This is a genomic window from uncultured Psychrosphaera sp., assembly GCF_947500655.1.
Lineage (GTDB): Bacteria > Pseudomonadota > Gammaproteobacteria > Enterobacterales > Alteromonadaceae > Psychrosphaera.
In genome coordinates this window covers 1-57,671 of the sequence record NZ_CANMSK010000019.1, presented here as the reverse complement: position 1 = coordinate 57,671, position 57,671 = coordinate 1, and the positions used below count along the sequence as shown (strand labels likewise).

The following is a 57,671-nucleotide window of genomic DNA, read 5'->3' as shown; positions in this document are numbered from 1 at the left end:
GCAAACTTAGTGAAACGGAATTGTCGACAAAGTACGGAGTTAGCCGTGCTGTAATAAGAGAATCTATAAATCGTTTGGAAACGTGTCACTTAGTTGAGCGAAAAGCCAATGTCGGTGCAAGAGTTGTATCGTTAACGCCAGATGGCTTAATTGAGCTTTACCAAATAAGAGAATCTTTGGAAGGGATGGCAGCCAGATTGGCAGCAAAAAATATGACCTCTGAAGAAATTGCAGAACTAAATCAACTATTAGAAACCCACGCGGAAAAAGTTAAACAAGAGGGCTCTTATTATCAAGAAGCCGGAGATGTTGACTTTCATTATCGTATTATCCTTGGCTGTAAAAACAAACAACTCATTTCCTTATTAGTTGACGGCATTTATCACTTAGTTCGTATGTATCGAGTTCAACTCGGTATGTCAGGTCCAAGGATCACAACCGCATTTGATGAGCACAAATCGATAGTCCGTGCCATTGAAAATAAAGACGAAGAGTTGGCTGAAATGCTAATGCGTCGTCATATAACGTATTCAAAAAACAATATTGCTAACAAACTGGCTTAACCTTTAACTAACTAAAGCTTTAAACCAACTAGATCTTTAAATTAACTAGTTTAAGAGAGTAAATTATGAGTGCAGGAAAAAAATTTCGTCAAGCATTAGTCAACAATAAACCACTACAAATTGTTGGAACTATCAATGCTTATTCAGCAATGATGGCCAAACAAATCGGTCATAAAGCTATTTATTTATCAGGTGGCGGAGTGGCAAATGCTTCTTACGGCTTACCAGATTTAGGCATGACATCATTAAATGACGTTATCGTAGATGTTCAACGTATAACTTCAGCCTGTGACTTACCTTTGTTAGTTGATGTTGATACTGGTTGGGGCGGCGCATTCAATATTGCTAAAACCATTCGTGATATGGAAAAAGCTGGTGCAGCAGCCGTTCACATTGAAGATCAAGTGGCTCAAAAGCGTTGTGGTCATCGTCCAAATAAAGAAGTTGTTTCAATTGACGAAATGGTCGACCGAATCAAAGCGGCGGTTGATGCTCGTATCGACCCTGATTTTTTCATTATGGCTCGTACAGACTCATTTGCTCAAGAAGGGCTTGAGTCCGCTATTGCCAGAGCAAAAGCTTATGTTGCTGCAGGTGCTGATGGGATTTTTGCTGAAGCGGTAAAAACCGAAGAACATTATCGTGCATTTTCGCAAGCCTTAAATGTTCCTATTCTTGCCAATATTACTGAGTTTGGTCAAACCGAATTATGGAATAAAAAGCAATTAGGTGAATGGGGGGCCGCGATGGTCTTGTATCCATTAAGTGCCTTTAGAGCAATGAATAAAGCTGCTGAGTCAGTTTACACATCCATATTAGAAAAGGGTGATCAAAAAGACGTGGTCGATTCAATGCAAACCAGAATGGACTTGTATGACTACCTTGGTTATCACGACTATGAACAAAAATTAGATAGTTTATTTGCCGAAGGTAAAAACAAGTAAAAAAACATAAACCGAAATTATTGACAATAAAATATCAACTAAAATAAAAATAAGTCTAACTAAGCTATTAATCAGCCGTCAGAAGTAACGCTTAGAAGACACTATACAAAATAATATTAAGGGGATGACAATGAGTGATAAAAAACTAAGTGGTGCAGGATTACGTGGTCAAAGTGCTGGCGAAACCAAATTATGTACTGTTGGCAAGTCAGGTTCTGGTTTAACATATTGTGGATATGATGTATCGGATCTTGCTGACAATGCGACGTTTGAAGAAGTCGCATATTTACTCTTTAATGGTGAGTTACCAAATCAAGCCGAATTAGATGCTTATAAATCTGAATTAAAAAGCATGCGTGACTTACCAGATGCATTAAAAAGCGTGTTAAAACTAATTCCTAAAAATGCCCATCCAATGGATGTAATGCGAACAGGTTGTTCTTTCCTTGGTAATCTAGAGCCAGAAACTAGTTTTGCTGAGCAAAACAAAGCAGCTAATCGTTTACTTGCCGCATTCCCAGCTATTATGTGTTACTGGTATAAATTTACTCATGAGAACGTAGAAATTGATTGTACCTCTGATGAAGATTTACTGGCAGGTCATTTCTTACGTTTGTTAAACGGTAAAACACCGTCGGAGCAACATCGTAAAGTTATGGATGTTTCTCTTATCTTATATGCGGAACATGAATTTAACGCATCTACTTTTACCGCTCGTGTTTGTGCTTCAACATTATCTGATATGTATTCTTGTGTAACCGGAGCCATTGGTACTTTACGAGGTCCATTGCATGGTGGCGCAAATGAAGCGGCTATGGATATGATTTTGAAGTTCAAGTCACCAGAAGATGCAAAAATCCAAATGGCTGGCATGTTAGAACGCAAAGAAAAAATTATGGGCTTTGGCCATGCAATTTATAGAGAGTCAGACCCACGTAATGTGATCATAAAAAGATGGTCAGAAAAACTCGCACAGGAAAACGGTGACACATCTCTTTATGATATTTCTGTAGCCTGTGAAGAGTTTATGTGGGACACCAAAAAACTGTTCTGTAATGCAGATTTCTTCCATGCTTCAACCTATAACTATATGGGAATTCCAACCAAACTATTTACCCCTATATTTGTTTGTTCACGTTTAACGGGTTGGGCTGCTCATATTATGGAGCAACGTAGTAACAATCGAATTATTCGACCTAGTGCCGATTACATTGGCTCTGAACCAAGAAAAGTAATCGCTATATCCCAGCGTTAAACTTTGATCTTAAGTTTAGGTTTCAGAACTGACTAAAGGTCAAATAGGGATTTGACCTTTAGTCACACTAGGCATTGTTTTTAGTTATTTCTTCACTTTTTACGTGGATCACAATATGAATTATGAATATCGCAAGCCATTACCAGGTTATAAACTTGGTAATTCAACTATAGATTACTTTGATACTAGACAAGCTGTTGAAGAGATCAGTGTAGGATCTTATGCTAAATTACCTTATACATCTCGCGTATTAGCAGAGCAATTAGTTCGCCGTTGTGATCCTAAAGATCTAACCAGTGCTTTAGAACAATTGATCTATCGTAAACAAGATCTCGATTTCCCTTGGTATCCTGCTCGTGTGGTTTGTCATGACATTTTAGGCCAAACAGCATTAGTGGATTTAGCTGGTTTACGAGATGCAATTGCGGATCAAGGTGGCGACCCTGCCAAAGTAAATCCTGTTGTTCCTACTCAATTGATCGTTGATCATTCATTGGCGGTAGAATTTGGCGGTTTTGAGTCTGATGCGTTTGATAAAAACCGAGTAATTGAAGATAGACGTAATGAAGACAGATTTCATTTTATAGAATGGACCAAAACCGCATTTAAAAATGTAGATGTTATTCCAGCCGGAAACGGCATCATGCATCAAATTAATTTAGAAAAAATGTCTCCAGTTATCCAACTAAGAGATGGAGTTGCTTATCCCGATACTTGTGTAGGTACAGATAGCCACACACCGCATGTTGATGCATTGGGTGTTATCGCTATTGGTGTTGGTGGATTAGAAGCTGAAACGGTTATGTTAGGCCGCCCATCTATGATGCGTTTACCTAATATAATTGGCGTTAAGTTAACAGGAAAGCGTCAATCTGGTATTACTGCAACAGACATTGTTCTTGCTATTACCGAGTTTTTACGAAACTCAAAAGTGGTTTCTAGCTACTTAGAGTTTTTTGGCGAAGGCACAAAAGAACTAACTATTGGTGACAGAGCAACAATATCTAATATGACACCAGAATACGGTGCATCGGCAGGGATGTTTTATATCGACCAGCAAACCATTGATTATCTTAAATTAACAGGACGTGAGCCTGAGCAAGTCGAATTAGTAGAAACCTATGCTAAACAAACTGGTTTATGGGCAGATGACTTAGTTGATGCACAATACGAACGAGTTTTAGAATTTGATCTATCATCGGTTTGTCGAAACATGGCTGGCCCTTCAAATCCACATCGTAGATTAGCTACCGCTGATTTAACATCTTCAGGTATCGCAAAAGATTTAAGTGAATGTAAACAACAAGAAAAAGACGGTGAAATGCCAGATGGCGCTGTGATCATTGCCGCTATTACTAGTTGTACCAATACTTCAAATCCACGCAATGTAGTGGCGGCAGGCTTAATAGCTAAACGTGCTAACGAGCTTGGTTTAGTTCGTAAACCTTGGGTTAAATCTTCGTTTGCGCCGGGTTCTAAAGTCGCTAAATTGTATTTGGAAGAATCTGGTTTATTGCCTGAGATGGAAAAATTAGGTTTTGGTATTGTCGGTTACGCCTGTACTACTTGTAATGGCATGAGTGGTGCTCTGGACCCTAAAATACAGCAAGAAATTATAGACAGAGATTTATATACCACAGCCGTTTTATCTGGTAATCGTAACTTTGACGGACGAATTCATCCATTCGCTAAACAAGCGTTTTTAGCGTCACCTCCGCTAGTTGTGGCTTATGCAATTGCTGGGACGATTCGTTTTGATATTGAAAAAGATGTTTTAGGTCAAGACACTCAAGGCAAGGATATTACATTAAAAGACATTTGGCCGAGTGATGAAGAGATAGACCGTATTGTTAGTACTTGTGTAAAACCAGAACAATTTAAACAAGTTTACACACCTATGTTTGACTTAGGTGCATTTGAACCTGCTGAAAGTCCGTTATACAACTGGCGTCCACAGAGCACTTATATTCGCCGTCCACCCTACTGGAATAAAGAGGGAGAAGGCGCAATAGCCGGCGAGCGAACAATGAAAGGCATGGTGCCACTTGCTGTACTTGGTGACAACATCACTACAGATCATTTATCACCGTCTAATGCTATCCAGTTAAATAGCGCAGCAGGTGCTTATTTACATAAGATGGGCTTACCAGAAGAAGATTTTAATTCTTATGCCACACACAGAGGCGATCATTTAACGGCACAACGCGCTACGTTTGCTAACCCTAAATTGTTTAATGAAATGGTATTAGATGAACAAGGCAACGTAAAACAAGGTTCGTACGCGCGTATTGAACCTGAAGGCAAAGAAAGCCGTATGTGGGAAGCGATTGAAACCTACATGCAACGTAAACAACCGCTTATTATTATTGCAGGTGCCGATTATGGTCAGGGCTCTTCAAGAGATTGGGCAGCAAAAGGGGTTCGTTTAGCAGGTGTTGAAGTTATCGTTGCTGAAGGTTTTGAACGTATACACCGTACCAACTTAGTGGGAATGGGCGTATTACCACTTGAATTTATTAATGGTGAAACCAGAAAAACTTACAACATCGACGGAACAGAAACCTACGATGTTGCTGGAGACATAGCCTCAGGCGGTACAATGTCCGTATTAATGACCAGAACCTCGGGTACGAGTGCAGGGGAAGTGGTGACCATACCGGTTAAGTGTCGTTTAGATACCGCAGAAGAAGTTTCGGTTTATAACGCTGGTGGCGTATTACAGAAATTTGCTCAAGACTTTTTACAATCTAACGCTTAGCAGAAATAGAATAGGGCTGAATAATGAAACACGTTCCACAAGTAAAAATTCCAGCAACTTACATGCGCGGCGGCACTAGCAAAGGTGTGTTTTTTAGCTTAACGGACTTGCCTGAGAAATGTCAGGTAGCTGGTAAGGCTAGAGATAACATGTTGTTACGTGTGATTGGCAGTCCTGATCCTTATGCAAAGCAAACAGACGGTATGGGAGGTGCAACCTCAAGTACCAGTAAAACGGTGATTTTGGCCAAAAGTGGGCAAGCAGATCACGATGTGGATTACTTATTTGGCCAAGTTGCTATCGATAAAGCGTTTGTCGATTGGAGTGGTAATTGTGGAAATTTAACTGCGGCGGTTGGTTCGTTTGCTATTTCAAATGGGTTAGTTGATGCCAAACGTGTACCTGAAAATGGGCATACAATTGTACGAATATGGCAAAAAAACATTCAAAAAACCATCATCGCCCATGTACCAATAACCAATGGTGAAGTACAAGAAACCGGTGACTTTGAATTAGACGGAGTGACCTTTCCCGCAGCAGAAGTTCAAGTGGATTTTGTTGCGCCAGTAGATAGCTCTGAAGCTATGTTTCCAACAGGTAATGTCACTGATAAATTAGATGTACCTGCGGTTGGTAAATTTTCCGCGGCGAGTTATGACGTCACTATGATCAATGCGGGTATTCCAACTATCTTCTTAAATGCAGCAGACTTAGGTTACAAAGGTACTGAGGTACAAGATGATATTAATAACGATGAACAAGCATTGGCTAGATTTGAAACTATTCGTGCTTATGGCGCATTAAAAATGGGACTTATCGATAATATTGCTCAAGCTGCTGAACGTCAACATACACCAAAAGTGGCATTTGTAAGCGGTAATAAATCATATGTTTCATCCAGTGGTAAAAGCATAAAAGGGGATGATATAGACTTAAATGTCCGTGCGTTATCAATGGGGAAACTACATCACGCTATGATGGGAACCGCCGCCGTTGCCATCGGAACCGCAGCTGCAATACCGGGAACGTTAGTTGCTCAAGTTATTGCAACGGGAAGTACGCAATCCGTGAGCTTTGGACACCCATCAGGCACATTGAAAGTCGGTGCGAAAACTGAGCAAGTAAATGGTGAGTGGATAGTTAATAAAGTGTCAATGAGCCGAAGTGCTAGAGTGTTAATGGAAGGTTGGGTACGTATTCCTGGCGATTCATTTTAACAATAAGACTTGATCTGCTCCAAAATAGTGGACAGTTTATAAGCTGTCCCAAATTGCTTGAGCCGCAGGCCCTAATACTTTTGATCTGTTTTTTACAATGCGAATTTCGGCATTAACATCAGAATTTATTTCAGGTAATTTAAAACGAATTAGATTCTCCTCCATTTCGTTTGTCCATACTGTATCCGTTATTGGTCCCCAACCAAGTTGAGCATTTAACGCCGCCAAAAAACATGAGATGTCGTCAATCTTAACAATGCTGTTACTGATTTGTTTAGCCAAACTGGTTTTGTCCATATTAAAAGGAAGTTTAATTGGCGTTAATTGTGGTATTTGTCTTAATACTTTTGCTGTTATTTGTTCAGGTTTGTCTATGTTAAATGGTTTTAATAAGTCTTTATGAATACATAGTCTAAAATTCAAAGGGCCTACTACCTTTGACTCAAAATCACCCACACTTTCAAACGAAATAGTCCAAGGCGTAACAGCCAAATCAACTTGTTGTTCAGTTAGTAATTTCAGCGCATTTAACATTTGCACGCCTTGTAAGTGCAGTTCAGTGTTGGGAAATTGTCTTTGTATTGGAACAATTTTTTTCATCATGTCATTAACATCTGCGGTACTTTCAAAGGCAATCCTTACCGCGTGTTCTTCACCTTTAGCATAACTTTCACTTAAGCTGTTAAGTTGGTTAACTTGAGCTAATATCTGTTTACTCTTTTGATAATATATTTTGCCTTTGTCCGTTAACTCAAGGCGGTAACCTGTGCGGTCAAAAATTTCAAAACCAACATCAGACTCTAAGCGTTTGATGGACATACTAACGGCAGGTTGGGTTTTATATAATAGATTTGCGGCTTCGCTTATGGAGCCTGACGTGACAACGGCCTGTAAAGTCTTTAGTAACTCAAAATTCATATACATACCCATATTGATAAAAACTAAAAATCATAAATAATATTTATACAGATGTTAATTTAATATAAATATTAATAAAAGACTAACTTAACTACTATAGCGACACTAATTTGTGATGGAAAATATTATGCCCGTATTAAAAAGTATTCTTGTTAACGCTTTGTCATTAACCACAATTGTTTTTTTGGTTGCTTGTTCAGAGCCTGCCGTTGACTTAGCACAAGAGGAACCAGTTATTCGTCCAGTAAAAGTAGCGAAAGTTATTTCTACCAATGGCAATAGCATTAAAACCTTTCCAGCTACGGTTGAACCCACACAAATTGCACATCTAACGTTTAGAGTTAATGGTGAAATCGCACAGTTATATGCATTAGCAGGTGAAACCGTTAAAAAAGGACAAGTACTGGCAACGTTAGATGACAAAGATTATTTACTGCAATTAAAGCAAGCTGATGCTCGTTACGAATTAGCCAAGAGTCAATTTGTTCGTGCAAAACAATTGTTTAAAGAAAAACTAATTGCCAGTTCAGCATTTGATGAAGCAAAAGCACAAGTTGATATTGCCGAAGCTCAATTTAATGTTGCTCAAACGAATGTAAAATACACGACGGTTGTTGCGCCATTTGACGGCATCGTTGCCCAGTTACAAGTTGAAAAATACGAATTTGTACAAGCTAAGCAACCAATCATGGAATTACAAGGTCGTAAACAAGTTGATATAGCCATTGAAGTATCAGAAAACGTAATGGCGAAATTACCAAAAAATACTGAGAACAATACATACCAACCAACCTTTATTTTAGATGTTAATCCAGACCGTAAATTTAAAGTTAAATTAAAAGAACACGACATCACGCCAAACATGGCAACTAAATCTTATAAAGTCGTATTTGCTATGAACATCCCTGAAGATATGAATTTGTTATCAGGGATGACCGGCAGCTTAATTGTAGAAATGGATAAAATAATGGATGTGGAGCACAGTTATTTTTCTGTTCCTGTAGAGTCTATATTTTTACCAAATCAATTTGCAGGTCAAGAAAAAACCTTTGTTTATAAATTAAATGAGTCGAATAAAACCGTATTAACCGAAGTTGAAGTAATAAAAATAAACAACAACAGCGCCACCATTAAACCTAAAGTAGAAAGCGAGTTAATGGTTGGTGATCTTGTAATTGCGACAGGAAGCCACTTAATCGCCAATGACCAACAAGTTAAACCTTGGTCAAGAGAAAGAGGACTGTAATATGGCTAAAGGTATGGACATCGCAAAGTACTTTATTCGCCAAAAAACCACGTCTTGGTTATTGTCAGTGTTACTTTTAATTGGTGGTGTTATTTCTTATACCAATTTAGGGCAATTGGAAGATCCTGAGTTTGTGCTTAAACAAGCTATTATTGTTACTCAATATCCAGGAGCTTCACCTGAGCAGGTTGAAGAAGAAGTCACTTATCCGCTAGAAAATGAAATTCAAAAGTTGGCCTATGTCGATAATATCAAGTCGATAACATCCAACGGCATCTCTCAAATCATTGTAGAAATGAAATCGATTTATCGTAAGCAAGAATTACGTCAAATATGGGATGAGCTTAGACGTAAAGTAAATGACTTTAGCCCAAGTTTACCCGCTGGTACTTCAACCCCTATTATCAAAGATGACTTTGGTGATGTATTTGGTGTTTTATTTGCCGTCACTGGTAAAGGTTTTGCTTATGATGAAATTAACGATTACGTTGACTTTATCCGTCGTGAATTAGTTTTAGTTGATGGTGTTGGTAAAGTAACAGTTGAAGGTAAGCAGCAAGAACAAGTTATTATTGAAATTTCAAATAACAAGATGATCTCTTTGGGGTTATCGACGGATTATTTATATCAAATCTTAGCTCAGCAAAATGTAGTGTCAAACGCAGGCTCGGTAAGAGTCGGTAATGAAAATATACGTTTTCATCCAACGGGCGAATTCAAATCTGTACAAGAGTTAGGTGACTTAATTGTGAGTCCATCTGGACAAAACAAACGCATTAAACTTTCTGATATTGCTAAAATTTATCGCGATTTTGTTGAAGTTCCAACACACATTGTACGTTACGACGGACAACAAGCTATTTATGTTGGTTTATCGTTTGCATCAGGCTCTAACGTGGTGGATGTTGGTAAGATGGTAGACATTAAATTAGCCGAGCTAGAACAATACCGCCCTTATGGAATGGAATTAAATACAGTTTATAACCAGCCAAAAGAAGTTGCCGTATCGGTACAAGGTTTTATCGACAGTCTTCTGTTAGCGGTCGTTATCGTTATTATTATTCTATTACTGTTTATGGGCTTAAAAACTGGATTGTTAATCGGTGGTATTTTGTTAATTACCGTTATGGGCACATTCATTTTTATGAACATTTACGACTGGCAGTTACACCGTGTGTCTTTAGGTGCTTTGATTATCGCTCTTGGTATGTTGGTTGATAACGCCATTGTGGTGGTAGAAGGCATATTGATTGGTATGCAAAAGCGACTCACCAAAGTTGAAGCAGCCAGCTTAATAGTAAAACAAACTAAATGGCCTTTATTAGCCGCGACATTTATAGCAATTATTGCGTTTGCGCCAATTGGTTTATCACCAGATGCAACAGGCGAATTCGCCGGTTCGCTATTCTATGTCTTGTTAATCTCTTTGTTATTGAGCTGGATCACCGCGATTACGCTAACTCCATTTTTTGCTACTTTATTGTTTAAAGATAAAAAGTACCAAAACGTTACTGGAACTGATGTTGACCAGACTAGTGAAAATGGCGTCAGCGAAAGTGATGAAAATAATGAAGAAAAGGATCATGAAGACCCTTACAAATCTGGAGTTTACGTAGGCTACAAACGCCTATTAGAGTTCGCATTAAAAATGCCAAAAATGACCATGCTATTAATGTTCTTTTTGTTTATTGGAGCTGGTTACGGCTTTAAATTTGTAAAGAAATCGTTTTTCCCATCATCAAATTTACCTATGTTTTATCTGGAATATCGTTTGCCGTCAGGCTCAGATATTAGAGCAACCTCTGACACTGGTGCTGAGTTAGAAACTTATGCGAGTAGTCTAGATAAAGTACAGTTTATTTCTTCTACCATAGGTCGCGGTGCAACCCGCTTTATGTTGACCTATAAAATGGAAATGAGTTACAGCAATTATGGACAACTAATTATCCGCGTTGAAGACAAGGATAGTATTATTCCGGTTATTACTAACTTACGAGAATTCATAAAACTGAATTATCCAAATGTAGAAAGTAAAATAACCCGAGTAAATATAGGTCCATCATCAGCCGCTAAAATAGAAGCTAGGATCTCAGGTTCAGATCCTGCGATATTAAGACAACTGTCAGACCAAACCAAACAAGTGTTAGCTGCCGATAAAGGCGCAATGAATATCACAGACGATTGGAAAAATATGACCAAAGTGATACGTCCGGTATTTAATGCAAAAGCAGCGCGTGAAGTGGGTATTTCTAAATCAGACGTTGATAATCTGTTGTTAACTAATTATCGCGGAAAGACCGTTGGTGTATATCGTGATGGAACAGAGCGTTTACCTATTCTTATTAGGTTACCGGACAATGAACGACAAACCATCAATACTCTAGAAGATATGCGGATTTATAGTCCCGTATTACGTCAATACGTGCCTATTACTCAAGTGGTTTCAGAGTTCAAACTTGAATTTGAAAATCCAGTCATTATGCGCCGTGACAGAAAACGCACAATTACAGTGATGGCAGATCACGATATATTATCGGACGAAACCGCAGCGCAATTGTTTGCCAGAGTAAAACCAGAAATTGAAAAAATACAATTGCCTGTGGGTTATGAAATTTCGTGGGGCGGTGAGTTTGAAGCAAGTAAAAAAGCGCAAAAACCAATATTCAGCGCATTACCGTTAGGCTTTGGTATTATGTTTATTATTACTATCCTACTGTTTAACTCATTTAAAATAGCAGCCGTAATATGGACAACCGTACCACTTGCAATTATAGGTGTTACGCTTGGATTCTTAACGACAGGGATAGCGTTTGGCTTTATGAGCTTATTAGGCCTGTTAAGTTTGTCGGGGATGTTAATTAAAAACGGTATTGTATTGGTTGAACAAATAAATTTAGAGAAAAACGAAGGACGTGAATTGTACGACGCAATAGTACATGCCTCGGTCAGTCGTGTTCGTCCAGTTTCTATGGCTGCAATTACAACTGTATTAGGTATGTTGCCTTTATTAACCGATGACTTCTTTAAGAGTATGGCGGTGGTGATCATGTTTGGATTAAGCTTTGCTACCGTGTTAACACTTATCGTTGTACCAGTAATGTATTCGTTACTGATCAAAGAAGAAGACAAAGTTCAGAGTTAATTGTTTTCGTTTAACATAAGCTTAAGTTAAAGCCAAAAGCCAAGTGGATACATAATCACTTGGCTTTTTTAATGGTTATCTTTTTCAACATAAGCCCAAACGTAAGGTACGTTCAGATAAAGCTAACAGCAGCTCCTAATCACTCAGTCTAATATTATGCTTATTATAACCGCATCTTCACCTTTATATTGTCCTTCGCTTTTTTCCACTTTTCCGGCAGTTTCAAAGTGCGCTAAGCAACCGGATATTAATCCAACAGCTAAATCTTCAAAATGTCGAGATGACATGTAATACATAGTTAATTCGTTAGCAGATTTTTGTTCGTGGTAAAAACGAGGAAGCTCCGCATCAGGGTAGAGCTTTCGTACTTCAACATGAATATAATTATCTATGTTTTTTAAAAACTCAAATGGGTCAATAATACCTTCAAAGAAATTGGGGTAACGTGCTGAAAATCGGCCAAACAGGTGTTTGCCAAAAACTTCTAATAAAGTGGGAACTGGAATATTGACAGCTTGGCTAAGGTTAGCTGTCATTCGTACTATTTCTTCGTGATCATAAGTGCCTACCGCTGTATAAGCGCCATCATTGGGAAGGTCACTTTTTTCGATAATATCTTCAAGAATATCAACAGAGAATACATCTTCCACCATATCCATAAATTCGGTAAATACCATGCCTTTCATATTTTATACTCCTTTTTAATATAACTTTTAAGTGAATCTATAACTCGGTCAGAATTGAAAGGTTTAACAATAAAACCATTGGCTCCCATTTTTATTGAGTTAGTGACATTGTCTGCCGAGCTTTCCCCTGAGACCATTACCACCATAATATCTGGGTGTGCTCGGCGAATTTGTTTTAATACCGTTAACCCTGTGGTGGTAGGCAGCTCAATATCTAAATAAACCAGATTGATTTTTTCATCGGTTATTCTTTGAGGTATATCAAGTCCTGTAGAGGAGTGAGAGAATTTAGCCGTCATATTAATTTTTTGCTCATTTAAGCAAGACAGTAAAATACTGCGCAAAAGCTCTCTGGTGTACTCAACATCATCTACTAGTAAAATGTTAATCGCTATTTCCATTTAATACGCCCATTATTTTCTGGTTAAGGTCGATACAAGATTTGATAGCTTGTTCATAATTTTTTTCTCGTAATAACAATAAAGAGGCTTCTGCTAATAAGGTTAACTCTTCATAACCAAAGCTTTTTGCCGAGCCCTTAATAATATGTGTCGATTGGATCAGTTTAGTATAGTTTAAGCTTTGTATACTTTCGGTTATTTCCAAATTTTGTTTGGTTAATTCCTTATAAAATAAGGTTCTGATCTTGGTATCTTGAGCTAGGATTTCAGCACTGTTAACTTGGTCTGTTTTATTGCTAACACTATTATTGATTTGTAAGTGTTGTTTAAGAACCTGATACAAATTCGTCAACTCAAGTGGCTTACCTAAGGTTCCGGTAAATCCAATTTCAGTATATTCATGAACATCTGATGGCATGATATTAGCTGTCAGAGCATAAGTGGGAATGGTAATATTTAGTTGCTTAAATGCTTTCATCGCCTCTTTGCCATCCATAACTGGCATTTGAATATCCATTAGAATTAAGTCATAAGAATTGGACAGGGCTTTTTCTAATCCTTGTTGTCCGTTCTCTGCTAAATCTACATGAGCGCCGGTTTGTTCTAAATTAAAAGTAATAAGTTGTTGATTCACTTCAGTATCTTCAACCAGTAAAATATTGCCTGTTAATGATGGAATGCGTTCTGGTTTGATATCAACAATAGCTTTATGCTTGAATGCGTTGTATTCCCCTTCATAAGATTGACAGGTAATCGTAACGCTAAACTTTGATCCAGCCCCTAAAGTGGAATCAACATCGATACTGCCGTGCATTAGTTCCACTAAGCTCTTTGTAATAAACAAACCTAATCCGGTTCCGCCAAAATTACGGGTGATACTGGTGTCGGCTTGGCGAAATGATTCAAATATTAAGGCTTGTTTATCTTGTGCAATCCCTTGACCTGTATCAATTACATCTATTTTTAGTGTTTTAGTTTCTGGCGCAAAACTAATATGCAGTTCAACTTTTCCAGTGTCGGTAAACTTAATCGCATTGTTCAATAAATTATGTATTACTTGTTTCACTCTAGTTGAGTCAGTCACAATCCATTCAGGTATGACAGACTCTAAAACTAATATAAATTCCAACTGTTTTTGCTGGCAATTAAGTTGGTATATTTGTTCGATATCTTGCAATAAACTTGGCAAGTTAAAGCGTAAAAGCTCTAAGTCTAGTTTTTGGTTTTCAATTTTACTGAGATCAAGAATTTCACCAAGTAGGGCGGTTAAGTGACGACCACTACGAATGATTGTGGTTAAGTGTTGGTCGCTTTCTTCTTGAGATGGCTTGTGTTGCAGTAAGACTTCGGCAAAGCCAATAATGGCCGTTAATGGGGTTCTTATTTCATGACTCATATTAGCTAAAAATTGAGATTTAGCCTGATTGGCGGCGTACGCTTCTGTTTTCGCTTTTTCAGCTTCTTTAGTACGTGCTAGCACTTCTTGTTCTAGGTTTTGTTTAAAACTCTCTAGTTCTTGATTACGCTCAAATAACTCAATAGATTTTTGCTCTAAAACCGTTTCAGCCGCTTTCCTTGCGTCGCGTTCTCTTTGGTAACGTTTTTGTAGTCTGTCTTGATTCATTTAAATATTAGTCTCTTGAGATGAAACTTAACTATAGTCAACATATTCAATTTTGATGACTTAAGCTGAAAAGCTTATTATTAAATTGATCTGAGCTAATACGATGAAAGTTGAAATCAGGTTTTAATAAAAGAGTTTAATAGGAAAAGTTTAATAGAAAAATACTGTACATTAGCTAAAACTAATATAAAGTATGGTAATCCAATATGAAAACCAAGCTTCGGGTGAGAATATGATATTTAGACAATTATTTGATGCTAAGTCATCAACTTACACTTATTTATTGGCAGATGAGCAAAGTAAAACTGCTGTGTTAATTGACCCTGTATTTGAGCAAGTTAACAGAGATGTTGCTTTGATAAATGAGCTTGGGCTCAACTTAGCTTATGCGCTAGACACGCATTGTCATGCCGATCACGTCACAGGCTCTTGGTTATTAAAACATAAAACCAACTGTAAAATTGCAAGTGCCAAATCGATACATGCCAAAAACTCAGATATTGGCTTGGTTAATGGCGATATTATTAATTTTGGTCAATACGAACTAGAAGTAAGAGCAACCCCCGGTCATACAGAAGGGTGTTTAACTTATGTATGTCATACTCAAAAAATAGCGTTTACTGGCGATGCTTTATTAATTAGAGGGTGTGGCCGCTGTGACTTCCAGCAAGGAAGCGCGAGCCAGTTATTTGATTCCATTCATCAGCAAATATTTTCATTGAGTGATGATTTTCAACTATACCCTGGTCATGATTATTCTGGTCGTTGCTCAACGTCGGTATCAGAAGAAAAGCAGTTTAATGCTCGTTTAGGTGGTAACGCTAGTCGAGAAGACTTTGTTGGTTACATGAATAATATGTCGCTACCGCATCCTAAGTTTATTGATATCGCCTTACCTGCCAATGTACTTAGTGGCAAGCCAGAAGTTCTGCCAGAAGAACCAAGTTGGGCACCAGTAGAATTAAGTTACGGTGGTATTTATCAAGTAACGTCTTATTGGGTAGCGAATAATCTTAACAAAGTGACACTACTTGATGTCAGAGAGCCAAACGAAATCGCTATTAGTAAAGTACAGAATAAGGCCGTGATGGAAATTCCAATTGGCACATTAGAGGATAATATTGACACTATCCCAACGGATAAACCTATTGTGGTGTTATGTCGCTCAGGTCGTCGCTCTGCTTTAGCCGTGACTATGTTAAACAAATCCGGTTTAACTAATGTGGCTAATATAAAAGGTGGAATGTTGGACTGGCAAGAGCAAGGATTACCATTAAGCCGTTAGATTGCAGTTAGTTTAAGCTAAGCGCAATCAACTTAGGGTTAAAAGCTTTTGGTTGATTGCGTTATACATTTCATCGGCTTTTTTTATCACTCTTATTTCACGGAAGAAGTCATTAGCTTCAGGATATTGTTGTTTTATATATACAAACCACTGCTTAATACGGTTGGTGTAATACAAACCTTTATCACCCTCAATCTCGTATTTTGAATACTCAAGCATTAAGGTTAACAACTCATTCCACGTAAGTTTGTTGGCAGAACCTCTGATCCACGCCGCTAAATTAGGTACCGCAAGCGCACCACGACCCAACATTATATTTTCACAATTAGACTGCTGCTGACAACGTTTGGCATCTTCTGGGTTCCAAATTTCACCATTGGCAATTAACGGCGTATCTATTTGCTTTTTAATTTGAGCAATCCAATCCCAATACGCTGGTGGTTTGTATCCTTCAGACTTGGTTCTAGCATGTATCGCAATTTCACTTGCTCCACCACTGGCTAACGCTTGTGCGCTTTCAATAGCTAAAGACTTATCTTCATAACCCAAGCGCATTTTTGCTGTTACAGGCAAGTGACTCGGTACTGCGGCTCTTACCGCCGTGACAATTTTGTATAAAGTCTCAGGCTCTTTTAATAAAATAGCGCCGCCTTTATTTCTGTTAACCAGCGGAGCAGGGCAACCAAAATTAAGATCAATCCCCGGACTTCCCAAAGAAGTCGCAACCACAGCATTTTCCGACAACCAATCAGGATCTTGACCAAGTAACTGGACACGTACCGGTACACCAGTTGGCGTTTTACCGTCATGATGTAATTCAGGACAATAACGATAATAAACACGTTCTGGGAGCTTTTGATCAACAATCCGCACAAACTCGGTCATACATAAATCAATTCCACCTAAAGAGGAAAGCATATGGCGCATTAAGTGATCGATAACTCCTTCCATAGGTGCAAGAACGATTTTCATTTTTTGCCTTTTATCCTCTACAAGTGTAAGCCAATTAAAGTGCGATTACTTTGGTAATGGCGTTCCATTTACAAAGTGATATTGTGAAAGGCGCGGATTATACAGGGTATTTTTTGCAATGTGGTTTTGTTTTTTATGTTTTATGTTTTATTTTTAAAAGGTTGTTAGTTCCCTGCACAGCCTAAGCGAACACATCCATGTGCTCGATAATACTTTTTCAAGAGTCAAAAAGGCATGGGCTAGTTTTCTTTAAAACTAGAGCAAAGAGTTTGAGTTATTTATGCTTAAACTTATTTTATTCTGTCCAATCTATTTCGCCCCTCGGCGACCATACCTTTTTTCAACAGCCAAAAAAGGTATGCGAAAAAGGCCGCTTCCAAACAAAATCTAATACTCCATTAAATAGTTATTTTTATTTTCCCCATTTCTATTAATTGCTGTCACATTTACTTTAACTATTGGAGAAATTACTGATTGTTTTGCGAATGAAAATAATTGGGATGTTGTTTTTGGGATATGCTCATAAGAAACCTAACAAGGCTATCCAGCTAAATAGCAGTGCCACAGATCTTAACTTTTGAATAGTAGAACAATGTAAAGTATTGTGGTTTTTATTTAAATAGTTTGGCTGAGAATATGAAATTATACAGCCTCATTAGTCGTTATATACTAAATTAAAATTGGGAGAGAAATATGTCAGATTGCATCAAAACGTTTTTTGACGCATGGCTAATTGAGGAAGCGGAAACTCGACTTAGCAAATTAAATAGTGCTGTGACAAAAACGATAAAGTACGATGATCCTCGCACACCTGGAACTATAAATGGTATCGCAGCATTAAATAACTATGTAGAAATGTTTAGTATAAATGCTCCTGGGTGGTCAGCAAAAGTTATTAAGACTGATACAGTCGCCGGAGTTACTCGTATCACTGTGGCTTTTGGCGGAGTAGGGCCTGATGGCTCTGAGCAGGTTCAACTAGGTCAGTATTTTGTGGAAAAAAATGGGGAGCTTATATCCCGTATGGTTGGGTTTGTTGGTACTGGTGAATAAAACTAAACAACAAGACCAGCCACTTTAGTTTTATTCAATATTAACGTTTTAAAATAAAAAGGAACCTAATGGTTCCTTTTTTGTTTATTAAAAGAATCGTTAATAAAGTGATTCTGAAATAAATATATAAATTCGTTATTATCGATCGCCTTGAAATTGATGTATTAGTCGGTCTAATTGCTCTGCTAATGCATTCAAATCTTTTGTCTTGTCGGAAATGTCACTGACATTTTTCATGTTGCTTTTAGAGTTTTTACTTATGTTGGTCATACTGCTATTGATACTTTCAATGCTCTCGGATTGTAATTGAGTAGCTTCTGACATTGACTTATTTGCTTCAGATATTTGATTAAATTGTGCTTTATTGTTTTGTAAAATTTGCTCAGCTTTGGTGATGGACTCAGAGGTTGATTTTGATTGCTTGAGAATAAGCTCAATTTCGGTTGTTGCTGTTGTTGATGTTTTTTGCAGTTGATCCATAATCGATTGCACCTCTTGGGTTGAGTCTGCCGTACGCTTTGCTAAATTACGTACTTCATCAGCGACAACAGCAAATCCTCTACCTTGCTCTCCAGCTCGCGCGGCTTCTATTGCAGCATTTAATGCTAGTAAGTTAGTTTGATCAGAAATAGCTTGTATGGTTTCGAGTACGCCTACAATGGTTTGAGTATTTATTGTCAGTGACTCTATTACTTCAGCAACATCATGAATTTTATCGGCTAGTCCCATGATCTCACTGCGTGAATTGAGAATAACTTTACTGATGGTGTCACCCTCCACATTAATTTTATCCGCAACTGATGCCGCGCTAATTGCATCCTCAGCCATTCGATTTACGGTGGCACTAACGTTGGCTAACGAATTAGAAATATCTTGAGTATTATCGGTATTGGTGGAGACACCTTGCATGGTATTTTGAGATAACCCATTTAAGCTAATGGATAAATCTCGAAGTTGCTCACTACTGACGGTGATCTGTTTAAATATTTGTTCTAATTTATCAACAAAGGTATTGTAGCCTTTTGCTACCTTTACCATTTCATTTTGACCGTTTTCAGGTAAGCGGTACGATAAGTCTGCATTACCTTGGCCTAATTGCTCAAATACCTCAGCTAACTTAACGATAGGTTGGCTTATGGATGAAGAGATAAAAATGGCAACGGCACTGGCCCCTAAAGCAACCAAAATCGACCAAAGTGCCATTTGCCAACGGGCAGAATCTAATGATTGAAACATTTCGTCATAAGGTACTTCTGCAACGACAAACCATCCCATACTCGGAATGTGGCTAGATGCTAATAAATGACGCTCACCATCAACCTCTAATTCGGTAATATTATTGGCTTTTTTTTGTAATAAGGACGAGGCTACTTGTTGATTATATAAAGACGATAATTTGGCTTTTTTCAATAACGATCTATCTTTATGAAGTTGAACAACACCATTACTGTCGACAAGGTAAACAAAACCGGTTTGTTCAATTTTAAAATCAGCTAACATTTTAACCACGGCGTTAAACGATTTAGCCGTCCCCGATAGACCTCTGCCATTCACTTGTTGATAATTAACAAAAAGGTCGGTTTTACCTGTGTTAGGGTCAACATAAATACTTGTCATGGTTTTTTCTTTACTTGCAACGTAACGAAAAAACCACCCGTCGGCTGCATTATCTTTTAACGTGCGTAAAAATCCGGTGTGATTCCAATATTTAGCGGTTTCTTTATCAGCGAAAGAGGCACTGCTTAAGCCATTCTCAGAAATAATGGTGTTGATTTTCTCAATAAGTAAGGATTCACCTGCTTTATCTTGCCCTTCGGCATTCCATTTTAAAATAAAAGGGTCATTAGCAATAAGTTGTGCAAATTTTTGCATAACTAAAGCTTCATTATCAATTTTTTCGCCTATTTTATTCATCGTATTAGGTAGTTCTGAACTTAACACTCGTTCTTCAATGCTTTTTTTCGCGGTTAACATCCCAATTGTACCCACAATTAAAGCAGTAAATAATACAAATAGAGACAGAGTTAAGGTGATCTTTTGCTTGATAGATAATTTATTCATACTTCTCATTACTTCTTTGAAGGGACGTTAAATATAACGACTTAGTTTAAACTCTTGGCTCATCACGATTGGTCTTTTGAATATTTTATTGGATATCAATCGACGTCATGGGTTGAATGCTATTAAATACCTGATACTTTCATAACGACCGTATGGTAACTAACTTGAGAGGTGTTTTGAATTTAATTAAAATAAAAGCGGATGTAAACAATTAATCGTGACTTTGTTCAAAATATCAGCATTTACAGCTAATTATTAAATTTATTTGAGGTTATTATCAAAGTAATATCACCAATTTAAATTTTAAGTAATTCACAATCAAAACCATAAAGGTGATTTAAATGCAGTTATTAAAGTTGTTACTTATTTTACTCCCTTTAGTACTTGTGAACGCTTGTGCATTCGTCCCTAAATATGCCGCTAAGGAGCCCTCACAAGAAAAATGTGATTTAGTTACCAAGAAACTGACGTTAGATTTAACCAATATAAATGTGAATTGTGGAAGAAGTCCATCAACTATTATTGGATACCTGTAGACCCGGGTATTATTGTTTTTTCTCAGGAGTTATATCAGGCAGTATTGTGATTGTTGTGAACACTTTCATTGGGCTGAAAAAGAATTGTCTTGTTCAGTAATATATTTCACATACAACTGTGAATACAAAATTTTAATTAGTGTTTATTTTCTCAGTGTACTCTGAGCCTCTGTGGTCTAATAAACCTGCAATATTTATAGTCTAACACCTTCAAACTATCCGCCTAGAATATCCCTCTTTGAAATTGGTTATCAATTTGGTAACAACAAAGTGTTTTTTTAATACAATTATTGGTTAACTATTGAACGCTTTATTCTTGTAATGTACCTTACCAAAGGTTCAACCAATTGTGGTTGAGCTAAAAAAGTAAATATCTTTATAAACCAGCACTGTAAATAATAAATATAAGTAACAGAAAGATTGGTGATATTTGCTGACGATATCAAATCAAACAGGATAAAAATAATGAACAGGAATTTAATTACAATAATTATGGCTCTTACTCTAGCTGCTTGTGGTACAGATGATGTAGAACAAGAACAAGAACAAGAACAAGAACAAGAACAAGCAAACACTCCAGCTTTATTTTCCGGCGTTAACACAACTACAATTGACATAGTTACAGCTAGTGTCAGTAATACCGTTATTGTCACTGATAATGATGAAGGTGAGGCTAGTATCGTTAGCCAAAGTAACGTTGTAACAACGTATGGTACTTTCTCAATTACTGAGGATGGAGCTTGGACTTATCAATTAGATTTATCAAATAGTTCAATTTCTTCATTAACATCAAATAACACTCTCACTGATACAATCACAATAACGTCACAAGATGGGACGATAAGTAATATTGTTATTACAATATCAGGTGTTAATACTGGAGAAGGAGAAGGAGAAGGAGAAGGAGGAGAAGGCAGCTCAGGCTCTGAAACTGGTGGATTTATCGCAGAAGAGGGAGGGAACCATATAGACGGCTATACCAACGCTGTGCCTGTTGTAAATTGTTCGCAAACTGTTAGTTCTATATCTGCGCTAGAAGATGCCACTGAAGAGTTAGTTGCTGGTGATACTTTATGTTTAGCAGACGGTACTTATTCTGGCGATCTTGAATTACGTATTGAAGGTGCGGGAACCGCAGATTTACCAATAACAATAGCGGCTGAAAACTCAGGTAACGCTATTATCAAAGATGGTGAAATATCTGTGCGTATGGGGGGAAAACATGTTGTATTGCAAGGGTTTGTATTTAGAGACGGTGAGTCAGGTAGCTCGATTATTAAGTTTGAGAATGGTACTGAATGTAGTTATTGCCGAGTAACAGAGGTTTCCATTATAGATATGGATAATGGTGATTATGACAGTTCTAAATGGATTGAGTATTACGGTCAATATAATCGAATCGATCATAGCTGGTTCTCAGGAAAAGAGTCTAGAGGTGCATTGTTAGTTTTACCTCGTTGGATCCACACTGAATCATTTCCCGAACTGGGCTTCCCTGCGGATCATGCACAAATAGATTATAACTACTTTGGCGATCGTCCACCTGCGTTTGGCCAAGCTTATGCTGGTAGTAGTGATAACGAATATGAGGGGGTTCGTTTAGGATTAAGCACAACACATTCTGCACCATCTTATTCAACGTTAGAGAATAATTACTTTGAACGTATTCAAGGTGAAGCCGAAGTTATTTCAAATAAATCAGCTAATAATACTATTCGCAATAATACAGTACGAGACAGCAACGGATCAATCGTGACTCGTCACGGTGCCGAAGTCACCATAAGTAACAACTTTATATTTGGTGACGACAATCCATATTCCGGTGGCATTCGCTTAGTAGATGATGGTCATATAGTGACTAATAACTATGTTGAAGGTGCACGATTTTCAAGCTCAAACTGGAATGGCGGTATTGTACTAACAACAGGTGATGACGCCGGAGATACTGAAGATGGCTATCAAAATGTTAGTAATGTGTTCATCGCTAACAACACCATAGTTGATAGCGTAAACAGTTTAAATGTATATGGCGGTAAAAATGATGAAGCGCCAGAAACTATTTATTTTGTTAATAACATTATTGCCGACGCCGTTGGTCCAGTGATCCGCACCAATGGTGAAGACATGCCATCCGATTCTACCTTTGCTGGTAACTATGTATTTGGACAAGAGTTTTCTGATAACGATGATGTTAGTGAAGCTAACACTGTTGGTTTGAGTTTTGTTGATGCTAAATTGGAAGCTGGAAGTGATGGTCTTTACCGTCCAAGTTCTAACAGTCCAGATTTAACAGCGAATAAAACGTCTGATATTGGTAGTTTTTCTTTGCCAACGATTGATATGGATGGACAAACTCGTACATCCGAAACAACTTCAGGTGCTGATGAGGTATTAACTGAAACCTCAACACTTACTCCATTAGTAGCAGCTGATGTTGGTCCACTTAATTATCGACCAGTAGCAGGTAAGGTTTATGTTGAAAAAGTATCAATAGCAAACCACGACTTTGACACTGGCGATTTAACAGGTTGGACTGATTTGGGCGGCACTGGTGCTAGCATTACTACAGGTGATGATGCATTTTCTCGTGGTAATAGTTTAGTATTGGATAGTAATTCGGCAGAGGTAACTCAAACTGTTACTGTTGTTGCTAATACCAACTATACCTTATCTGCGTTTATGAAAGGCTCTGCTAAATTGTCTGTTACCGTAGACGGAGCAACCTATGCTGCAGAAAGAACGTCTGACAGTTATGGAATAAGTACCGTTAGTTTTAATTCAGGCAATGGCGTTTCGGCTGTTATTTCGGCATCGGTAGATGACTTGGTAACTAATAAAGCGGATATTCTAAACTCTGATTTTGATGATGGCCAAGATGATTGGGTTGTGGTTGAGGGAACCGGAATTGGGCAAGTTCAAGATTCAGGTAACTCATCAAGTGGTAATGATGGCTCTATCAAATTCAAATACAATGATGACGATACGGGAACACCACATGACCCTTATATTGCTCAAACTGTTGCAGTAGAAGCAAATACTGATTACTCGTTATCTATTTACAACTTATATAAAGAAGATAATGACGCTTCATCAATCATATTTGGTGTGTCAACGGATGACGATATAACGGTAACTGCAAGTTGGTTAGTTAACAAAGATTCAATATATTCAGCACTTGAATCCGCTGGAGCAACTAAGGGCGACGATAGTTTTTATCAAGACTCGTTAACCTTTAACTCTGGTATAAATACAAGCTTAACTGTATTTGCTCAGTTTAAAACAACGGATGGGTCTGAAATTCGAGTTGATGAATTTGAATTAAGTTATGATGGTGCACAAGCAGAGGGAACCGAAGCTTTCTTTGACAGTATAAGACTTGTGTCACATCCATTATCACCAACTGAGTCATTAGCTGCTGCCGATGATTAATTGTTGTAGATGAATAACACTTAATAAAGTAATAAATGCCGCCATGTAATGTGAGCGGCATTTTTTTATTGTTATTTATCATGCCCCCAATAAGTACAAGTATATAAATAATCGAGAGTTAGATTGTAATCCTAGCTCTTTTATATAAATATAATATATTACGTATTTAAAAGGTGAGTGATATGCAGTTTATGAGTTTGGCTAAGTCTAAGTATTTAATAGCGTTAGTATTAATGTGTTCGGCTACTTCTTTGTTTGCTGGTAGTGAGGCGTTTAAGCCGGGAATGCAGATCAAAGAATTTGGTAAAATAGCGTCGGTTGATACAACATTTAAAATCCCAAAAAATACAAAATTTAAAGTAGTATTTGATGTTCATACAACAGGGGATGCTGGGACGGTAAATCGTAGATTTGATAGCTTAGCTCGTTTTATTAATATGCACGTAGCTAATGGTGTTCAACCAGAGGATATTGATTTGGCTTTGGTCGTCCACGGTAAGGCAACGCTTGATGTACAAAGTACAGCTGCGGTTGTAACAAAACAACTTGGTGAAAATAAAAATATACCTTTATTACAAGCTTTGTTAGATAACAATGTAAAGATTTATCAATGTGGTCAATCAGCTGCTTACTATGATGTAAAAACTACGGATCTTTATCCAGGAGTGGAGATGGCACTTTCGGCAATGACGGCTCACGCTTTGTTACAGCAACAAGGTTACACGTTGAATCCTTAATGTTATATTAATTGTTTTACATATCCTTAGCTGTTTTCAAAATAAAGAAGATAAATTCTCAGGTTACAAATACAAAAATCACCCTTTAAATTGGATACTTTTAAAGTAAACGAATTATGGAGTTATCTGCTGTCTAGTAAGCAGATTGATTTATTCAATGGAGTTAATATGCGTTTATATAAATTAGTGACACTTTTATCTTTTATGCTTCTTATGGGCTGCTCTGCAACAGGTGATGGGGGTTATACTTCAGCTGAAGTAAATAAAGTTGAAAATACACAATCTTCAAGATTGATTGTAAAAAGTGCGGATATTGAATTAGAGGTGAAAGACCTATCTGTAGCGTCAAGCACGATAGAAGATTCAGTATCGGCTTTAAATGGCTATGTTGAATTGATTAATCAAGTTAGTGAAAATAAAAAATACATTAACGTAAAAGTGCCATCAGACAAAGTTGATGGTTTTTTACATGATTTATCAGGTGTTGGTTCGGTAGAGTCGAGTACATTTAGTGCTGAAGATGTAACTGAGCGTATGGTAGATATAAAAGCACGTTTAGGTAATCTGTATTTATTAAGATCTAAGTATCAAGAGTTACTAAAAAAAGCGAATAAAGTATCTGAGCTTATTCAAATTGAAAAAGAGCTGACAGAAATTCAAACTGAAATTGACTCGATTGAAGGTAAACGTAAATCGCTACAAGGGCAGGTTGATATGTCTAAGGTTTCTATTCAACTTAAACGAGAAGTTATATACGGACCGTTAGGGTATGTTATTAAAGGGACTATCTGGGTAATTAAAAAGCTATTTATCATTAATTAGTTACGCACTTTAGATCAAAATAGTGATGTCAAAAAAGAACCATATACTTATTCCTCTAATTATTAAGCCGATTAACACTAAGTTAATCGGCTTTTTATTTTTTTTACACAAACAAATCAACTTTCAAACCTTATAGCTTTCAAGCATTAAAACCTTCAAGCCTTAAAACTTACCAGCTTCAATTCTTCAAACCCGCACTTGCTGTTTGGCAAAGTAGTCTTTTAAAAAATCTAATAACAATCTTACTTTTTTGGTATTACCGGCTCCGGGTAAAAACACGCCAAATATATTGATATCACTTAATTGGTAGTCACTCATTACTTGTTCTAACGTTCCAGCTTTTATTTTTGGCCACGCATCGTAAACGGGGATGCGGCCTAAACCATGTCCACCTTCAATAAATGCGGTCCTGGCTGCGGCGTTGTTAGTACTAATTCCACCTTTAGTGGCAACGCTGTAAGAACGAGTGCCTTTTTTAAGTTCTATGTTGCCTGAGGTCAGTTTGTATATAACCCATTGATGTTTGGTTAAATCAGCTGGTTTTTTTGGGCGACCATACTGGTTTAAGTATTCCGGAGAGCCGCATAAACACATAGGTAACACAGAAAGTTTTACCGCTTGTAAACCACTGTCAGCCAAAGGCGCACCACGGATGGCGATATCAATACCTTGCTGCATAATATTGACGACTTCATCCGTTAACATCACGTCCAAATCTATTTTTGGGTATAAGGTTTTGAACTGATTTAATGCTGGAATAATGGTTTGCAAGCCAACATTAACCGGACAAGTTATTTTAATAAGCCCTTGTGGCTCATTTTTTAAATTTTCTATTTGTTGATTAGCGGCAAATGCTTGCTCTGCAATAATACGACAACGTTGATAATATTCACTGCCAGCTTCGGTTAAACCTATGGTGCGAGTAGAACGATTAAGTAATGTTACGCCAAGTTGCGTCTCTAGCTTCTTAATATGATAGCTCACCACCGCACGGCTTAAGTTAATGTGCTTTGCAGCCGCAGACAAACTTCCTTGCTCTACGACTTGGGCAAAAACCACCATGCTTTTTAGCTGGTCAAAAGAAATGTCCATGTTTACTGACTCACTGAGTTGATCTATTTAGTTGTTATTTTCAATATAGATACCATTGTATCAAATATTTTGACAATGATATCAAATTACTCTGCATTGTTAATTTAAGCTTGGCCTATATACTCTATACATCACTTTATATAAGACAGTTATTTAATAAACGCTCATTAGATAACACGTTATAAACACATCAATTATTAAACGTTTTTATTAAAGAAAGATTCTTAAAGATTGATGTTCATTAATTCAAGGAATAAATACAATGGCTTTAAATATATTAATGGTACTTACTTCACATGCTGATTTAGGCGACACGGGCGAGAAAACGGGTTTCTGGGTAGAAGAGTTTGCCGCACCTTATTACATATTCAAAGATGCGGGTGTAAATATGACATTAGCTTCTCCACTAGGCGGACAGCCACCGGTTGATCCAAAAAGTGAATTAGAAGACTTCCAAACGGCAGCAACTAAACGTTTTGATGCTGACAGCGAAGTACAAAAATTAATTGCTAATACAGTGGAATTATCATCGGTAAATGCAGACGATTACGATGCTGTATTTTACCCAGGTGGTCACGGTCCATTATGGGATTTAACAGACAATACAGATTCAATTAGCTTATTAGAAAACTTTGTAGCACAAAATAAACCTGTGTCTGCGGTATGTCATGCAACGGCTGCTTTGCTAAATGTTAAAGACACTAATGGTGAGTTTTTCATTAAAGGTAAAGAAATTACTGGTTTCAGTAACAGCGAAGAAGACGCGGTACAATTACGTGAAGTGGTACCATTTATGTTAGAAGATGAAATTGTTAACCGTAACGCTCAATACCAAAGTGGTGCTGACTGGCATCCGTTTGCTATCCAAGATGGGTTAGCAATTACCGGTCAAAACCCAGCAAGTTCAGAGTTAGCTGCGGAAAAATTATTAACATTTTTAGCGAAGTAACATTCCTAGCAAAGTAATACGCTTAGCTAATCGATTGCCGGTAAAGTTTAGAGTACGCTGTTTATAAGTACTGTAATTTTCAATATAGACAGGGTGTGTAGTCGCACGATTACACATCCTAATTTAAGGATACATATGTTTAATTTTAGTTTTGAAAACACAACAAAAATTCATTTTGGTGAAGGTAAAATAGCCGCATTAAGTAAAGAGATACCAGCTAATGCCAATGTGTTATTTGTTTACGGTGGCGGCTCAATAAAAACTAATGGTGTTTATGATCAAGTTGTTGACGCTTTAAAAGATCACACATTTTTTGAATTTTCAGGTATCGAACCAAATCCAAAGTACGACACATTAGTAAAAGCCTTACCTATCATCAAAGAAAACAATATTGATTACATATTGGCTGTTGGTGGTGGTTCTGTGGTTGACGGCGTTAAGTTTATTGCGGCAGCTGCTTTCTTTGAGGCAAAAAATGAGGGTGACGAACCTTGGGATATTCTTGCTAAACAAGCACCAATTAACAAAGCATTGCCAATTGGCGCTGTGCTTACATTACCAGCAACGGGATCTGAATCTAATATAGGTTCAGTAGTGACTAAAGACGGTAATAAACTTGCGTTTATGCATCCTTTAGTTCGTCCAAAGTTTGCGGTATTAGATCCAAAAGTAACCTTGTCTTTATCTGAACGCCAAGTAAGTAACGGTGTGGTAGATGCGTTTGTTCATACTATTGAGCAATACTTAACGTATCCGGTAAATGCAAAAGTACAAGACCGTTTTGCAGAAGGTCTATTGCATACTTTAATTGAAGAGGGTGAAAAAGTATTACAGCCTGAACACAACAAAGACTTAGAAGTGCGCGCTAACATTATGTGGGCAGCGACGATGGCATTAAACGGTTTAATTGGTACCGGTGTGCCACAAGACTGGACCACTCACATGTTAGGCCATGAGTTAACGGCTGAATTTAATATCGATCATGCTCGTACGTTATCTATCGTATTACCTGCTGTGATGAAAGTATGTAAAGCGGATAAGCACGCTAAATTAGTTCAATACGCTGAACGAGTATGGAATATTACAACTGGTACTGACGAACAAAAAATTGAACAAGCGATTGCAAAAACAGAAGCATTTTTTGTTGCGATGAAAGTGCCGACTCGCTTGTCAGAAGTTGACGTAGATGCATCAAAAATTGATACTTTAGTGAAACGTTTAGAGCAACATGGTATGACTCAACTTGGTGAACACCAAAAAGTAACACTTGATGTTAGCCGTGAAATTTATCAACTAGCACTTTAATTGCTTAAGGTCTTATGAATATGTCTCAATCAAAAAACAGTAATAGACAAATTACATTAGCATCTCGTCCAAATGGCGAGCCAAAACCAACTGATTTTAAATTAGTAGAAACCGCTATCCCGACAATCACTCAAGGGCAGGTTTTATTAAGAACGGTATATTTATCGTTAGACCCTTATATGCGTGGACGTATGAGCGATGCTGAATCTTATGCTGATCCGGTAGCGATTAATGGCGTTATGGTTGGTGGTTCGGTTTGCCGTGTAGAGCAAACATTAAATGACAACTTCAAGCAAGGTGATTGGGTTGTCGCATTTGGTGGTTGGCAAGATTACAGTGTATCTGACGGAGTTGATTTATTAAAACTACCAGAGCAGCTTGCACAAAAATCCTATGCGTTAGGTATTTTAGGTATGCCAGGCTTAACGGCTTATATGGGATTGATGGATATTGGCCAACCAAAAGCAGGTGAAACAGTAGTAGTTGCAGCAGCAACTGGTGCGGTAGGTAGCTTAGTTGGACAAATTGCTAAGTTAAATGGATGTCACGTAGTGGGCATTGCTGGTGGCGCTGAAAAATGTGACTACGCAGTCAATGAACTTGGTTTTGATGCGTGTGTTGATCATAAATCAGCAGACTTGGCTGAGACATTAAAACAAGCTTGTCCAAATGGTATTGACGTTTATTTTGAAAACGTAGGTGGTGCTGTATTTGATGCCGTACTTCCATTATTAAATACCAAAGCAAGAGTGCCATTGTGTGGTTTGATTTCACAATATAACGCAACATCGTTACCTGATGGGCCTGACAGGATGGGCGCATTAATGGGCCGTTTATTGGTTAAGCGTATTAAAATGCAGGGCTTTATTGTATTTGATGATTACGGTCATCGTTACAACGAGTTCAGCGACGTTATGTCGAACTGGCTACAACAAGGTCAAATCAAGTACAAAGAACATTTAGTTCAAGGCATTGAAAACTCAGCTGAGGCTTTCATCGGTTTATTAAAAGGTGAAAACTTTGGTAAGTTAGTGGTACAAGTTGGTTCCGATAGTTTATAACGTAAACGTTATATGAAAATGAAATATAAAAAAGGCGCTATTTTGCGTCTTTTTTTGATCTAGATCTTAGGACTCACATTGAACCTATTATTTAGATAGTAAGTTTGTTTTAATTTATATTACTATAACTACAACAAATTAAGATAAGCAGGAAGTTACTTTAGCCATGGGTAAATATCAAAAACCATTTTTGATCATGTGTTTTTTATTAGTTTTAGTATTTATTGCTAACTATGTATACAAACAAAGTAGCGCGCCATTAAATATTGATGTTTTACAGGTAAGTACGGGCGAGGCTGAATTAGTTTTGGCGGTAGTCGGACGCGTTCGTACCAAAAATGTAGTGAATGTTAGAGTCGAATTTCCCGGTAAAATTATTACCTTGTTAGCGGATGAAGGTGACAAAGTAAAATACGGAGACACAATAGCTGAACTGCGTTCTGCATCTCAACAAGCGGCACTCGCCGAGGCTGAAGCCAATTTACACACACTTGAGGCGCAACTTGAATTTGCTCAACAAGACTTTGACCGTATTTCTGAATTATCAAAACAAGGCTTAGTTGCTAATTTATTACTGGATCAATCTCGCGCAAATCTTGCTACAGCTAAATCAAAATTAATTGGTGCAAAAGAAGCCAGAAATCAGGCCGTTATTCGCGTTAACGACTACCTAATTAAAAGTCCTCTTGACGGTATTGTTCTGTCACGCCCGATAGATCAAGGGCAAGTGGTTAGTCTCAGTGATACTCTTTTCGAAATCGGCTCTGTAGGGCCTGTTGAAATTGAAGCTGAAATTGATGAGGTTTATGCCTCTGAACTCTCATTACAAATGAAAGCTTTACTGGCTCCAACTGGTAAACAAAGCGCTGTTAAAGGCTTTATCTCTGAAATATCGCCAAGAGTAAATCCTTTAAATGGCTCAAGACTCACACGCATAATGTTAGATAAAACCAATCCTGACTTTGTGCCGGGACGTTCAATTGATGTAAATATTTCAGTGCAATCCTTTGATAACGCGTTAAGTGTGCCAAGAAGTGCACTTAGAAAAGAAGGTGATACTTGGCTTGTTTATAGTGTTGTTGAACAAAGTATTAAATCTAACCCGGTTACTTTTATTGACTGGCCTGGAAGCTCGGTCGTATTAAAAACAGGACTGACACCAAAAACCTTAGTTGCCCTTGATGCAACAGTGGCTGCTAAAGCTTTAGCTGAAGGGCAGCGAGTGAAAGCAAATACAGCTGAAATGAAAGTTATTAAAGAGGCTCACTAATGCCGTTTTCACTGTTAGTTGCGTGGCGTTATATCACCGCAAACAGTTTGCAAACATTATTGCTGGTACTTGGCGTGTCACTTAGTGTTGTGGTATTTGTTTTTATTACCGCGTTAATTAATGGTTTGAGTATTTTTTTAACACAAGAAACCACCAGTAAAATTGCTCACATAGAATTAGAACCTGCAAATAAAATCGCCCGAGTATTAACGAACGATAATCGTTTTGTCGCGCAGCCTGTCTCTACCTTACAACGCAAACAAATACGTAACTGGCAACAAGTTATAGAAATTGCGGGATCAACACCGGGAGTAAGTGTGATCAGTCCAATAGTTGATGGTAATGCCTTTTTAGTTCGCGGCGAAGCAACTCAACCAATAGCAATTCAAGGCGTAGAGCCTAGCAAGGTTGACGCTATTACTAATATTAGTAGTTACATCATAAAGGGCACGGCTGAGTTAACAACGGGAGGCTTAATTATTGGTGCTGACTTAGCCGATGAATTAGGTTTGTTTGTTGGCACACCTGTATTATTAAAGTCGGAACGGGGCGCTGAACGTTTGTTGTCTATTACTGGTATTTTTAGAGTAGGTTTGTCTAGTTTAGATCAACGAGTTGGTTTTTTATCAATTAATGTTGCAAGGCCGTTATTTGACTTGCCTGATGGCATAACCTCATTGGGCTTAAAACTAGACGACCCAGCGGATGCTCCAGCCATTGCAAAAGTGTTACAAAACTCAACACAGTTAAAATCCACACCTTGGCAAGAAAAAAATAAGAGTCTGCAAAACGCCACTGACGCTCAAGGACGCACAGGTAACTTTATTCAAGGTTTTACATTACTGGCCATTATTATCTCAATATCTAGTGCTCTTTTATTATCCACATATCGTCGCCGTGCTGAAATTGGCATAATGCGCGCAACTGGAATATCACGACAATTTGTCGCCACTGTATTTATTTTCCAAGGTATTTTTATTGGGGCTTTAGGTGCTTTTTTAGGTGCAGCGGCAGGTTATCAATTATGTGTTAAATTAGCCTCTATCACCAAAGCAGACGGAAGTTCAATGCTGCCGATAGCACCAAGTGAAGGCGGTTATATGTTAGTGATAATCTTAACTATTGTAGGTGCTGCTTTAGCCGCAGTATTACCTGCAAGAGCGGCGTCTGCGGTTGATCCAGTTGAGGCCATTCAACAATGATCTATAACACGAGCAGCAATAACATAAGCAGTGATACAGTGAGCAACAATACTGTGAGCAACAATACTGTGAGCAACAATACTGTGAGCAACAATACTGTGAGCAAGGTAGCAAAGAGTAAAACAAATAGCACATTGCTGTTAGCAAACAACATTATAAAAACTTTCCGAAATGGCGAACAAGAAACCTTTGTTCTTAAAGGGATTAATTTAACTATTCCACAAGGAAAAATGATTGCATTGCAGGGCGCTTCTGGCTCAGGAAAGTCAACCTTACTTAATATTCTTGGTTTGTTAATGCGGCCAACATCGGGTGAGTTAATGTTGTTAGATCATTCATTAACTAACTTGTCAGATGCAGAGTTGTCTAATTACCGTAATCGACATCTTGGTTTTGTTTTCCAATATCATAATTTATTACCCGATTTTACCGCGTTAGAGAATGTCGCGTTTCCTGCTGCAGCGACTAGAGGGCGGTTAACCGCTGACATTAAAAAGCGGGCTTTGTTATTGCTCGATAAAGTCGGGTTGAGCGACCGAAGCAATTTCTTGGCTAGTCAGTTATCTGGTGGGCAAAAACAACGTGTCGCTATTGCACGTTCACTAATAAATAATCCCAAACTCGTGTTTGCCGATGAACCAACAGGCAATTTAGATCAAGACTCGGCAAAACAAGTAATGAACTTACTGCGTGATATTAACCAAACGGATAATACAACATTTTTAATATCGACCCATGACAACAGCGTTGCCGCTAATTGCGACGATATTGTGCGGATCATAGATGGTAAAATAGCGGATGTTTAGCTAGATATAGCGGCTTATTATTTGAACCGATGAGCATAAGTTTGTCATCCATTATCTTTTTACTTAGAGAGCTAAAACAATGAACAAAACACTCATCATAGCCTTTGTAACACTTTCTTTATTTAGCGCTTTAAGCTTTCAATTAAATGCTAGTCAGTTGCCAAGCTATGAATCAAACTCTGAATCAAAATCAGGTTTTAATATTACGGTGTTGGGCGCTAAAGGCGGTATTCAAGACGGTAATTTAACTTCTTTTTTGATTGCTCCTATCGGAGATAATAACGCCATTGCTTGTGATGCTGGTTCCATTGTAAATGGATTAAGAGTCGCTAATGAAAGAGGTGCGTTTAAACATATTAACGTGCCAAAAGATTCAACAGATACAAAAATAGGTTACATTTTAAAACAGCATATTAAAGGCTATCTTATTAGTCATGCGCATTTGGATCATGTTTTGGGGATGATCATCGCATCACCAGATGATAGCGCTAAACCAATTTACGGTTTAGCGTCCACCATAAAAGCAATGCAAGACACTCATTTTAATTGGCAATCTTGGGTCAACTTTGCAGATAGTGGTACGCCACCAACCCTTAATAAATATAATTATGTTGAGTTAGCTCCTTTTCTTAAAGCAACTGCCGTGACAAAAGCACCAAACGTAAAACAATCACTGACAGGAACAAGCATGTCGGTTACTGCATTTCCATTAAGTCATACACAAGACTCGACTGCTTTTTTAATTGAGAATACAACCTCTACGGAGACTAAAAATACAGACGCAGTGTTATGTTTTGGTGACACAGCAGCTGATAGCATTACCAAATCAAACAAGTTATTAACCGTATGGCAAGCAAGTGCTGAGCTAGTAAAGTCGGGCGGGTTAAAAGCTATTGTGATTGAAACTTCATATATAAATAACAGACCGGATCATTTGTTGTTTGGGCATTTAACACCAAAATATCTTTTACAAGAATTACATAAACTGGAAGCGTTAGCTGGTGGAAAAGGGTCACTTGCGGGCTTGCCGGTTATTATCAGCCATATTAAATATTCTCTGGTATCGGCTAAACCCATAGGTGATTCGATAGAGAAAACCATTCTAAAAGAATTAACTTCAGGTAATGATATGCAAGTTAACTTTATCATTCCTGAGCAAGGCGACAGTTGGAATTTTAATTAAGTCTAATTGGAGGCTTTAGGCGCTAATTCTAGGAGTTAGTAGGACGTGCTATTAAATATCAATCTCATGGTCATTTCTTTTTCTATTTATAAAAGTGAAACATTTATACCTGAGTTTATAAAGTTAGATATAAAGATCGGCAGATATGGTTTATTACTTACCTGAGCAAACAAGGGTTATTAGTAGAACCAAAAAAAGTTATATAAAAACAACAAACAGTAAGAAAGCATCCAAATCTATTAAAAGAATTAAAACCTTTAACACCTAAAAGGTATTTGTCAGTGAGATAACTTATGTTAAAACAGAGCAAGGCGTACATTACCTCTCATTAATCACAGATGTTATAGTCGAAAGATTATGGGTTATGAGTTGAGTGATGAAATGAGACCGCATTTAAGTTTGGGAATGAAAACACCAAACCAAATGCATAAAAAAGACCAGAAGCAGAAGCTACTGGCCTTATATTAAAACCGTCAACGTATTTTAGGACGGAATATTCTGTTTTTAAAGTAACTGTTTTAACTTCATAATTTAAGGAACGTTTTAATGAAATATATTTGGCTACTAGTACTCAGTGTTTTTTCAGTTTCCACTTTTGCATCATCAATTCCAGACTTTCCATTTGTTACTGTGACTGGGGAGAGTGTTCGTAAAGTTGAACCTGACAATGCAAAATTAAGTTTTTACATTATCACCTTTGACAAAGAAGCCGCTAATGCAAAACTCACCTTAGACAAGACAGCAAAAGAAGTTGTAAAGCTACTCAAAGCAAATGATGTACAAGAGAAAGACATCATTTCATTCGAACTGAATAAACGAGTAAAAAGAGCCAGAGATAAAAGCTATAACGAATTAGGCATTTTAGGTTATGACTTTATCCAACGATTTGAAGTGACGTTACATAACTTAAAAAAATACTCAGAATTAACTAATGCCTTATTAGCTACTAACTATGTTGAAAATATAACAAGTCAGTTCGACTTTTCAAAAAGAGACTTGGTAGAAGTTGAATTAATAAAAGAAGCGGCGGCAAAAGCAAAACAAAAAGCCAAACATATGGCGTCAGGCCTAGGTGTACGTTTAGGATCTGTATTTGCCTTTAATGACTCAGGCTCTTATGCCTCTTTTTTTGCCACGTTTGGTTTAAGCACGGACCGTTCAGGTTATCTTGCAAAAGCGATGCGTTCTGAAGCTGAGAATTCCAATGCCTTTATACCTCAATATATTGAAGTGTCTAAAAGTATAAATGTGGTTTATAAAATCCAGAATTAATAACTTTGCTATAACAATAAGATCTTAATATGCATAGGCAGCTAAGTTTAAGCTTAGCTAGTTATCCTTTCATATTACTTTACGCACTGCTTAAAAATTGAAACTAAAAGTAAATAGCCCAAACTAAAGCTATTTACTTTGCTGCCGATAGAAAGTTACAACTGACTTTCAAAGGACTGCAAGTGGTTAACTCAATTGAACAATCAGTTACGGCTAAGGTAGTCAGTAACAACTCCAATCAATCAAGCTCAGTAAATGATGCTAGTGTAAGTGCTAGCGCTGAGACAAGCTCAAAAGTCAGTCAAGAATCTAAGGTCGCAGTAGATACATTGCAACTTTCCCAACCTAAAGTTGAACAATTATTGTCTAAAGCCTTATTAAGTTCTGGTGAGTCAATCAACTTCTCTAATAATTCAGTTTCAAACGGCCCCGTCTCCAACATTTACTCTAATTCAAGGCTTTCAGTAGAAACAATACAAGAACAGTATTTGGAGTATTCTAAAGGGGGATTTAGCATCTCGGAAGGTAACTTTAACTTTCTTACTAAATTCCAGTACCAAGAACGAATTGCTGAATTATCAAGTTCTCTCATTTCACACTCAAAAGACGCCCATACTCAAGTAACCGATATCTTGTCTAATTTGGGACAGTTAGATACAGAAGCGAAAGATTACTTAACTCAGAGTGAATATTATATTGAAGGTGAAGTCAGTAAATTAGAGAAGTTAGCTCTAGCTTACAAAGATGAGACTAACTATTTCACTTTTGAATTAAAGACCCAAGAAGGGGATACGGTATTTATAAAATATAAACAGCCGGAGTTTAACCCTTTTGATATAGAAGACATTCTTCCTCAAGATAATTTCTCCATAACGGTAGATGGTGATATTTCCGAGGAAGAGCAAAAAGCGCTTGAGGCCTTATATGGAAAGGTATCTGAATTTATTGAAGATAACTTCAATACAATGCAATCAAAGAATGGAGGCTTTTCTTTAGATAGGTTAGATCTAAGCGATAGTTTTGATAACAGTATATTAACTGGGTTCGAGATTACGATGCAGGAAAATAATAATCAGGCCTCTTACAACTATCAAATAGATAATGCGAATAAAACACAAACGTTAACTACGAGTTTGAGCCACAATAGTAAAAGTCTGAGTTATGATTTTTCCTTAACTACGGGATTAAATCAGCAACAAGACAATGGCCAACTAGCTAAAAACATTGAGCAATTAAAGAATGTATTAGACGACACTAACGGCTCTTTTGCTGGTAATAGTGGATTAAATCAATATTTATTAGATAGTTATTCTGCGCTATTCACCAATACAGAAGATTTAAAAAGTCCTGAAAGCGAGAAACAAAAGGAAACTCAAGCCGCTGTAGAGCTTGTTAATGATGAGCTGTTAGGTTTAGAAATGTCGCTACCATCAGTGAACTTAATGAAAATAAGCAGGTTAATGGACTTTGAGTTTAGCTTATCCGTTTCCTCTAAATCAGGACAAAAATCTTATGATACTAAACTGGATATGTCACAAACTACAAATGTTGAGTCATTAAGCCAAACTACAAAAGTTAATCAATCAAAACAATTAAACGTAGACAGCACAATAACAACACAAATTCCAAACAGTTTAGATGCCAAAGTACATTCCAGAGACTATCAATGGCAACAGACCCTTAGCGCTACTTTAGATCAGTCAGGAAAGTTATCTGATTATAAGGCGATTAGTAAGGAGTCTATTGAAGATATTAAACAACGAAGTGAATCAAGCGGTATGCTTTATACGGACTTAAGTTATAAAGAAAACTCAGAAGCACTAGACTTAAAAGTATTAGACGATATTGTAAAAATAACAAAATCTAACACCACAATGGAAGAGAATAAGTCGACGGTCAGGTTTAAAGAAGAACGTCCAATTACTTTGTCACATGATAAACAAATTGCAGCTTATACAGATGTTCAATCGTATAAATTGCCAAATAAATAACGGCAGAATAACAGTCTGAAGCTGTAAGTTTTAAGGCTATTAATGTTTTCACATAAACCCAGAGTTAATATTCTTTCACTCTTCACTCTTCACTCTTCACTCTTCACTCAGTAGTCAGCATTACTACTTTAAAATACCAATAAAATCAATATAAAAAAAGGGAACCGCTTGGGTTCCCTAGATAAAATATTTATGAAAGGTGTTAGTTTTAAACTAAGCCTCTTCTACTTTTACATGTTCTTTTTTGTGATTCTCTGCAATGTCTTCAGCAAGTTCTGCTTTTGAACGTTTTTCTGTCATTTTACGTTCAGTTAACCAGAAGAAGAACAGTGGAACAAAGAATATCGCTAAGAATGTCGCAGCCATCATGCCACCCATAACACCAGTACCAACACTATGACGAGCACCAGCTCCAGCACCAGAACTTAGTACAAGAGGCACAACACCAAGAATAAAGGCAAGTGAAGTCATTATGATTGGTCTAAAACGTAAGCGTGCAGCTTCCAGCGCTGCTGTACTCGCACTCCAACCTTCCTGATACTTCATCAAGGCATACTCAACAATTAGTATGGCATTCTTACTGGCGAGCCCTAATAACGTAACTAGACCAATTTGGAAGTAAACATCATTTGTTAAGCCTGCAATCCAAACCGAAATTAGAGCTCCGAAAGTACCAAATGGCAATGCCAACAATACAGAAATTGGTAACGACCAACGCTCATACAAGGCAGCTAATATTAGGAACACCATAATAACGGCTAAACCTAATGCGATACCTGTGGTACCTGAACTTTGCTTTTCTTGGAAAGCCGCACTAGTCCATTCATAGGCTAAGTTCGGCGGTAATACTTCTTTCGCAATACGTTCTAATTCAGCAATGGCTTGACCAGAACTATAACCTGGAGCAGCACTACCAATTAACTTAACTGCTGGTAGGTTATTGTATCTATCTTGGCTTTCTGGACCGCGGCTAAATTCAATATCTGAAAACGCTGTAATAGGAACCATATCACCAGAGTTACTTTTCACATAAATTCTGCCTATGTCTTCAGGAGAGTCTCTAAATTCAGCTTCTGCAGACATAATAACCTGCCATGCGCGACCAAACTTATTAAAGTCGTTTACATAGTAAGTACCCAAGTTTCCAGCTAAGGCTGTAAAGGCATCACCAATTTCAATACCCATAGCACGAGCTTGTTCACGGTCAACATCAACATTTATTTGTGGAGCATTAGGACGCCAAAGCGTCTGTATTCCAGATAAAATAGGGCTTTGACGAGCCGCCCCCATAAGAAGTTGCATACCTTGTTTTAATTCTGCAGTACTGTCATTACCTTTGCTTTGTAAGTAAACTTCAAATCCACCTGTGCTGCCTAAACCTCGAATTGCAGGTGGATTAAAGGCAAGAACTAAGGCTTCTTTGATATGAGCTGTTTTCATAAACAATTCACCAACTAAAGAGGTGGTATCTTGATCTCGTTCGCTCCAATCTTTTTGCATCACAAACATAGTTGCAGCACTTGTTTTAAATCCGCCACCGATAAAGTCAAAACCAGTAAAAGCAACAACGTTAAGGTTGGCTGGATTTGATTTTATTGCGGCAGAAACTTCATCAACAACAGCTTTTGTACGTTCTAATGATGAACCATCAGGTAAAAATATTGCTGATATGTAGAAACCTTGGTCTTCTTCAGGTACTAATGAACCTGGCGTACTTTTCCACATTAAGCCAGTGATTGCCACCATGCCAACAACTAAAGTTAGAGCTAATAAACCACGGCGAATAAAGAAACTTACACCACCAACATATTTTCCTGTGATTGCCGTAAACGTTCGGTTAAACCAAAGGAAGAATGGGGCGGTTTGTTTATGCTCTTGTTTTAATATAAGTACACAAAGGGCCGGTGTCATTGTAAGTGCGACAACACCCGATAAAGTTACGGCAATTGAAATGGTAATAGCAAACTGGCGGAACAACTCGCCGGTTAAGCCACCCAAGAAGGCGATAGGAACAAAAACTGAACATAGTACTAATACAATCGCAACAACCGGTCCGCTAACTTCTTTCATTGCTTTAATCGAGGCTTCACGTGCACTTAAACCTTCTTCGTGCATAATACGTTCAACGTTTTCTAGTACAACAATCGCATCGTCCACCACAATACCAATCGATAACACCATACCAAATAAGGTTAATGTATTGATTGAGTAACCCAGCATATACATACCCGCAAAGGTACCAAGTAAAGATACTGGAACGGCTAAAATAGGAATTAAGGTTGCACGCCAGTTTTGTAAGAATAAATAAACAACGAGGAATACTAATAGCATTGCTTCAGCTAATGTTTTTAGTACTTCTTTTATTGATACTTCAACAAACTTGGTCGTGTCGAATGATGTAGTATGTTCAAGCCCCATAGGGAAGCTTTCTTTAGCTTCATCAATTAAGTCAGTTACATTTTTAGCCACTTCAATCGCGTTTGCACCTGGCGCTAAAAACACACCTAATAACACCGCTTCATGGCCATTAAACGTACCTTTGAAGTTATAGTCTTTAGCACCTAACTCAACACGTGCAATATCTTTTAAGCGTAATGAACTACCATCTGGATTTGAACGGATAATAATATCTTCAAACTCACTCACGTCTGTTAAACGTCCTTGAGCTGTAACGCTATAAACTAATTCTTGAGGAGAACTTAACGTTGGAGTCGCACCTATTTTACCAGCTGCATATTGAGAGTTCTGGCTCCCAACCGCTGCTGCTACTTCAGGTACCGTCACTTTTAATTGACTCATTACATCTGGTCTAAGCCAAATACGCATAGCGTAATCTTTTGCGCCAAATACAGTGATACCAGTAGTACCTTTAATACGTTTGACTTTATCTAGGATATTTAACGTAACGTAGTTTGATGTCCATAAACTAGATCGACTACCATCCGACGAATAAAACGCATGGATTTGTAAGAAACTAGAAGAGGCTTTTTGTACTTGTACACCTTGGCGAACGGTTTGCTCAGGTAGGCGAGCTTCAACTTGTTTAACACGGTTACTCACATTAACCGTTGCTTGGTCGATATCAGTCCCTATTTCAAAGGTAACAGAAATAGTCACTGCGCCTGCACTTGAAGAGGTAGAAGACATATACATCATGTCTTCAACACCGGTAATTGCATTTTCAATCGGTGCCGCTACGGTTTCTGATAAGACATCAGCAGATGCGCCAGGATAAACTGCCGTTACTTGTACTACAGGTGGTGAAATCTCAGGGTATTGTGAAATTGGCAAGCTACGCATAGCTGCCAAACCTGCCAATACAATGATAATAGATATGACAAATGCAAAGATTGGTCTATCGATAAAAAACTTAGAAAACATAAGTTATCCTTATTATTGAGCTTGGCTATTATCAGCTACGGCTACAGGCATTCCTGGGAAGAAAATACGAGCCATGCCATCAATGATCACTTGGTCATCTAACTTAAGGCCTGAACGAATTACCCAATAATTTTGAATTTCACCGTCAACTTCTTGTTTAATCCATTCACCAACTTGTACTGGTGCAGGTAGCGCAACGGTCATGCCTTTAGCATTTTTTGTCGCTAAGTAAACAAACTTACCAGTGCCACTATCTAGAACAGCACGTTGTGGAACTAAGAATGCATTTTTACGCACAGCGCCAGAAAGTGTTATACGAACAAATTGACCAGGGCGTAAGCTAAACTCAGGATTAGCAACAACCGCTTGTAGTTCACTTGTACCTGTATATTGGTTAATTCGTATATCGCTGAAGTTAACAGAACCAGCGTGAGGATAAACTGAACCATCTTGTAATTTGATGCTTGCATCCCAGTGACCATCTTTTGGTAATGTTAAGTTGCCTGCTGCTTGGTCAGTACGCATAGCTAGTTGCTCACGTTCAGACAAACCAAAACGAACTCTAATTGGATCCAATTGAGTAATTTGGCTTAGTAATAATGCAGGACCGGTTACATAAGTACCTTCAGAAACAAATTCTCTACCCATAACACCATTTACTGGTGATTTTACTTGAGCATAGTCTAAGTTTAGTTTGGCTTGTTTTAATTCTATCTTTGCTTTACTTACATTTGCAGCTGCCACTTCAACAGAAGCTTGTGCGCTATCAAAGTCACTTTGAGAAATAGATTTGTTGTTTTTAAGTTGTGATAGACGAGTAACGTCTTTTTTAGCTTTAGATAAGGTGGCTTCTGCGCTATCTAATAACGCTTCGGCATGTGCTACTGCTAATTGATAAGGTTTAATGTCGATTGTAAATAAAGACTGTCCTTTAGTAACCGCTTGACCTTCATCAAAATTACGTGAAGTTAAGATCCCACCAACGCGAGCTCTTACTTCAACTTCTTTTGAACCAGAAAGGGTAGCTGGTAATTCAATATCAAAAGGTACGTCTTGTGTTGTAGCAGATATAACTTTTACATTAGCAGGAGGCATTCCACCTTGGGCGCCAGCAGGGGCTTCACCACAACTTACGATGAAAGTTGAAAATACTCCTAAAGCCGCTAGTTTTAGCGGGGTTAAAGCCGGATGGTTTTTAATTCGCATATTGGTTTCCAAACTTAATTGATAAGTAAAATAAAAATAAGGGTTAAGCAAAAGTAAACGATAGTGTATACTAAAAAAAACATCGAGTACACGGTGTCGTTTACTTTACTTAGAATAAAATAATAAATAGATTGTTAAATACGTTCTAAAAACAAATTTTGTTAATTAATGCAAGGCAGTAACCTTTTATGAAACCCTATAACTCTAAACATAGTCTAGAGCAATGTAATGCTAAACAAAGTGACATACTTAATGCTGCTATTGTTGAGTTTGCAAAATGTGGTGTTATGGGGACGACCATGGAGCAAATTGCAAAAAGCGGTCAGGTGTCAAAACGTACCTTGTATAAAAATTACGCCAGTAAATGTGATTTGTTTGATGATGTTGTCGACTTATTGTTAAGCACTATCCATGACTTAAATAAATACCAGTATCAAGCTGATGTGCCTATTTTTGACCAACTTAAGTATCTGGCGCATGAAGCCGTGAAACGCACTAAATGCGAAGATTATGTTACTTTGTCTCGCATAGTGATCATAGAATCAATGCGTTCTAAAGAAGCTGCAGAAAGAGTTGATGAAAAATTTAAATTTTGCGAAAAAGGCATGTCTGATTGGTTTACAACGGCAGAAGCAGCTGGCGTTTTAGGTAGCTTGTCAGCCAAAACAGCATCTACTATGTTTTACGGAAGTCTTAAACAACTGACTTATTGGGAACCGGTTATAAAATGGAAACCTGCTTTATCAGATGAAGAGCTTGAGGTTGTGATTGAACAAGTCTGCCAAGTATTCTCAATCGGTTTAACTCAAGTTGCTAACAAGGTTGATTAAATTTAGCTGATGTTAACAACTAAACCTTCATAGCTAAATTTTACACACCCGTTAATCGTATCTTCCTATATATACCTACTTATATCGTCCAAAATTTCAGTCATTGCTCCTTATTTTATGTGTGTTCATAGTATCTTAGCCTTTGTTCGCTTTAGTTTTAATAACCAATGGTATATCTTTATCGCGATTAAATAATTCTAAGAATTGAATAGGAACTATAGATGAAAAGTCTAAATGTATTTAGGGCGCCGGTATTTAAAGTGTTCTCTATTATTGCCGCGGGTGTATTAATACAAGCGTGTGGTAATTCAGAGTCTCAAAACTCAACACAGGGGATAGAACAAATTACTCTTGAAGATATTTATAAAGATAAAACCTTTAGCGGTGAGCGAAGTTCTTACTTTAGATGGTTAAACGATGGCTCTGGTTATACGGTTTTAGAAGAACGTGAGGTTGCATCTGATGACGCAGAGAAAGCAAATAGCGAAGCCGATACTAAAACTGAAAACTCAGACGATGAACATGGTATTAGCGGTAACGATATTGTGTTTTATGGCCCAGATGCAACGGGGCGCAATGTACTTGTTGAATTTGAAAAGCTAATTCCAACGGGTGAAAAAGAACCTCTTTCTATCGAAGATTATCAATGGTCAAAAGATGGTAAGTGGTTAATGATTTTCACTAATAGTGAAAAAGTATGGCGTTCGCGTAGCCGTGGTGATTATTGGGTGTTGAATCTAGAAACATCAGCCTTGTATCAATTAGGTGGCAAAACGCCAAAAGCCTCTAATTTAATGTTTGCTAAGTTTTCACCTGACAGCAAACGTATTGCTTATGTAGCAGATAATAATATCTATACAGAAATGGTAGGCAAACAAACCGTTACTGCGCTAACAATCGATGGGAATGAAAATACAGTTAATGGTAATTTTGACTGGGTTTACGAAGAAGAATTCTCAATTCGTGATGGTTTCCGTTGGAGTCCAGACAGTGCCAATATTGCATACTGGCAGCTAGATACATCTGGTGTTAAATATTTCACCATGATCAACAACACTAAATCACTTTACCCTGAATTAACAGAATTCCCATACCCTAAAGCTGGTGAGCAAAACTCAGCGGTTAAAGTTGGTGTGGTAAAACTTGCGGATAAAAAAACGCGTTGGGCTGAGTTAGGTGATGATAATCGTGACCGCTATATTCCTAGAATTAGTTGGGCTGGTAATAGTAAAGACTTATTAATTCAAGATGTTAATCGTCCACAGAACCATAATACTTTGTGGTTGTTTGACTGGGAGAACAACAAGTTAGCGAATATTCTAGAAGACAAAGATGATGCGTTTTTAGAATGGTTTTATGATGCTAAGTGGTCAGAAGATGGCGAATACTTTGTTTGGCACAGCGAGCGTGACGGATGGCGTCACCTTTATCGTGTATCTCGTGATGGAAAAACAATTGTTGATTTAACACCTGGTGAATACGACATTGTTGATATGTTAGCCATGAATGAAGAAAACAACGTTCTTTACTTTACTGCATCACCTAACGATCCTGGCCAAAGATACTTGTTTAAAGCAACGTTAGATGGTTCAGCAAAACCAGTTCGTGTAACACCTGAGTCATTAGATGGTTCAAACTCTTATTATATGTCACAAGATACATCTTGGGCTGTGCATACCCATTCTAGTTATGGTGTACCGCCAACAAAACAGATAATAAAAGTTGCCGATCATTCAACGGTTAAAGTATTAGTTGAAAACAAAGAATTAAAAGCAAAACTAGCTAAAGTAGAACTGCCAGCTCATGAGTTCTTTAATGTAGCAGCTAAAGATGGCACTAAGTTAGATGGCTATATTATGTTCCCACCTCATATGGATAAATCTAAAAAATATCCTATCGTTTTTTACGTTTACGGCGAACCTTGGGGCTCTACAGTTCAAGACCGTTGGGAAGGCGGAAACTACTTATATAAATCTTTGTTAACGCAAAAAGGATTTATTGTTGCTTCGGTTGATAACCGAGGAACTCGTGCTCCAAAAGGTCGAGATTGGCGCAAATCTATTTATAAAAAAATAGGTATTGTGACAGTACAAGATCAAGCCGATGCATTAGATGCTATGGCAGAGCGTTGGTCTGTTATTGATACTGACCGCGTTGGTGTTTGGGGACATTCTGGGGGTGGTAGCTCAACGCTAAACTTGTTATTCCGCCACGGTGATAAATACCATGTTGGTATTGCATCAGCTCCAGTTCCAGATATTCGTTTATACGACACTATTTACCAAGAGCGTTATGCAGGTAATCCAAATACTGATCCAGAAAGCTACGACAACAGTTCTCCGGTACATTTTGCTAAAAACCTAACGGGTAAATTATTATTAATCCATGGAACCGGAGATGACAATGTTCATTATCAGGGGTCAGAGCGATTGATAAATGAACTGGTAAAATACGATAAACAGTTTGAGTTTATGTCTTATCCAAATCGTTCACATAGTTTACGTGAAGGCAAAGGCACTAGCTTACACAGAGCCAGACTTATGGTTAATTTCTTTGAAAAGAATCTCCTAGTAAAATAAGCGCTTTATAGTAAATTTATACATTATATAAAAAGGCGACTAACTTCTGAGTTAGTCGCCTTTTTTATTTGTGTTGGGCATAGAACCAATAAACAAATTGATTTAAGCTAGCGCCACAAATTAACTCATAATTAGAAGATTGATCATGGATAAAGAAATAGAAATTCAAGCCGCAGTATTTCGTCGTTTATTAGCGCATTTAGATAGTCGAAAAGATGTGCAAAACATAGAGTTGATGAACCTAGCGGGCTTTTGCCGAAACTGCTTTTCTAAATGGACAGTTCAAGAAGCTGAAAAGCTAGGGGTTGATGTCGAATTGGATACAGCACGTGAACAAGTTTATGGTATGTCATATTCACAATGGAAAGAGAAACATCAGCTGCCGGCTACACCGGAACAGTTAGCTCGTTTTAATGAGTTAAATAAATAATAAATAACAAATTACGCAAAATTTAAATCAGGTGCCATGCTATAGATACAAAAGAAAGATCTTAATAAATCGTAATGCATTCAGAAAAGGAAAATATTTTGAAGTCTGCGACTAAACCAATAGATGAAAATGAACGCTTAAAAGCACTATTTGAATATGAGATTTTAGATACTGAATCAGAAAAGGCATTTGATGATTTAACCTTATTGGCATCTGAAATTTGCGAGACCCCCATATCGCTTATTAGTTTGGTAGATCCAGATAGACAGTGGTTTAAATCTAAAGTGGGCGTGGATGTTGATTCGACAGATAGAGATATCGCATTTTGTTCCCATGCTATTTTACAAGATGACTTGTTTGAAGTTCAAAACGCATTAAAAGATGAACGCTTCTTTGATAACCCCTTAGTCACCTCAGATCCAAATATTCGTTTTTACGCAGGCACACCTTTGGTTTCTCCTAGTGGACAAAAAATAGGTACCTTATGTGTTATTAGCGATAAGCCTAAAAAATTAACTTCCAGTCAAAAAAAAGCACTAACCATATTAGGTAGGGAAGTTATTTCTCAATTAGAACTGAGAATGAATAATAAAAAGTTAGAAATTGCCAATAATTACAAAACCGAGTTTTTATCAAATGCATCCCATGAAATACGCACACCATTAAATGCCATAATCGGTTTGTCGGGATTAATTTTAGAAAACAAAGAGCTAAAAGAAAAGTTTGCTGAGCAATATGACTTTATCGAACAGATTGATTTCAGTGGCAAACAATTATTGAATATTATTAACTCCATTCTAGATTTAAGTAAAATTGAAGCCGGAAAAATGGAGTTAGAACCGGTTGAATGTCATCTGTTGCAATACATAAATAATATTTTTATTTCACTTTCTGGTAAAGCTAAAGCAAAATTAATAAATTACAGCAAAGAATATAACTTCAGTCAGTCTGAGCCAGCTCCAGAATTGGTTATTATCGATGAACCTAAACTTGGTCAGGTATTAACAAATATTTTAGGTAATGCGATAAAATTTACCCCAGCTAATAAGTCGATAAAACTAACGGTTTCGGTCAACAGGAATATGTTAAGTATTACCGTGACTGACGAAGGTGTAGGTATTAGTCCTGAAGAACAAGCGCTGTTATTTAATAAATACACACAGGTTGGTTCAAATAAAACGGAAGGAACAGGATTGGGGCTTTCTATTACGAAAGGGCTGATAGACCTGATGGGGGGAAGTATTAACTTAAAAAGTGAGCTCGGTAAAGGAACCTCGGTATCCTTTGAGCTACCTTTTGAAATTCCAGACGTTACATCGGCAATGAAAAAAGAGACAAGTCAATTAGATTTAGCGACACTTTCGAAGTTATCCATATTGGTTGTTGAAGATAACAAAGTAAATCAAATGGTGATAATAGCCATGCTCAAGTCGTTAAAGGTTACCGCCAATATTGTAGGCTCTGGCGAAGAGGCATTAGATGATTTAAAAACCCATCAATACGATGTGATTTTGATGGATATCAATCTGCCAGGAATAGATGGCGTTGAAACTACACAGAACATTAAAGCACTGAATATCAAAAGTTATATATTGGCATTAACCGCGGATGTGTATAGAACAAGTGAAGACAAGAAGCTGTTTAATAACTTTTTAACTAAACCTATTTTGTTAGACGATTTAAAAGATGCACTTCTACAAGCTGTCGCAGAGATAAGCGGTAATAGCTAACACCTAATTAAAGTAAGCTCACTTTAATACAAAGTGAGCTGAAGTCGTTTTTACCGTCTTATAATTGCGTTCTTAGTTCTAATAATTCTGGGAAAAAACTAATATCTAACGCTTTTTTAAGAAAAGCCACACCAGAAGAACCGCCGGTTCCCATCTTATTACCAATTACTCGTTGAACCGTATACATATGTTTAAAGCGCCACTGTTGGAACGCATCTTCAATATCCATTAACTTTTCTGCTAATTCATACAATTCAAAGTGTTTATCTGCATTTCGGTAAACTTCTAACCACGCATTTAATACCGACTCGTTACTTTGATACGGCTGGTTAAAGTCACGCTCAAGCATGTTCTTATCAATATCAAAACCAGATGCAGCCATAATTCTAATCACTTCATCATAAATACTCGGGGCATTTGATATCGTGGTTAGTTCATCGTAAGCACCAGAGTTACTTTCATGAACTTTGATCAAGTCTTGGTTTTTATTGCCTAATAAAAACTCCATCTTGCGATAGCCATGAGATTGAAAGCCTGATGAGTGACCTAATGAGTCTCTAAACTTTAAATAATCCACGGGCGTTAAGGTCGATAAAATATTCCAGGACTGGGTTAATTGAATAAAAATCTGTTTTACACGGGAAATAACTTTAAAGGCTGGGCCAAACTCCGAATTTTTCAACATAGTTACCGCTGCCGTTATTTCGTGGCCGGCTAATTTTAACCAAAGTTCGCTAGCTTGATGAATAACGATAAACAGCATTTCATCGTGCTGATCAGACTGTGGTTGTTGTGCCGACAGTATTTTTTCTAGGTTTAGGTAATCGGCATAAGACATATCGTCTTTAAAATCGGTTTTGATTGAGTCTTCCATCTCACGATAGTTGCTCGAATAAGGACACGACATTTGTTAACTCCTGAAAAAGAATTTAATTTTCTAACGTGAACGTTTATAAATTAAACATCTTTTATAACTACTCTTAAATGCACTTTAGCTTGAATCTGTAGAATTTAATAATGATAATAATTAAACATTTAGATAAATTTTACGAATGTGATAAAACAGTGTAATTTCTTTACAGTTTAAATTGACTAACAGTAAATATGACGTTAGTTTCAACTTCCAATTTACAAACTGCATATTATGTCACCTTAGTTCTTCTGAGTTGGTGGACATAAGTAAGCAAAGCATTTAGCAAAGTATTAAAATAATTATAATAAAAGGTGTAACCCATGGCGGTTAGAGGTCAATTTTCATCTCGATTAGGTTTTATACTCGCAGCAGCTGGTTCAGCTGTTGGTTTAGGTAATATTTGGGGGTTTCCAACTCAAGTAGCAAGTAATGGTGGCGCTGCATTTGTATTGGTTTATCTAATACTTACTTTTATTGTTGCTTATCCAATATTAATGGCTGAGTTAGTAATAGGTCGTCATTCTCAATCTAATATGGTTGATGCCCTTAAAAAAATCTCAGTTGGCAATCTTGCTAAGAAAATTGGTGCCGGTACAGGTTACTGGGCACTAGTTGTTGTAAGTTTGATCCTTAGCTTTTACATGATAGTTGCTGGTTGGATGATAGCTTATATGTTCCAGGCCGCCACCGAAGTATTCGGTTGGTCAGACGCTTCTGCTTGGTTAACGGATTTCTCAATTTCTAGAAACATCATCTTCAGTTTACTCTTTGCTTTTATGACTATCCTTATTGTCTCTCGTGGTGTTAGTAGCGGTATAGAAAAATGGTCAGGTCGACTAATGCCAATGTTATTGGTGTTAATTGTTTTGTTAATTGCTTATGTAAGCATGCAAGATGGTGCAGTAGATGGTTGGAAAGCGTATCTAGTTCCTGATTTTTCAAAAATTTGGAGTGGTGATTTAATCTTAAGTGCCATGGGCCAAGCATTTTTCTCCTTGTCATTAGGCGTTGGTTCAATGCTGATTTATGGCTCTTATGTCAGCAAAAAAGAAAACTTAGTAGTACTTGGTGCATCAGTTGCTTTGGTTGATGTTGGTATTGCTATTATGTCGGGCATGTTAATTATTCCTGCTATGTATGTGGCTTTAGCCAACGGCGTGACTATCTTTAATGAAGCTGGCCAGTTAATCGGCGGAGACCAGTTAATATTTACCGTTATTCCTGCTTTGTTTGACACTATGGGAAGTGCGGGGGATTACGTTGCTTTTGTATTTTTTGTATTAATGACAATAGCGGCATTAACCTCTTCAATATCAATGTTAGAAGTCCCAGTGGCCTACACAATTGAAAGCACAAAGTTGGAACGTAAAGGTGCATCTTGGTTAATTGGCGTATTTGTCGCTTGTATTAGCTTAGTGTTGATATTTAATTTTGAAGTTTTGTTTGGTTTGGTTATTACGTTAACCACAAAGTATAGCCAACCACTGTTAGGTTTCATGTTATGTATATTTACAGGTTGGGTATGGAAGCGTAATTCTATTTTAGAAGAAATTAAACAAGGCGCGAGTGATATTGAAACCTCACTTTTCTGGAAGATATGGCCAGTGTATGTTCGCTTTATTTGTCCATTAATTATTTTAGCTATGGCTTATCATACAATTTTTGTAGCTTAGATAAATTAGCGTTTAGCGTAAAGCTAAACCGAAAAAACCGACAATTGTCGGTTTTTTTGTGCCTGTTTTTTGTATGTCTGCTTTATTGATATCCAACGCTAGTTTATACAAAGTCCTAATGACCATGACGAGAAAGTCGGTATTGTTTAGGTGACAAGCCCATTACGTTTTTAAACAGACGAGAAAAATAATAAGGGTCTTCGTAACCTAAAATAGCCGCTACATCTTTAATTGGTTTACTCGACCTATCTAATAAACCACAAGCGTGTTGTATCTTAATCTCCAAAAAGTATTTTACCGGACTAATACCAGTAGCTAATTGGAATTTTTTAGCAAAATGAAATTTTGAAAACCCCATATACATCGCCATTTCATCCAGTGATAATTGCTTGGTGATGTTCTCTTCTAAAAACGCATTAAAAGCGATTAAGTTAAAATCTTTCTGTTGGTTGAGTTGTGTGGCGGGCAATTGCACGGTTAACAAGCTGAATATTTTTTTCAGTATGTTGGCCGCCAAAACAAAAGAATTAAATTGATAACCTTGATGTCTGGTATCCATTAGCTGTTCAAATTCTTGTTTGATTTGACTTGGGTTCAATACTTTAATTTTTAAGTTGGACTTTGATAACCCGATAATATCCATAAATTGCACATATAAATGTCCATCCATATGAACCCAATAAATACTCCAAGGCTGATTTCTATCTGCTTGGTATTGATGTGCTAATCCTTTGGGGATCATCAAAATGTCGTTTGCTTCAATATGTTGAGTAAAGTTAGCTGAGGTAATTTTTCCTTTACCCGCTGTACAAAATATTAATAAGTGATCAGTGTGTTCTAAGCGTTTAATAGCATGGCCGTGCGCGTTTTCGTAATAGCCAAACGCCAATGGAAACAAACCTCGACTCACCACACTTAATTCAAGTTGTTCAATCATAGGTTTAGGTATTAAGTAGCGAACGCTTGACTTAGGTAATGGCCAATTGGATGGGGCGCTCATAAATCTACCAAACTTAATTAAATAATAACAAGATAGTCCATCAAAATAACAATTTAATCAATGTTAAATAAATCAACGCTCTGTTTTAATTAGGTCCATTGAACTTGCTTGTAATAAAAAAATAAAAAAATAAAAAAATAAAACAAAGAAGCAAGAAGTAACTAATTACACAGGGCATTAATATGAAACAAGTACCTCTATTTATAAATGGCGAATGGGTGATATCTAAATCAACACGTTTGATTGATGTTACTAATCCAGCAACCCAAGAAGTTATCGCTAAAGTACCTTGTGCCACTATGGACGAAATGCAAAAAGCAATTTCAAGCGCAAAAGAAACGTTTAAAGTTTGGAAAGACAAACCAATAATGGAACGTGCCCGTGTGATGATGCGTTACGCCGCTTTACTAAAAGAACACCAAGAAGAACTAGCCGGCATTATCTGTGAAGAATTAGGTAAAACCCATGAAGATGCAATGGGTGATGTATGGCGTGGTATTGAAGTGGTTGAACATGCGGCTAATATTCCATCTATGATGATGGGGGAAACGGTAGAAAATGTGGCTACCAGTATCGACACATATAGTTATACCCAACCGTTAGGGGTTTGTATTGGCATAACACCGTTTAATTTCCCAGCGATGATCCCGCTTTGGATGTTCCCGCTTTCAATTGCTTGTGGTAATACTTTTATTTTAAAACCGTCAGAGCAAGATCCATTATGCCCAACCCGTCTAGCTGAATTGTTTGAACAAGCGGGTGCGCCAAAAGGTGTATTACAAGTTGTACATGGAGATAAAGAACAAGTTGATGTTTTATTACATGATGAAGCAGTAAAAGCGATTTCGTTTGTTGGCTCAGTAAGCGTTGGTCAGTACATTTATAAAACTGGAACGGACAACATGAAACGTGTTCAATCGTTCTTAGGTGCTAAAAACCATATGGTTGTTATGCCTGATGCAAATAAAGCTGCAGTTATTAACAACATTGTAGGCGCTTCGGTTGGTGCAGCAGGTCAACGTTGTATGGCAATCTCGGTTGCAGTATTTGTTGGTTCAGCCAAAGAATGGATACCTGAGATAAAAGAAAAATTAGCATCAGTACGTCCAGGACACTACACAGATCCTGAAGCGGCTTATGGTCCACAAATAACGCCAGCTGCAAAAAACAGAATTGAAGGCTTAATTGAAACGGGCAAAAAGGAAGGCGCTAATTGTGTGCTTGATGGATCTAATTTTAAAGTTACGAACTTTCCAGACGGTAATTGGATTGGACCAACTATGTTTACTGATGTTACAACCGATATGGAAATTTATAAGCAGGAGATTTTTGGGCCTGTATTTTTAACAATGAACGTCGATGCTTTAGACGATGCGATTAATTTAATTAATTCAAATCAGTATGGTAATGGTACTTCTATTTTTACCTCTTCTGGTTTTGCAGCTCGTAAATACCAACATGAGATTGAAGTTGGCCAAGTTGGTATTAATATCCCAATTCCTGTGCCACTTCCATTTTTCTCATTTACTGGTTGGAAAGGCTCTTTTGCTGGCGATCAACATGCATACGGAAAACAAGCAGTTAAGTTTTATACTGAAACAAAAACTATTACAGCTCGTTGGTATGAAGATAGCTCAGATAAAAATAATGCAGATGAATCTGCTAATGCAGGACCAAACATGTCAATTTCACTAAAATAACTAGAATTATAATGGCTGAAATAATAACTAAAATAACAAATATTAAGTCGGATCTTTTATGAACTTTAACTTAAATGATGACCAAAACGCGTTTGTAGATGTCGCTAAACAATTTTCTGATGCAGAATTATTGCCTAATGCTGCCAAATGGGATGCAGAGCACATATTTCCAAAAGACGTAATAGCCAAAGCTGGGGAGCTAGGTTTTTGCGGGTTATATTCACCAGAAGATGCAGGTGGCATGGGATTATCTCGTCTAGATGCATCGCTGATATTTGAACAATTATCAATGGGCTGTACCGCGACAACTGCCATGTTAACTATACATAATATGGCAACTTGGATGATCGCAACTTGGGGAACAAAGCAAGTTAAGGATATGTGGTGTCCAACTTTGGTAACAGGTGAACAATTAGCGTCTTATTGTTTAACCGAACCTGGTGCCGGTTCAGACGCCGCATCGTTAACCACATCAGCAAAACGTGATGGTGATGAATATGTCATTAACGGCTCCAAAGTGTTTATTTCTGGAGCTGGCGAAACTGACGTTTTAGTTGTTATGGTCAGAACAGGTGAAGCTGGGGCTAAAGGTATTTCTGCCATATTAATTCCTGCGGATACGCAAGGTGTGATTTATGGTAAAGCCGAAGAGAAATTAGGTTGGAACGCACAACCCACAAGACAAATCACATTTGATAATGTTCGTGTACCGATTGCTAATTTATTGGGCGAAGAAGGCGAAGGCTTTTCTTTTGCTATGAAAGGCTTAGACGGCGGGCGAATAAATATCGCTACTTGCTCAATCGGCACAGCACAACAAGCACTTAACACTGCGTTAAATTACATGAAAGAACGCAGTCAATTTGGTAAACCTTTAGCTGCATTTCAAGCATTGCAATTTAAGCTGGCTGATATGGCAACGGAATTAGTGGCCGCCAGACAAATGGTAAGACTTGCGGCATTTAAACTTGACCAAAAAGATCCGGAAGCAACCGCTTATTGTGCAATGGCAAAACGTTTTGCTACCGATATTGGCTTTCAGGTATGTAATGAAGCGCTGCAATTACATGGTGGTTATGGCTACATAAAAGAATACCCACTAGAGCGTCACTTCAGAGATGTACGTGTACACCAAATACTGGAAGGCACAAACGAAATTATGCGTTTGATCATTGCCAGACGATTATTAGATGAAGCCGCAGGGCCAATATTATAAGAGCTAAATTCTTAACACCATTTGCAATAAATGAGGAACAGTTATGTCAGATTTACTTAAATTAACATTTGATGGGCACACAGCTCAAATTACCATTGCCAATCCTCCTGCTAATACTTGGACTTATGAGTCGTTAGCTGAATTAAAGTCGATAATAGAAGCGTTAAATAATAATAAAGCGGTTTATGCTTTAGTGATCACTGGCGAAGGTGACAAATTTTTCTCAGCAGGGGCTGACTTAAATGTGTTTGCCGACGGAGACAAAGGCGTTGCCTCTGATATGGCTAGAGTGTTTGGCGCTGCATTTGAAACCTTACGTGACTTTCAGGGTGTATCAATAGCCGCCATTAATGGTTATGCCATGGGCGGCGGATTAGAAGTAGCGCTTGCTTGTGATATTAGAATTTGTGAAGAACAAGCTCAAATGGCATTGCCAGAAGCAAAAGTTGGTTTATTACCTTGTGCTGGTGGTACGCAGAACTTATCTTGGTTGGTGGGAGAAGGTTGGGCAAAACGAATGATTTTATGTGGTGAGCGAATTAAGTCAGACGTGGCCTTAAAAATTGGTTTGGTTGAAGAAGTCGTTGCTAATGGTGAAGCGTTAAATGCTGCAATGAAATTAGCTCATCAAACGGCAGAGCAAAGTCCAACATCAATAACGGCTTGCAAATCATTAATTCAAGCAGGTAGAAGCGGAAATATAAATGCAGCATTACCTTTAGAGCGCGAAATGTTTGTGGGCCTTTTTGATAGTAAAGATCAAAAAGAAGGGGTTAATGCCTTTTTACAAAAGCGTAAACCAATTTGGCTTAATGAATAGGAAAATAATATGTCTACTGTCGTTTTATTTAAAGAACTTCAATCTAAGTTGGGTCAAAAAATTGGAGTAGCTACATTAAACTCTGAAAAGTCACTGAATTCATTAAGCTTAGAGATGGTGAACTTGTTAATGCCGCAGTTATTGGCATGGCAAGCAGACTCGTCTATTGCCATGGTGATGTTAGAAGGCGCAGGCGAAAAAGCTTTTTGTGCTGGCGGTGATATCGTTCAACTTTACAATGCAACAGTAGCAGCAGGACAAGGGAATTATACAGCCGAAGTTGAAGAGTTTTTTACTCAGGAATATCAACTAGATTATTTAATCCATACTTATAGTAAACCTATTTTGTTATGGGGACATGGGATCGTTATGGGCGGTGGACTTGGATTGTTTGCCGGTGCAAGTCATCGAGTGGTGACAGAAAAATCTAGAATCGCGATGCCAGAAATTACAATTGGTTTATATCCAGATGTTGGCGGAACTTACTTTTTAAATCAAATGCCACCAGGTTGTGGATTATTTTTAGGTTTAACTGGTGCTTCAATAAATGCAACAGATGCAAAGTTTGTCAACTTGGCTGATTATTTTGTTACTAGTGAACACAAAAAATATTTACTAGAACAATTGTTATTAGTTCATTGGCAAGGATCAGCTAAAGATAACCATAAAAAATTATCAGATTTATTAGCTAAATTTGAGAATGAAAGTGAACAACAAGACAACAATTTAATACCTGCAGCTAATCTTGAACGTTTTATACCTTTATTAGCGGAAATAGATAATTGTAAAAATGTAGAGGAAGTCGTTACTTGCATTCAAAAACAAAAATCTGACGATAAATGGTTTAACAAAGCACAAAACGCTTTATCTCATGGAAGTGCGCTATCGGCTCAGATAATTAAACGTCAATTATCGTTAGGTAAAAACTTATCTATAGAAAACTGCTTTCGATTAGAGCTTGGACTATCGGTGCAGTGTGCTGCAATTGGTGAATTTACCGAAGGGGTTCGAGCTTTACTAATAGATAAAGACAACAAGCCTAAATGGCAGTTTGATACCGTAAAGCAAGTTGATAAGACGATGGTGGATAGAATATTCACATCACCTTGGTCTGTAAAGTCGCATCCACTTGTCAATTTGGGGGGATAACACTTCTTCTCGTTATCAGATTAATTAAATAAATTTCAAATCAACAGAATAATAAAAGAGAATAAATTATGGCTAATATCGCATTTTTTGGATTAGGAAATATGGGCGGGCCTATGGCGGCTAACTTAATAAAATCAGGGCATCAAGTAACTGTATACGACTTGTTCCCTGAAGCTGTTGAAAAATTAGTGGCGCTTGGCGCTAAAACGGCTGAAACTCCAGCTCTTATTGTTCAAAATTCCGATATTGTTATCTCTATGTTACCTGCAGGTAAACACGTATTTGATTTGTATTTAGGTAATGAAGGACTAATTCAAGTTTTAAAAGAAGGGACGCTAGTCATAGACTCTTCCACTATAGACTCGGCAACATCAATAAAAACAGCTCAAGGCTTACAATCTAAAAACATCCATTTCATAGATGCACCCGTATCAGGAGGCGTCGCTGGAGCAACTGCTGGAACCTTAAGTTTTATGGTGGGCGGCACAAAACAAAACTTTGAGACAGCAAAATCTATATTAGATGTGATGGGTAAAAATATATTCCATGCCGGAAATGTTGGAGCAGGGCAGGTCGCTAAAGCTTGTAATAATATGTTGTTAAGCATTCTTATGGTTGGTACATCAGAAGCATTACAACTAGGGATCGACAATGGGCTAGATCCAAAAGTACTATCAGAAATTATGTCTAACAGCTCCGGCAGTAACTGGACATTAGATGTATACAATCCATGCCCAGGTGTAAGCGAAGGCGTTCCATCATCAAATAATTACCAAGGTGGCTTTATGACAGATTTGATGGCGAAAGATTTAGGTTTAGCTATGGATACCGCTGTACAGTCACATTCATCAACACCACTTGGTGGATTATCCAGAAGTTTATATGCATTACACCAAAGAGCAGGTAATGGAAAAAAGGACTTTTCTAGTATTTTTGAGCAATTTAGCGCAAAAAGCTAAAAAACTTATATAGCAATTAATATTAAATCCAATAAATATAACTATATAAGCCATTAAAATGTATAAAGCTGGTGGGTAAATTGACATGAATTTACCAGCCCTTTTATTTCATATACTCGCTGACTTAGACTAAAAACACTTCTTAAATTCCCCTTAGAGGCTAATAATAACGCCACTTGTATAATATTTAATCATTCAAACGTTTTTTGTAACTTATTTTAAATAAAAGGTTGCACTGAATCCGAAACTCCCTATAATGCGCCCCACGTTGTCAGGAAGACATCAAACAGCAGAAAGACAAAGTT

The 57,671-nt window shown here is 37.5% G+C and carries 42 protein-coding genes and 1 pseudogene (1 of these 43 running past the window's edge); 32 read left to right on the top strand and 11 right to left on the bottom strand.

Annotated features, from left to right (window positions below):
- The 5 genes from Q0940_RS14340 to prpF form a co-directional block, all read left to right on the top strand.
- A protein-coding gene (locus Q0940_RS14340) for a GntR family transcriptional regulator (RefSeq protein WP_299269927.1) crosses the window boundary here: on the top strand, nt 1-563 show its 3' portion. The gene continues 106 nt to the left of window position 1, outside the view; only the last 563 of its 669 coding nucleotides appear in the window; its start codon lies beyond the left edge, outside the window; the stop codon is at nt 561-563.
- Nucleotides 564-628: 65 nt separating this feature from the next.
- The gene (gene prpB / locus Q0940_RS14335) at nt 629-1,507 is read left to right on the top strand and encodes a methylisocitrate lyase (protein WP_299269924.1); all 879 of its coding nucleotides are present in this window, start codon (nt 629-631) and stop codon (nt 1,505-1,507) included.
- A gap of 130 nt (nt 1,508-1,637) precedes the next feature.
- Nucleotides 1,638-2,762 carry a 2-methylcitrate synthase gene (gene prpC / locus Q0940_RS14330; RefSeq protein WP_299269921.1) on the top strand — a complete coding sequence of 375 codons (1,125 nt, stop codon included), beginning with the start codon at nt 1,638-1,640 and terminating at the stop codon, nt 2,760-2,762.
- Between the two features lie 115 nt (nt 2,763-2,877).
- On the top strand, nt 2,878-5,520 hold the full coding sequence (acnD, locus tag Q0940_RS14325) for a Fe/S-dependent 2-methylisocitrate dehydratase AcnD (protein WP_299269918.1): 2,643 nt from the start codon (nt 2,878-2,880) through the stop codon (nt 5,518-5,520).
- Nucleotides 5,521-5,543: 23 nt separating this feature from the next.
- Nucleotides 5,544-6,737: a 2-methylaconitate cis-trans isomerase PrpF gene (gene prpF, locus Q0940_RS14320; protein ID WP_299269915.1), complete on the top strand. Its 1,194-nt coding sequence runs from the start codon at nt 5,544-5,546 to the stop codon at nt 6,735-6,737.
- A gap of 36 nt (nt 6,738-6,773) precedes the next feature.
- Here the strand turns inward: prpF and Q0940_RS14315 are convergent, their stop codons facing one another.
- Nucleotides 6,774-7,655, bottom strand: coding sequence for a LysR family transcriptional regulator (locus Q0940_RS14315; RefSeq protein WP_299269913.1), 882 nt, complete (start codon nt 7,653-7,655; stop codon nt 6,774-6,776).
- A 127-nt stretch (nt 7,656-7,782) separates the two neighbouring features.
- Between Q0940_RS14315 and Q0940_RS14310 the strand changes: the two genes are divergently transcribed.
- Together Q0940_RS14310 and Q0940_RS14305 are read left to right on the top strand one after the other, a co-directional pair.
- The gene (locus tag Q0940_RS14310; RefSeq protein WP_299269910.1) at nt 7,783-8,901 is read left to right on the top strand and encodes an efflux RND transporter periplasmic adaptor subunit; all 1,119 of its coding nucleotides are present in this window, start codon (nt 7,783-7,785) and stop codon (nt 8,899-8,901) included.
- A gap of 13 nt (nt 8,902-8,914) precedes the next feature.
- Nucleotides 8,915-12,043 carry an efflux RND transporter permease subunit gene (locus Q0940_RS14305; RefSeq protein WP_299269990.1) on the top strand — a complete coding sequence of 1,043 codons (3,129 nt, stop codon included), beginning with the start codon at nt 8,915-8,917 and terminating at the stop codon, nt 12,041-12,043.
- A gap of 143 nt (nt 12,044-12,186) precedes the next feature.
- On the opposite strand, the gene Q0940_RS14300 is transcribed toward Q0940_RS14305, so the two are convergent.
- Genes Q0940_RS14300 through Q0940_RS14290 form a run of 3 tightly spaced genes read right to left on the bottom strand, consistent with a single transcriptional unit; the run spans nt 12,187 to nt 14,754 of the window.
- The gene (locus tag Q0940_RS14300) at nt 12,187-12,729 is read right to left on the bottom strand and encodes a heme NO-binding domain-containing protein (RefSeq protein WP_299269907.1); all 543 of its coding nucleotides are present in this window, start codon (nt 12,727-12,729) and stop codon (nt 12,187-12,189) included.
- Nucleotides 12,726-13,130, bottom strand: coding sequence for a response regulator (locus tag Q0940_RS14295; RefSeq protein WP_299269904.1), 405 nt, complete (start codon nt 13,128-13,130; stop codon nt 12,726-12,728). The genes Q0940_RS14300 and Q0940_RS14295 overlap by 4 nt, the downstream gene beginning before the upstream one ends.
- Nucleotides 13,114-14,754, bottom strand: a complete 1,641-nt coding sequence (locus Q0940_RS14290) for an ATP-binding protein (protein WP_299269901.1) — start codon at nt 14,752-14,754, stop codon at nt 13,114-13,116. The genes Q0940_RS14295 and Q0940_RS14290 overlap by 17 nt, the downstream gene beginning before the upstream one ends.
- Before the next feature lie 232 nt (nt 14,755-14,986).
- Between Q0940_RS14290 and Q0940_RS14285 the strand changes: the two genes are divergently transcribed.
- Complete coding sequence (locus tag Q0940_RS14285; protein ID WP_299269898.1) at nt 14,987-16,039, top strand: MBL fold metallo-hydrolase; 1,053 nt, start codon at nt 14,987-14,989, stop codon at nt 16,037-16,039.
- Between the two features lie 27 nt (nt 16,040-16,066).
- On the opposite strand, the gene Q0940_RS14280 is transcribed toward Q0940_RS14285, so the two are convergent.
- On the bottom strand, nt 16,067-17,011 hold the full coding sequence (locus tag Q0940_RS14280; protein WP_299269896.1) for a tRNA-dihydrouridine synthase: 945 nt from the start codon (nt 17,009-17,011) through the stop codon (nt 16,067-16,069).
- A 693-nt stretch (nt 17,012-17,704) separates the two neighbouring features.
- Between Q0940_RS14280 and Q0940_RS14275 the strand changes: the two genes are divergently transcribed.
- The gene (locus Q0940_RS14275) at nt 17,705-18,064 is read left to right on the top strand and encodes a hypothetical protein (protein WP_299269893.1); all 360 of its coding nucleotides are present in this window, start codon (nt 17,705-17,707) and stop codon (nt 18,062-18,064) included.
- A 138-nt stretch (nt 18,065-18,202) separates the two neighbouring features.
- Here Q0940_RS14275 and Q0940_RS14270 read toward each other — a convergent pair whose 3' ends face one another.
- Nucleotides 18,203-20,125 (bottom strand): methyl-accepting chemotaxis protein, encoded by a 1,923-nt coding sequence (locus tag Q0940_RS14270; protein WP_299269891.1) that lies wholly within the window; start codon nt 20,123-20,125, stop codon nt 18,203-18,205.
- A gap of 1,001 nt (nt 20,126-21,126) precedes the next feature.
- On the opposite strand from Q0940_RS14270, the gene Q0940_RS14265 reads away from it, so the two are divergent.
- The 3 genes from Q0940_RS14265 to Q0940_RS14255 all read left to right on the top strand — a co-directional run bounded on the left by Q0940_RS14265 (nt 21,127) and on the right by Q0940_RS14255 (nt 25,649).
- On the top strand, nt 21,127-24,090 hold the full coding sequence (locus tag Q0940_RS14265) for a chondroitinase-B domain-containing protein (RefSeq protein WP_299269888.1): 2,964 nt from the start codon (nt 21,127-21,129) through the stop codon (nt 24,088-24,090).
- 182 nt (nt 24,091-24,272) lie between these two features.
- Nucleotides 24,273-24,827: a DsrE family protein gene (locus tag Q0940_RS14260; protein WP_299269885.1), complete on the top strand. Its 555-nt coding sequence runs from the start codon at nt 24,273-24,275 to the stop codon at nt 24,825-24,827.
- A gap of 168 nt (nt 24,828-24,995) precedes the next feature.
- Nucleotides 24,996-25,649: a DUF4349 domain-containing protein gene (locus Q0940_RS14255; RefSeq protein WP_299269882.1), complete on the top strand. Its 654-nt coding sequence runs from the start codon at nt 24,996-24,998 to the stop codon at nt 25,647-25,649.
- Between the two features lie 186 nt (nt 25,650-25,835).
- Here Q0940_RS14255 and Q0940_RS14250 read toward each other — a convergent pair whose 3' ends face one another.
- Nucleotides 25,836-26,741, bottom strand: coding sequence for a LysR family transcriptional regulator (locus Q0940_RS14250; RefSeq protein ID WP_299269879.1), 906 nt, complete (start codon nt 26,739-26,741; stop codon nt 25,836-25,838).
- 262 nt (nt 26,742-27,003) lie between these two features.
- Here Q0940_RS14250 and Q0940_RS14245 point away from each other — a divergent pair, with 262 nt between their 5' ends.
- The 10 genes and pseudogenes from Q0940_RS14245 to Q0940_RS14200 all read left to right on the top strand — a co-directional run bounded on the left by Q0940_RS14245 (nt 27,004) and on the right by Q0940_RS14200 (nt 37,780).
- The gene (locus Q0940_RS14245) at nt 27,004-27,690 is read left to right on the top strand and encodes a type 1 glutamine amidotransferase domain-containing protein (protein ID WP_299269876.1); all 687 of its coding nucleotides are present in this window, start codon (nt 27,004-27,006) and stop codon (nt 27,688-27,690) included.
- A gap of 135 nt (nt 27,691-27,825) precedes the next feature.
- Nucleotides 27,826-28,995 (top strand): iron-containing alcohol dehydrogenase, encoded by a 1,170-nt coding sequence (locus Q0940_RS14240; RefSeq protein ID WP_299269873.1) that lies wholly within the window; start codon nt 27,826-27,828, stop codon nt 28,993-28,995.
- 20 nt (nt 28,996-29,015) lie between these two features.
- Nucleotides 29,016-30,056, top strand: coding sequence for an NADP-dependent oxidoreductase (locus Q0940_RS14235; RefSeq protein WP_299269870.1), 1,041 nt, complete (start codon nt 29,016-29,018; stop codon nt 30,054-30,056).
- 166 nt (nt 30,057-30,222) lie between these two features.
- Entirely contained in the window at nt 30,223-31,326 is a 1,104-nt protein-coding gene (locus Q0940_RS14230; RefSeq protein WP_299269867.1) for an efflux RND transporter periplasmic adaptor subunit, read from the top strand.
- On the top strand, nt 31,326-32,528 hold the full coding sequence (locus Q0940_RS14225) for an ABC transporter permease (protein WP_299269865.1): 1,203 nt from the start codon (nt 31,326-31,328) through the stop codon (nt 32,526-32,528). The genes Q0940_RS14230 and Q0940_RS14225 overlap by 1 nt, the downstream gene beginning before the upstream one ends.
- 38 nt (nt 32,529-32,566) lie before the next feature.
- A complete protein-coding gene (locus tag Q0940_RS14220; protein ID WP_299269863.1) occupies nt 32,567-33,334 on the top strand; it encodes an ABC transporter ATP-binding protein in 768 nt (255 codons plus the stop codon).
- Nucleotides 33,335-33,413: 79 nt separating this feature from the next.
- Nucleotides 33,414-34,517: a 3',5'-cyclic-nucleotide phosphodiesterase gene (locus tag Q0940_RS14215; RefSeq protein WP_299269859.1), complete on the top strand. Its 1,104-nt coding sequence runs from the start codon at nt 33,414-33,416 to the stop codon at nt 34,515-34,517.
- A 105-nt stretch (nt 34,518-34,622) separates the two neighbouring features.
- Nucleotides 34,623-34,985: pseudogene (locus tag Q0940_RS14210) on the top strand (hypothetical protein); the annotation flags it as partial.
- A 78-nt stretch (nt 34,986-35,063) separates the two neighbouring features.
- Nucleotides 35,064-35,789 (top strand): SIMPL domain-containing protein, encoded by a 726-nt coding sequence (locus tag Q0940_RS14205; RefSeq protein WP_299269856.1) that lies wholly within the window; start codon nt 35,064-35,066, stop codon nt 35,787-35,789.
- Between the two features lie 182 nt (nt 35,790-35,971).
- Nucleotides 35,972-37,780 carry a hypothetical protein gene (locus tag Q0940_RS14200; RefSeq protein ID WP_299269853.1) on the top strand — a complete coding sequence of 603 codons (1,809 nt, stop codon included), beginning with the start codon at nt 35,972-35,974 and terminating at the stop codon, nt 37,778-37,780.
- A gap of 213 nt (nt 37,781-37,993) precedes the next feature.
- On the opposite strand, the gene Q0940_RS14195 is transcribed toward Q0940_RS14200, so the two are convergent.
- Together Q0940_RS14195 and Q0940_RS14190 are read right to left on the bottom strand one after the other, a co-directional pair.
- The gene (locus Q0940_RS14195) at nt 37,994-41,161 is read right to left on the bottom strand and encodes a multidrug efflux RND transporter permease subunit (protein WP_299269850.1); all 3,168 of its coding nucleotides are present in this window, start codon (nt 41,159-41,161) and stop codon (nt 37,994-37,996) included.
- Between the two features lie 12 nt (nt 41,162-41,173).
- Nucleotides 41,174-42,367 (bottom strand): efflux RND transporter periplasmic adaptor subunit, encoded by a 1,194-nt coding sequence (locus tag Q0940_RS14190; RefSeq protein WP_299269847.1) that lies wholly within the window; start codon nt 42,365-42,367, stop codon nt 41,174-41,176.
- 188 nt (nt 42,368-42,555) lie between these two features.
- Between Q0940_RS14190 and Q0940_RS14185 the strand changes: the two genes are divergently transcribed.
- The 4 genes from Q0940_RS14185 to Q0940_RS14170 all read left to right on the top strand — a co-directional run bounded on the left by Q0940_RS14185 (nt 42,556) and on the right by Q0940_RS14170 (nt 47,936).
- The gene (locus Q0940_RS14185; protein ID WP_299269844.1) at nt 42,556-43,197 is read left to right on the top strand and encodes a TetR/AcrR family transcriptional regulator; all 642 of its coding nucleotides are present in this window, start codon (nt 42,556-42,558) and stop codon (nt 43,195-43,197) included.
- Between the two features lie 221 nt (nt 43,198-43,418).
- Complete coding sequence (locus Q0940_RS14180) at nt 43,419-45,776, top strand: S9 family peptidase (RefSeq protein WP_299269841.1); 2,358 nt, start codon at nt 43,419-43,421, stop codon at nt 45,774-45,776.
- Between the two features lie 145 nt (nt 45,777-45,921).
- A complete protein-coding gene (locus Q0940_RS14175) occupies nt 45,922-46,206 on the top strand; it encodes a DUF1244 domain-containing protein (protein ID WP_299269838.1) in 285 nt (94 codons plus the stop codon).
- A 98-nt stretch (nt 46,207-46,304) separates the two neighbouring features.
- Nucleotides 46,305-47,936, top strand: a complete 1,632-nt coding sequence (locus Q0940_RS14170) for a GAF domain-containing hybrid sensor histidine kinase/response regulator (protein ID WP_299269835.1) — start codon at nt 46,305-46,307, stop codon at nt 47,934-47,936.
- Nucleotides 47,937-47,994: 58 nt separating this feature from the next.
- On the opposite strand, the gene Q0940_RS14165 is transcribed toward Q0940_RS14170, so the two are convergent.
- On the bottom strand, nt 47,995-48,843 hold the full coding sequence (locus Q0940_RS14165) for a tryptophan 2,3-dioxygenase family protein (protein WP_299269831.1): 849 nt from the start codon (nt 48,841-48,843) through the stop codon (nt 47,995-47,997).
- A gap of 326 nt (nt 48,844-49,169) precedes the next feature.
- Between Q0940_RS14165 and Q0940_RS14160 the strand changes: the two genes are divergently transcribed.
- On the top strand, nt 49,170-50,522 hold the full coding sequence (locus tag Q0940_RS14160; protein WP_299269828.1) for a sodium-dependent transporter: 1,353 nt from the start codon (nt 49,170-49,172) through the stop codon (nt 50,520-50,522).
- A 115-nt stretch (nt 50,523-50,637) separates the two neighbouring features.
- On the opposite strand, the gene Q0940_RS14155 is transcribed toward Q0940_RS14160, so the two are convergent.
- A complete protein-coding gene (locus Q0940_RS14155) occupies nt 50,638-51,522 on the bottom strand; it encodes an AraC family transcriptional regulator (RefSeq protein ID WP_299269824.1) in 885 nt (294 codons plus the stop codon).
- Between the two features lie 182 nt (nt 51,523-51,704).
- On the opposite strand from Q0940_RS14155, the gene Q0940_RS14150 reads away from it, so the two are divergent.
- From Q0940_RS14150 to mmsB, 5 genes are all read left to right on the top strand, one after another.
- The gene (locus tag Q0940_RS14150; protein WP_299269821.1) at nt 51,705-53,222 is read left to right on the top strand and encodes a CoA-acylating methylmalonate-semialdehyde dehydrogenase; all 1,518 of its coding nucleotides are present in this window, start codon (nt 51,705-51,707) and stop codon (nt 53,220-53,222) included.
- A gap of 58 nt (nt 53,223-53,280) precedes the next feature.
- Nucleotides 53,281-54,438, top strand: a complete 1,158-nt coding sequence (locus tag Q0940_RS14145; RefSeq protein ID WP_299269818.1) for an acyl-CoA dehydrogenase family protein — start codon at nt 53,281-53,283, stop codon at nt 54,436-54,438.
- Between the two features lie 43 nt (nt 54,439-54,481).
- Nucleotides 54,482-55,258 carry an enoyl-CoA hydratase gene (locus Q0940_RS14140; RefSeq protein WP_299269814.1) on the top strand — a complete coding sequence of 259 codons (777 nt, stop codon included), beginning with the start codon at nt 54,482-54,484 and terminating at the stop codon, nt 55,256-55,258.
- A gap of 9 nt (nt 55,259-55,267) precedes the next feature.
- Nucleotides 55,268-56,407 (top strand): enoyl-CoA hydratase/isomerase family protein, encoded by a 1,140-nt coding sequence (locus Q0940_RS14135; RefSeq protein ID WP_299269811.1) that lies wholly within the window; start codon nt 55,268-55,270, stop codon nt 56,405-56,407.
- A 68-nt stretch (nt 56,408-56,475) separates the two neighbouring features.
- Nucleotides 56,476-57,366 carry a 3-hydroxyisobutyrate dehydrogenase gene (mmsB, locus tag Q0940_RS14130; RefSeq protein ID WP_299269809.1) on the top strand — a complete coding sequence of 297 codons (891 nt, stop codon included), beginning with the start codon at nt 56,476-56,478 and terminating at the stop codon, nt 57,364-57,366.
- Nucleotides 57,367-57,671: the final 305 nt, after the last annotated feature.

Coding starts and splice junctions, on each gene's coding strand:
- prpB (WP_299269924.1), top strand. CDS start 629: ATGAGTGCAGGAAAAAAATTTCGTCAAGCATTAGTCAACAATAAACCA.
- prpC (WP_299269921.1), top strand. CDS start 1,638: ATGAGTGATAAAAAACTAAGTGGTGCAGGATTACGTGGTCAAAGTGCT.
- acnD (WP_299269918.1), top strand. CDS start 2,878: ATGAATTATGAATATCGCAAGCCATTACCAGGTTATAAACTTGGTAAT.
- prpF (WP_299269915.1), top strand. CDS start 5,544: ATGAAACACGTTCCACAAGTAAAAATTCCAGCAACTTACATGCGCGGC.
- Q0940_RS14315 (WP_299269913.1), bottom strand. CDS start 7,655: ATGAATTTTGAGTTACTAAAGACTTTACAGGCCGTTGTCACGTCAGGC.
- Q0940_RS14310 (WP_299269910.1), top strand. CDS start 7,783: ATGCCCGTATTAAAAAGTATTCTTGTTAACGCTTTGTCATTAACCACA.
- Q0940_RS14305 (WP_299269990.1), top strand. CDS start 8,915: ATGGACATCGCAAAGTACTTTATTCGCCAAAAAACCACGTCTTGGTTA.
- Q0940_RS14300 (WP_299269907.1), bottom strand. CDS start 12,729: ATGAAAGGCATGGTATTTACCGAATTTATGGATATGGTGGAAGATGTA.
- Q0940_RS14295 (WP_299269904.1), bottom strand. CDS start 13,130: ATGGAAATAGCGATTAACATTTTACTAGTAGATGATGTTGAGTACACC.
- Q0940_RS14290 (WP_299269901.1), bottom strand. CDS start 14,754: ATGAATCAAGACAGACTACAAAAACGTTACCAAAGAGAACGCGACGCA.
- Q0940_RS14285 (WP_299269898.1), top strand. CDS start 14,987: ATGATATTTAGACAATTATTTGATGCTAAGTCATCAACTTACACTTAT.
- Q0940_RS14280 (WP_299269896.1), bottom strand. CDS start 17,011: ATGAAAATCGTTCTTGCACCTATGGAAGGAGTTATCGATCACTTAATG.
- Q0940_RS14275 (WP_299269893.1), top strand. CDS start 17,705: ATGTCAGATTGCATCAAAACGTTTTTTGACGCATGGCTAATTGAGGAA.
- Q0940_RS14270 (WP_299269891.1), bottom strand. CDS start 20,125: ATGAATAAATTATCTATCAAGCAAAAGATCACCTTAACTCTGTCTCTA.
- Q0940_RS14265 (WP_299269888.1), top strand. CDS start 21,127: ATGAACAGGAATTTAATTACAATAATTATGGCTCTTACTCTAGCTGCT.
- Q0940_RS14260 (WP_299269885.1), top strand. CDS start 24,273: ATGCAGTTTATGAGTTTGGCTAAGTCTAAGTATTTAATAGCGTTAGTA.
- Q0940_RS14255 (WP_299269882.1), top strand. CDS start 24,996: ATGCGTTTATATAAATTAGTGACACTTTTATCTTTTATGCTTCTTATG.
- Q0940_RS14250 (WP_299269879.1), bottom strand. CDS start 26,741: ATGGACATTTCTTTTGACCAGCTAAAAAGCATGGTGGTTTTTGCCCAA.
- Q0940_RS14245 (WP_299269876.1), top strand. CDS start 27,004: ATGGCTTTAAATATATTAATGGTACTTACTTCACATGCTGATTTAGGC.
- Q0940_RS14240 (WP_299269873.1), top strand. CDS start 27,826: ATGTTTAATTTTAGTTTTGAAAACACAACAAAAATTCATTTTGGTGAA.
- Q0940_RS14235 (WP_299269870.1), top strand. CDS start 29,016: ATGTCTCAATCAAAAAACAGTAATAGACAAATTACATTAGCATCTCGT.
- Q0940_RS14230 (WP_299269867.1), top strand. CDS start 30,223: ATGGGTAAATATCAAAAACCATTTTTGATCATGTGTTTTTTATTAGTT.
- Q0940_RS14225 (WP_299269865.1), top strand. CDS start 31,326: ATGCCGTTTTCACTGTTAGTTGCGTGGCGTTATATCACCGCAAACAGT.
- Q0940_RS14215 (WP_299269859.1), top strand. CDS start 33,414: ATGAACAAAACACTCATCATAGCCTTTGTAACACTTTCTTTATTTAGC.
- Q0940_RS14205 (WP_299269856.1), top strand. CDS start 35,064: ATGAAATATATTTGGCTACTAGTACTCAGTGTTTTTTCAGTTTCCACT.
- Q0940_RS14195 (WP_299269850.1), bottom strand. CDS start 41,161: ATGTTTTCTAAGTTTTTTATCGATAGACCAATCTTTGCATTTGTCATA.
- Q0940_RS14190 (WP_299269847.1), bottom strand. CDS start 42,367: ATGCGAATTAAAAACCATCCGGCTTTAACCCCGCTAAAACTAGCGGCT.
- Q0940_RS14185 (WP_299269844.1), top strand. CDS start 42,556: ATGAAACCCTATAACTCTAAACATAGTCTAGAGCAATGTAATGCTAAA.
- Q0940_RS14180 (WP_299269841.1), top strand. CDS start 43,419: ATGAAAAGTCTAAATGTATTTAGGGCGCCGGTATTTAAAGTGTTCTCT.
- Q0940_RS14175 (WP_299269838.1), top strand. CDS start 45,922: ATGGATAAAGAAATAGAAATTCAAGCCGCAGTATTTCGTCGTTTATTA.
- Q0940_RS14165 (WP_299269831.1), bottom strand. CDS start 48,843: ATGTCGTGTCCTTATTCGAGCAACTATCGTGAGATGGAAGACTCAATC.
- Q0940_RS14160 (WP_299269828.1), top strand. CDS start 49,170: ATGGCGGTTAGAGGTCAATTTTCATCTCGATTAGGTTTTATACTCGCA.
- Q0940_RS14155 (WP_299269824.1), bottom strand. CDS start 51,522: ATGAGCGCCCCATCCAATTGGCCATTACCTAAGTCAAGCGTTCGCTAC.
- Q0940_RS14150 (WP_299269821.1), top strand. CDS start 51,705: ATGAAACAAGTACCTCTATTTATAAATGGCGAATGGGTGATATCTAAA.
- Q0940_RS14145 (WP_299269818.1), top strand. CDS start 53,281: ATGAACTTTAACTTAAATGATGACCAAAACGCGTTTGTAGATGTCGCT.
- Q0940_RS14140 (WP_299269814.1), top strand. CDS start 54,482: ATGTCAGATTTACTTAAATTAACATTTGATGGGCACACAGCTCAAATT.
- Q0940_RS14135 (WP_299269811.1), top strand. CDS start 55,268: ATGTCTACTGTCGTTTTATTTAAAGAACTTCAATCTAAGTTGGGTCAA.
- mmsB (WP_299269809.1), top strand. CDS start 56,476: ATGGCTAATATCGCATTTTTTGGATTAGGAAATATGGGCGGGCCTATG.